We start from the raw sequence: 53,867 nt of genomic DNA on the forward strand, positions 1-53,867 counted from the left end.
TAAGGTAGCGAAATTCCTTGTCGGGTAAGTTCCGACCTGCACGAATGGCGTAACGATGGCGGCGCTGTCTCCACCCGAGACTCAGTGAAATTGAAATCGCTGTGAAGATGCAGTGTATCCGCGGCTAGACGGAAAGACCCCGTGAACCTTTACTATAGCTTTGCACTGGACTTTGAATTTGCTTGTGTAGGATAGGTGGGAGGCTTTGAAGCGTGGACGCCAGTTCGCGTGGAGCCATCCTTGAAATACCACCCTGGCAACTTTGAGGTTCTAACTCAGGTCCGTTATCCGGATCGAGGACAGTGTATGGTGGGTAGTTTGACTGGGGCGGTCTCCTCCTAAAGAGTAACGGAGGAGTACGAAGGTGCGCTCAGACCGGTCGGAAATCGGTCGTAGAGTATAAAGGCAAAAGCGCGCTTGACTGCGAGACAGACACGTCGAGCAGGTACGAAAGTAGGTCTTAGTGATCCGGTGGTTCTGTATGGAAGGGCCATCGCTCAACGGATAAAAGGTACTCCGGGGATAACAGGCTGATACCGCCCAAGAGTTCATATCGACGGCGGTGTTTGGCACCTCGATGTCGGCTCATCACATCCTGGGGCTGAAGCCGGTCCCAAGGGTATGGCTGTTCGCCATTTAAAGTGGTACGCGAGCTGGGTTTAGAACGTCGTGAGACAGTTCGGTCCCTATCTGCCGTGGACGTTTGAGATTTGAGAGGGGCTGCTCCTAGTACGAGAGGACCGGAGTGGACGAACCTCTGGTGTTCCGGTTGTCACGCCAGTGGCATTGCCGGGTAGCTATGTTCGGAAGAGATAACCGCTGAAAGCATCTAAGCGGGAAACTTGCCTCAAGATGAGATCTCACTGGAGCCTTGAGCTCCCTGAAGGGCCGTCGAAGACTACGACGTTGATAGGTTGGGTGTGTAAGCGCTGTGAGGCGTTGAGCTAACCAATACTAATTGCCCGTGAGGCTTGACCATATAACACCCAAGCAATTTGCTGCTCCTAAATAAAGAGCAGGCCAAATTGCGGTAGTGAAGACTGCAAAGCCGAGAATTTGTAACTCACAAACATCACATACCCGATTCGCTGGAGTGTCTAACAAGACCTTCTGGCAACAGAATTTCTTGACGACCATAGAGCATTGGAACCACCTGATCCCATCCCGAACTCAGTAGTGAAACGATGCATCGCCGATGGTAGTGTGGGGTTTCCCCATGTGAGAGTAGGTCATCGTCAAGATTAAATTCCGAAACCCCTATCTGCGTATGCAGGTAGGGGTTTTGTCTTTCTGACATTTTCCTCTGTGCGCACTGTCCCTGTGGGAGCGGCGGTGCGACGCCTCGACTTGCCCCGCGATGCGATGTGGCTGACAGAAGGGTATCGCGGGGCAAGCCCGCTCCTACATCGGTTAGAATAGCGCCCTCGCGTTGACTCAGAAGTTCACTATGTCAGAACCTGCCGACCCCCATCAGCTCGCCGACTTGCCCCTCAATGACCTGGTGGCCTGTCACGAATGCGACCTGCTGATGCGCAAGCCTGTGCTCAAGCAGGACGAAAAGGCCCACTGCCCGCGCTGTGGCTACGAGCTCTACGCCCATCGGCACAATGTGGTCCAGCGCAGCCTGGCCCTGGTGCTGGCAGCCTTGCTGCTCTATGTACCGGCCAACTTCTTGCCGATCATGCAATTGCACCTGCTCGGCCAAAGCTCCGACGACACCGTCTGGAGTGGCGTGGTCGGGTTGTACAACACCGGTATGCGCGGCGTGGCAGTGGTGGTGTTTCTTTGCAGCATGGCCATTCCCTTGCTCAAACTGCTGTGCCAGCTGGCTGTGCTGTTGAGCATTCGCCTGAACATCGGCCGCAGTTACGGTTTGTTGCTCTATCGGATTTATCACCATCTACGCGATTGGGGCATGCTCGAGGTCTATTTCATGGGCGTGCTGGTGGCGATGGTCAAGCTGGTCGACCTGGCGGAGCTGAGCCTGGGCCTGGGCCTGGCCTGCTTTATCAGTTTGTTGTTGGTGCAGGTGTGGCTGGAGGTGGTGATGTCGCCCCACCAGATATGGAGTGCTTTATCGGGGGAAGACCTGCATGCGTGCGATTGATGCTGGCATTCTGGTTTGTGGCGAGTGCCACGAGCTGAATCGCCAGGAGCCGGACAGTGACGCGCAAACCTGCACCCGCTGTGGCGCAGTGGTGCACGCACGGCGGCCAAACAGCCTGGTGCGAACCTGGGCGTTGCTGATGACCTCGGCAATCTTGTACATCCCGGCCAATGTGCTGCCGATCATGACCGTCAGCGCCTTGGGGCAGGGCAGCCCGGACACCATCATGTCCGGCGTCATCACCCTGATGAAGCACGGCATGCTGCCGATCGCTGCGGTGGTGTTCATCGCCAGTATCCTGGTGCCGACCTTCAAGCTGGTGGGCATTGCCCTGCTGCTTTATTCGGTGCAGCGCCACCAACCGTTGTCGGCGCGGCAACGGATCCTGATGTACCGCTTCATCGAGTTCATCGGACGCTGGTCGATGCTGGATATTTTCGTGATCGCCATTTTGGTGGCGGTGGTGAATTTCGGCAGGATCGCCAGTGTCGAAGCCAATCTGGGCGCCGTCGCCTTCGCCAGTGTGGTGATTCTGACGATGCTCGCTGCAGTAACCTTCGATCCCCGACTGATTTGGGATAACACGGAGTCGGATGACGACCATGAGTGATTTGCCTACGGCTAAAACCCGCCCAGCTTCGAACTGGTCGGCCATATGGATATTGCCCCTGATCGCCCTGGTGATCGGTGGCTGGCTTGGCTGGCAGGCCTATCGCGAGTCAGGGGTGAACATCCAGGTCCGCTTTGAAAGCGGTGAAGGTATCGTCGCCAACAAGACCGAAGTGGTCTTCAAGGGTATGTCGGTCGGTAAGGTGAAAGAGCTGGTACTGGATGCCAAGGGCAGCAATACCGGGGTCATCGCCACCATTGAGATGAACAAGGAAGCCGAGCCGCACCTGAACACCGGGACGCGCTTCTGGCTGGTCAAGCCGAGCGTCAGCCTGGCCGGGATCACCGGCCTGGAAACCCTGGTCTCAGGCAACTACATTGCCGTGAGCCCGGGGCAGGGCGAGCCGACCAAGCGCTTCAAGGCGCTGGATGAGGCGCCGCCGTTGTCCGACAGCGAGCCGGGCCTGCACCTGACCCTCAAGGCTGACCGCCTGGGCTCGCTCAACCGCGACAGCCCGGTGTTCTACAAGCAGATCCAGGTCGGCCGGGTGAAGAGCTATCGCCTGGCCGAAGACCAGGGTACGGTCGAGATCAAGGTGTTCATCGAGCCGGCCTATGCCGCCCTTGTGCGCAAACATACGCGGTTCTGGAACGCCAGCGGCGTCAGCATCGATGCCGACCTTTCCGGAGTGAAGGTCCGTAGTGAATCGCTGGCCAGTATTGTCGCCGGCGGCATCGCCTTCGCCACGCCCGAGCACCGCAAGGACAGCCCGCCAACCGATCCGAACCTGCCGTTCCGCCTGTACGAAGATTTCGATGCGGCCCAGGCCGGTATTCGCGTCAAGGTCAAGCTAAGCGACTTCGAGGGCCTGCAGGCCGGGCGTACTCCGGTAATGTACAAAGGTATCCAGGTCGGCTCGCTGAAGACCCTCAAGGTCGATGCCGACCTGGCTAGCGCCATGGCCGAGCTGACCCTCGATCCGCTGGCCGAAGACTACCTGGTCGACGGCACGCAGTTCTGGGTGGTCAAACCGTCGATCTCCCTGGCCGGTATTACCGGCCTGGAGGCGCTGGTCAAAGGTAACTACATCGCCATCCGCCCGGGCGACAAGGGCGCGACACCGCAGCGTGAGTTCGAGGCGCGGGCCAAGGCGCCGCCACTGGACCTCAAGGCACCGGGGCTGCATCTGGTGCTGTACAGCGACAACCTCGGTTCGCTGGAAGTCGGCAGCCCGATCCTCTACCGTCAGGTCAAGGTCGGTACGGTGCAGAGCTACCAGTTCTCGAAGAAGAGCAAACGCCTGCTGATCGGCGTGCATATCGAGAAAGAGTACGCCGGCCTGGTCAACGGATCGACGCGCTTCTGGAATGCCAGCGGCATTACCCTGAGCGGTGGCCTGTCGGGCATCCAGATCAAGAGTGAATCGCTGCAAAGCCTGATGGCCGGCGGTATTGCCTTCGACACACCGATCCCGAATGTGAAGCTCAAGCGTCGTATTCCGTTCTTCCTCCTGCATGAAGACCAGGAGGCAGCCAACCGCAGCGGAACCACGGTGACCATCCGTGTCGATCGCGCAGACGGCCTCAAGGTGGGCACGCCGGTTCGCTTCAAGGGCCTGGATGTCGGCAAGGTCGAGCAGGTCGACCTGACCAAGGATTTGCAGGCGGTGCTGCTCAAGGCGCGGATCACCGAGGTGCCGGAGCGCATTGCCCGCGAAGGTACACAGTTCTGGGTGGTCAAGCCAGCCCTGGGCATCGTCAAGACTGCCAACCTGGAAACCCTGGTCACCGGTCAGTACCTGGAAGTGCAGCCGGCCGTGAGAAGCGCAGGGCCACAGCTCAACTTCAATGCATTGCCACAGGCGCCGGACTTCTCCGAGCGCGAAGCCGGCTTGTCGCTGGTGCTCAGTGCTGCTCGGCGGGGTTCGATCAAGCCGGGCGTGCCAGTGACCTACCGCGAGATTCCGGTGGGCAAGGTTACCGGTTTCGAGTTGGGGCAGACGGCGGATCGGGTGTTGATCCACATCCTCATCGAGCCCAGGTACGCAGCGCTGGTACGTAGTGGAAGCCGTTTCTGGAACAGCAGCGGCTTTGGCTTCGACATCGGCCTGTTCAAGGGCGCTACGGTACGAACCGAGTCGCTGGAGACCCTGATCGAGGGCGGTATTGCCTTCGCAACGCCGGACGGCGAGAAGATCGGTAACCCGGCCCGTCCGCAGCAGACCTTTGCCCTGTTCGACAAGGCCGAGGATGAATGGCTGCAGTGGGCACCGAAGATTCAGATTGGTAAGTAACAAACACCCCGGGCTGCATTGCAGCCCATTGTGGGAGCTGGCTTGCCAGCGATGAGGCCGGTCCAGGCTACCCATCTGGTGTTGCCTGGGCTGCGACCGCTTTGCGGTCGATCGCTGGCAAGCCAGCTCCCACAGGGTTAAAGGTCAATCTCAGGAATCACAGGCAATAAAAAACCGACCCTAGGGTCGGTTTTTCAACAAGCATGTCGCTTAGGCAGCTGCAGCTTCTTTCAGCGCCTTGATGTGGCCATTCAGACGGCCTTTATGGCGAGCAGCCTTGTTCTTGTGGATGATACCTTTATCGGCCATACGGTCGATAACTGGAACAGCCAGAGTGTAAGCAGCTTGCGCTTTTTCGGCGTCTTTTGCGTCGATGGCTTTAACTACATTCTTGATGTAGGTACGAACCATGGAACGCAGGCTGGCGTTGTGGCTGCGACGCTTCTCAGCCTGTTTTGCACGTTTTTTGGCGGAAGGTGAGTTGGCCACCGTCGAGCTCCTCGAAAGACTTGGTAAATAGCAAACAAAATAGGCCGCGAATCATGCCGATGAGTTGATCGGTTGTCAAGGGCACTTGCATGGTTCCGCTGAGTGGTCGTTCTGTACAAGGGAGTGATTCCCTTCTGCGGCACGACCTGTAAACTCGGGAGCTTTTGCTCTGCTTGCGTTGCGGCGCGGAGTATCGCACAACTGGGCGCGTTGCGGCACAGCCCTTTATCCTCAGGCGTGAAAAACTTTCGATGAATCTTCTTAAATCCCTGGCCGCGGTCAGCTCCATCACCATGATCTCGCGGGTGCTGGGCTTTGTCCGTGACACCATCCTGGCACGGGTGTTCGGCGCAGGCGTGGCCACCGACGCCTTCTTCATTGCCTTCAAACTGCCCAACCTGCTGCGGCGCATCTTTGCCGAAGGCGCGTTTTCCCAGGCGTTCGTGCCGATCCTGGCCGAATACAAGACCCAGCAAGGCGAGGAGGCGACCCGTACCTTCATTGCCTACGTCAGCGGCCTGCTGACCCTGGTGCTGGCCCTGGTCACTGCCCTGGGGATCCTTGCCGCGCCCTGGGTGGTGTGGGTAACGGCGCCGGGCTTTGTCGACAGCGCCGAGAAATACCAGCTGACCACCGACCTGCTGCGGGTGACCTTTCCTTATATATTGCTGATCTCGCTGTCCTCGCTGGCCGGGGCCATCCTCAATACCTGGAACCGTTTTTCGGTGCCGGCCTTCGTGCCGACCCTGCTCAACGTGGCGATGATCGGCTTTACCCTGTTCCTCACGCCGTACTTCGATCCGCCGATCATGGCCCTGGCCTGGGGCGTGCTGGCCGGTGGCCTGGCGCAATTGCTGTACCAGCTGCCACACCTGAAGAAGATCGGCATGCTTGTGCTGCCGCGCCTTAACCTGCGCGATACCGGCGTGTGGCGGGTGCTCAAGCAGATGCTGCCGGCGATCCTCGGGGTGTCGGTCAGCCAGATCTCGCTGATCATCAACACCATTTTCGCCTCGTTCCTGGTGGCGGGCTCGGTGTCGTGGATGTACTACGCCGATCGCCTGATGGAACTGCCGTCCGGTGTGCTTGGCGTGGCCCTGGGCACCATCCTGCTGCCCACCCTGGCCAAGACTTACGCCAACCGTGACCGCCACGAGTATTCGCGAATCCTCGACTGGGGCCTGCGCCTGTGCTTCTTGCTGGTGCTGCCGTGCACCCTGGCCATGGCCATCCTCGCCGAGCCGCTGACCGTGGCGTTGTTCCAGTACGGTAAATTCAGCGCCTTTGATGCGGCGATGACCCAGCGTGCCCTGATCGCTTACTCGGTCGGCCTGCTGGCAATTATTCTGGTCAAGGTGCTGGCACCGGGCTTCTATGCCCAACAGAACATCCGTACCCCGGTGAAGATCGCCATCTTCACCCTGGTCTGTACCCAGTTGTTCAACCTGGTCTTCATTACCCACCTGCAGCACGCCGGCCTGGCCCTGGCCATCAGCCTGGGCGCCTGCCTGAATGCTGGTCTTTTGTACTGGAAGCTGCGTCAGCAGCAGTTGTTCCAGCCGCAGCCGGGCTGGGCCAAGTTCCTCGCCAAGCTGGTGGTGGCGGTATTGCTGATGTCGGCGGTATTGCTGGTGGGCATGCACTACATGCCGGCCTGGGCCGAAGGGCAGATGCTCGAGCGCTTCCTGCGCCTGGGTGCGCTGATCCTGGCCGGGGTCGTGACCTATTTCGGCTGTCTGGTGCTGTTTGGTTTTCGCCCGCGTGACTTCGCCCGCAAGGCGTTGCATTAAGGCCTGACGACGGTCAGACGTCGGTTTTACACATTCCACGCCACGGGGTGACGCTGCTGCCTGTCGTCAACGCCCGGGTGTGGTTATAATCGACCACTTTATGAGCAAGAAGCGCGTTATGCAGCTGGTTCGAGGCCTCCACAACCTGCGCCCCCAGCACCGGGGCTGTGTCGCCACTATTGGCAACTTCGACGGTGTTCACCGCGGCCACCAGGCAATCCTGGCGCGCTTGCGTGAGCGAGCGGACGAGTTGGGCGTGCCCAGCTGCGTGGTGATTTTCGAGCCACAGCCGCGTGAGTACTTTGCCCCCGACACCGCGCCCGCGCGCCTGGCCCGCCTGCGCGACAAGGTCGCCCTGCTGGCCGCCGCAGGCGTCGACCGGGTGCTGTGCCTGGCGTTCAACCAGCGCCTGAGCAAGCTCAGCGCCGCCGAATTCGTCGACACCATCCTGGTCGACGGCCTGGGCGTCAAGCACCTGGAAGTGGGCGACGATTTCCGCTTCGGCTGCGACCGGGTCGGTGATTTCGACTTCCTCGAGCAAGCCGGCATCCTCCAGGGCTTTACCGTCGAGGAAGCGCAAACCGTCGAGCTCGACGGCCTGCGGGTCAGCAGCACGCAAGTGCGCGATGCCCTGGCCAGTGCCGACTTCGCCCTGGCCGAGCGCCTGCTGGGCCGGCCGTTCCGCATCCGCGGGCGCGTGCTGCACGGGCAGAAGCTGGCGCGCCAGCTGGGTACCCCGACGGCCAACATCCAGCTCAAGCGCCATCGCGTACCGCTCACCGGTGTCTACCTGGTCAGCGTCGAAGTCGATGGCAAGAACTGGCCGGGTGTCGCCAACATCGGCGTACGGCCAACCGTTTCAGGTGATGGCAAAGCCCACCTGGAAGTACATCTTCTGGATTTTGCCGGCGATCTCTATGGCCGGCGTCTGACGGTGGAATTCCACCACAAGCTGCGTGAAGAGCAGCGATTCGCCTCCCTGGAGGCGCTGAAGTCGGCGATCGATGCGGATATCGCCGCCGCACGTGCCCATTGGCACGGTCAACCGCTAACGAAGAGCCTGAAATGACCGACTATAAAGCCACGCTAAACCTTCCGGACACCGCCTTCCCGATGAAGGCCGGCCTGCCACAGCGCGAACCGCAGATCCTGCAGCGTTGGGACAGCATTGGCCTGTACCAGAAGCTGCGCGAAATTGGCAAGGATCGTCCGAAGTTCGTGCTGCACGACGGCCCGCCCTACGCCAACGGCAAGATCCACATCGGTCATGCGCTGAACAAGATTCTCAAGGACATGATTGTCCGCTCCAAGACCCTGTCCGGTTTCGACGCCCCGTACGTCCCGGGCTGGGACTGCCACGGCCTGCCGATCGAGCACAAGGTTGAAGTGACCCATGGTAAGCACCTGAGCGCCGACCAGACCCGCGAGCTGTGCCGTGCCTATGCCGCCGAGCAGATCGAAGGGCAGAAGACCGAGTTCATCCGCCTGGGCGTGCTGGGCGACTGGGACAACCCGTACAAGACCATGAACTTTGCCAACGAAGCCGGTGAAATCCGCGCGCTGGCCGAAATGGTCAAGCACGGCTTCGTGTTCAAGGGCCTCAAGCCGGTCAACTGGTGTTTCGATTGCGGTTCGGCCCTGGCCGAAGCCGAGGTCGAGTACGCCGACAAGAAATCGCAGACCATCGACGTCGCCTTCCCGGTGGTCGAAGACGCCAAGCTGGCCGCCGCTTTCGGCCTGGCGTCGCTGGCAAAACCTGCCTCGATCGTGATCTGGACCACCACGCCGTGGACCATCCCGGCCAACCAGGCGCTGAACGTCCACCCGGAGTTCAACTACGCCCTGGTCGATACCGGCGACAAGCTGCTGGTGCTGGCTGAAGAACTGGTCGAATCGTGCCTGAAGCGTTATTCGCTGGAAGGTTCGGTAATCGCCACCGCGCCAGGCTCGGCCCTGGAGCTGATCAACTTCCGTCACCCGTTCTACGATCGTCTGTCGCCGGTGTACTTGGCCGACTACGTCGAGCTGGGCGCCGGTACCGGTGTGGTTCACTCCTCGCCAGCCTATGGTGAAGACGACTTCGTCACCTGCAAGCGCTACGGCATGGTCAACGACGACATCCTCACCCCGGTGCAGAGCAACGGTGTGTACGTGCCGTCGCTGGAATTCTTCGGCGGCCAGTTCATCTGGAAAGCCAACCCGGCCATCGTCGAAAAACTTTCGGAAGTCGGTGCGCTGATGCACACCGAAACCATCAGCCACAGCTACATGCACTGCTGGCGCCACAAGACCCCGTTGATCTATCGCGCCACTGCGCAATGGTTCGTCGGCATGGACAAGCAGCCCGACAACGGCGAGACCCTGCGCGAGCGTGCGGTCAAGGCCATCGAAGAGACCAAGTTCGTCCCGGCCTGGGGCCAGGCGCGCCTGCACTCGATGATCGCCAACCGCCCGGACTGGTGCATCTCGCGTCAGCGTAACTGGGGTGTACCGATCCCGTTCTTCCTCGACAAGCAAACCGGCGAGCTGCACCCGCGCACCGTCGAGCTGATGGAAGAAGTGGCCAAGCGCGTCGAGAAAGAAGGCATCGAAGCCTGGTTCAAGCTCGACGCCGCCGAGCTGCTCGGTGACGAGGCCGGCCAGTACGACAAGATCGCCGACACCCTCGACGTCTGGTTCGACTCCGGCACCACCCACTGGCACGTGCTGCGTGGCTCGCACAGCATCGGCCACGAAACCGGCCCGCGCGCCGACCTGTACCTGGAAGGTTCCGACCAGCACCGCGGCTGGTTCCATTCCTCGCTGCTGACCGGCTGCGCCATCGACAACCACGCGCCATACCGCGAGCTGCTGACTCACGGCTTCACCGTCGACGAAAACGGCCGCAAGATGTCCAAGTCGCTGGGTAACACCATCGAGCCGCAGAAGGTCAACGACACCCTGGGTGCCGACATCCTGCGCCTGTGGGTTTCGGCCACCGACTACTCCGGCGAAATGGCGGTTTCCGAGCAGATCCTGCAGCGCAGCGCCGACGCCTACCGGCGTATCCGCAACACCGCGCGCTTCCTGCTCTCCAACCTGTCCGGCTTCGACCCGGCCCGCGACCTGCTGCCGGCCGAAGACATGCTGGCGCTGGACCGCTGGGCGGTCGACCGTACCCTGCTGCTGCAGCGCGAGCTGGAAGAGCACTACGGCGAATACCGCTTCTGGAACGTCTACTCGAAGATCCACAACTTCTGCGTGCAGGAGCTGGGCGGCTTCTACCTGGACATCATCAAGGACCGTCAGTACACCACGGGTGCCAACAGTGTTGCCCGTCGTTCCTGCCAGACCGCGCTGTACCACATCAGCGAAGCGCTGGTGCGCTGGATCGCGCCGATCCTGGCGTTCACCGCCGACGAGCTGTGGCAGTACCTGCCGGGCGAGCGCAACGAATCGGTCATGCTCAACACCTGGTACGAAGGCCTGAGCGAGTTGCCGGAAGGCTTCGAACTGGGTCGCGCCTACTGGGACCGCGTGATGGCCGCCAAGACTGCGGTCAACAAGGAACTGGAAAACCAGCGTGCGGCCAAGGCCATCGGTGGCAACCTGCAAGCCGAAGTCACCCTGTTCGCCGACGACGCCCTGAGCGCCGACCTGAACAAGCTGGGCGACGAGCTGCGCTTCGTGCTGATCACCTCGGCGGCCAGCGTTGCGCCGTTCGCCCAGGCTCCAGCCGATGCGGTCGAGACCGAAGTGCCTGGCCTCAAGCTGAAAGTGGTCAAGTCCGGCCATGCCAAGTGCGGCCGTTGCTGGCACTTCCGCGCAGACGTGGGCTCGAACCCCGAGCACCCGGAAATCTGCGCCCGTTGCGCCGACAACATCGGCGGCAAAGGCGAGGTGCGCCACTATGCCTAACCCTGGTGTGGGGCGCTTCGGGCGCCTCAGCTGGCTGTGGCTGAGCGTGCTGGTCCTGGTCCTCGACCAGGCCAGCAAGTTCTACTTCGAGGGCGCGCTGAGCCTGTACCAGCAGATCGTGGTCATCCCTGACTACTTCAGCTGGACCCTGGCCTACAACACCGGTGCTGCCTTCAGCTTCCTGGCTGACAGCTCCGGCTGGCAGCGCTGGCTGTTCGCCCTGATCGCCGTGGTGGTCAGCGCCGTGCTGGTGGTCTGGCTCAAGCGCCTGGGGCGCAGCGAGACCTGGCTGGCCGTCGCGCTGGCGCTGGTGCTCGGCGGCGCGCTGGGCAACCTGTACGACCGCATCGTGCTTGGCCACGTGGTCGACTTCATCCTCGTGCACTGGCAGAACCGCTGGTACTTCCCGGCCTTCAACCTGGCCGACAGCGCCATTACCGTCGGTGCGGTGATGCTGGCGCTGGACATGTTCAAGAGCAAAAAGTCCGGAGAGCCCGTCCATGACTGAGACCCGTATCGGCCAGAACACCGAAGTGACCCTGCACTTCGCGCTGCACCTGGAAAACGGCGACACCGTCGACAGTACCTTTGAAAAGGCGCCGGCGGTGTTCAAGGTCGGCGACGGCAACCTGCTGCCAGGTTTCGAAGCAGCCATCTTCGGCTTCAAGGCCGGTGACAAGCGCACCGTGACCGTCACCCCGGAGAACGCCTTCGGCCAGCCGAACCCGCAGAACGTGCAGATCATTCCCCGCTCGCAGTTCAACGACATGGAACTGTCCGAAGGCCTGCTGGTGATTTTCAACGACGCAGCCAATGCGGAGTTGCCCGGCGTGGTGAAAGCATTCGATGACGCGCAAGTGACCATCGACTTCAATCACCCGCTGGCCGGCAAAACCTTGAACTTCGAGGTGGAAATCCTCGGGGTCAAGGCCCTTTGAGCCAGGAGTCATCCATGCAAATCAAACTCGCCAACCCCCGTGGCTTTTGTGCCGGTGTGGACCGGGCGATCGAAATCGTCAACCGCGCGCTGGAAGTCTTCGGTCCGCCGATCTACGTGCGCCATGAAGTGGTGCACAACAAGTTCGTGGTCGAGGACCTGCGTGCGCGCGGGGCCGTTTTTGTCGAAGAGCTGGACCAGGTGCCAGATGACGTCATCGTCATCTTCAGCGCCCACGGTGTTTCCCAGGCCGTGCGCCAGGAAGCGGCGGGGCGCGGCCTGAAGGTGTTCGACGCGACCTGCCCGCTGGTGACCAAGGTGCATATCGAGGTGGCGCGCTACAGCCGCGACGGCCGTGAGTGCATCCTGATCGGCCACGAAGGCCACCCGGAAGTCGAAGGCACCATGGGTCAGTACGACACCAGCAATGGTGGCGCCATCTACCTGGTCGAAGACGAGGACGATGTTGCCAGCCTGCAGGTCAACGACCCGAACAAACTGGCCTTCGTCACCCAGACCACGCTGTCGATGGACGATACCAGCCGGGTGATCGATGCCCTGCGCGCGCGCTTCCCCAATATCGGCGGGCCGCGCAAGGACGACATCTGCTACGCCACCCAGAACCGTCAGGACGCGGTCAAGCAACTGGCCAACGAATGCGACGTGGTATTGGTGGTCGGCAGCCCGAACAGCTCCAACTCCAACCGCCTGCGTGAGCTGGCCGAGCGCATGTCGACCCCGGCCTACCTGATCGACGGCGCCGAAGACCTGCAAAAAAGCTGGTTCGATGGCGTCGAGCGCATTGGTATCACTGCCGGTGCTTCGGCGCCCGAGGTGCTGGTGCGTGGCGTGATCGAGCAGTTGCGGGCCTGGGGTGCCACCGGCGCCGAAGAGCTCGATGGCCGCGAGGAGAACATCACTTTCTCGATGCCCAAAGAGCTGCGCGTGCGTTCATTGATCTGACCCGGCAGCCGCGCACAGCGGCTGCTCGCCGGGCTCCTCGCGCAGGCTGACCCGGCCTGTGTGTGCCAGTACCACCCGGTACTGGCTGAAGGGATCGGGGCGCTGGCAGACGAACAGCGTCCCGGCCTGAAACGCTCCCCCCTCGTGCAAGGGCACCCCCAGCCCGCTGAAGCGTACCTGCCGGGCCACCGGTTGATTGCCTACGATGCTCACCCGCTCAAGCCGCTGTTGGTACAGCAGCTGTGGGCCGTCCTGCTCCACGACCATGCGCCAGCCGTTGCCCCAGTTATCCTCCAGCGCCTGCAGGCGGACCACCTGGTTACGCAGCAAGGCCTCGCTGCGCGCGGTGCGCAAAGCCTGGGCCAGATCTTTGGCGGCAGCTTGCTGGTGTAGCCCGCTGCTCATGGTGCTGTAGGTCGGCACGCTGATGTGCGTCAGCACCCCCACCAGCGCTAGCGCGAACATCATTTGTATCAGTGTTACGCCCTGTTGCTTCACCGTGCATTCCTCCCTGGAAGTGCTTCTATAGAGTCAGGCCGGCGGACAGGAACGTCCAGTCGGCCGGGTTGGCAAAGGGCTGTGGAAAAGTCGCAGGGGGGAAGGCGCCATGGATGGCGGACGGCAACAAGGAATGAGCCTGATCGAGGTGCTGCTGGCCATGCTGGTGCTGGGGCTGGGTCTGTTTGCTGCTGCGGCTGCGCAAGTGCGGGCGTTGCAGGCTACCGACAGTGCCTTGCAGAGTACCCAGGCGGCGTATCTGCAGCATGGCGTGCTCGAACAGGCGCGGATCAACGGCGCGCTGCAAGGGCCAAGCCGATGAGCCGGCAAGGCGGCGTCGGCCTGGTCGAGGTGTTGCTGGCCCTCAGCCTCGGGTTATTGCTGATACTCGCTGCCAGCCGCTTGTTCCTGGCGGCCAGTCAGAACTGGCAGGCTCAAGGCGTCGCGGCCCAGTTGCAGGAAGACGCGCGCCTGACGTTGCAGCGCATGGCCCAGGACATTCGCATGAGCGGCATGTTCGGCTGCCTGCGCGCGGATGCAATCCACCATGTGCATCCGTCGTCGGCCCAGGCGTTTGCCCAACCGCTGGAAATAACCCGGGCAGCGGATGGGCAACTGCAGCAACTGAGTCTGATCAGCGCCGAAGTGGCTGGTGCAGGTGGACGGCCGAACTGGACGTTGGTCACCGACTGCATTGCCCAGGCCAGGGTCTATCCCGAGGGGCAGGCTGCGCCTGCCGGCCAGTACGCGATACCGATACGGCGCCAGACCTATCGCGTTGATGGCGCAAGCCTGATGCTCGGTAGCGGCGCCAGCTATGCGCCGCTGATCGACAACCTCGGCGAACTGCGCGTCGACATCGTCAGGCGAAACCCCAACGGCATCGCCGGGCTACGCCTGAGCCTGACCTTGATTGACCCGCAGTCACGGGTCAGGCCGCAGCAGTATCAACTGACGGTAGCGCTGCGCAATGGCTAGGCCCGGCAGCCAGCGCGGCGTGATCCTGCTGATCAGCCTGGTGTTGCTGGGGCTGTTGGGGTTGCTCGGCATCTCGGCCATGGTCAGTGCCACCCTGCAGGAGCGCATGGCTGGCAACCTGCTGGCGGTCCTGCAAAGCTTCGAGCATGCGGAGCAGACCTTGCTGCTGGGGGAATCGGACGTGTCTGGCGCGCAGCCATGCACGTACTGTTTGCCACCCCCTGAAGCCGGGCGGGTGAGGGCCGCAGGTGTATACCGCGGCGAGGGGCCAACGTCCGGCCTGAACTGGCAACGCGGCGCCAGCGGCTTCTACCTGGTGCAGAACCTTGGCCAGAGCACCCACGCCGCGCACTTGCCTGCCAATCTGGCCGCCACTCTGTACCGGATCACCGCAGTCAGCCATGGCGGGGCAGGCCGCAGCGTGCTGGAAAGCGTTTATGCACAGGCTGTAGAAGAGGGCGCCCATCAGCCCAGGCGCATCCTCTGGCGGCAGATTCACTAGGAGTTCGATTTATGTCCAACCTGCAGAAAGGTTTGAGCCTGATTGAACTGTTGCTTGTCGTCGCCGTGGTCGGCATTCTGGCGGGCATTGCCTACCCCAGCTACAGCGAACAGGTCCGCAAGGCCGCACGCACGGAAATCGCCGGGTTGCTGTTCGAGAGCGCACAGATACTGGAGCGTCACTATTCACGCACCGGCCAGTATGCCGACAGCGAAGCCCTGGTCACCCCATTGGCGCCCGGGACCGAGCACTACCGGCTACAAGCCGTTCGTCATTCGACGTCATTCATCCTTACCGCCCGGCGTATTCCGGGTGGCTTGATGACCAGTGACCGCTGCGCCGATTTCGAGCTCGACCAGGCCGGTGTGCGCAGCAATCCCGGCGCCGTCGAGGCCGGTCGTGGCTGTTGGGGTGGCTGAGGTTTACTTCAGAAGTTGGATCAATACATGACCAAGCAAGTAGTGATTGTCGGCGGCGGGGTGATCGGCCTGCTGACAGCGTTCAACCTGGCGGCCGACGTCGAGCAGGTGGTGCTGTGTGATCGTGGCGCGCTCGGCCAGGAGTCTTCCTGGGCCGGTGGCGGCATCGTCTCGCCGCTGTACCCGTGGCGCTATAGCGCGGCGGTAACGGCCCTGGCGCACTGGTCGCAGGATTTTTATCCACAGCTGGGCGAACGCCTGTTCGCCAGCACCGGGGTTGACCCGCAAGTGCACACCACCGGCCTGTACTGGCTGGACCTGGACGACGAAGCCGAAGCCCTGGCCTGGGCCGAGCGCGAAGGGCGGCCGTTGAGCGCTGTGGATATCTCTGCGGCCTATGACGCGGTGCCGGTGCTTGGCGGCGGTTTCCGTCGCGCCATCTATATGGCCGGGGTTGCCAACGTACGTAACCCGCGTCTGGTCAAATCACTCAAGGCCGCCTTGCTGGCGCTGCCGAACGTGAGCATTCGCGAGCACTGCGAAATCACCGGCTTTAGCCGTGAGGGCGAGCGCGTCACCGGTGTCGAAACTGCGAACGGAGCGATCCAGGCCGATCGCGTGGTGCTGACGGCTGGCGCCTGGAGCGGCGACTTGCTGCGGCCATTGGGCCTGGAGCTGCCGGTCGAGCCGGTGAAAGGGCAGATGATTCTGTACAAGTGCGCCGAAGACTTCCTGCCGAGCATGGTGCTGGCCAAGGGGCGCTATGCGATCCCGCGGCGTGACGGGCATATTCTGGTGGGCAGCACCCTGGAGCATGCCGGTTACGACAAGACCCCGACCGGGGAGGCGCTGGAAAGCCTGAAGGCGTCGGCGGTGGAGTTGCTGCCGGCGCTGGCCGATGCCACCCCGGTAGCCCATTGGGCAGGGTTGCGGCCGGGTTCGCCGGAGGGCATTCCGTACATCGGCGAGGTGCCGGGCTATGCCGGGCTGTGGCTGAACTGCGGGCATTACCGCAATGGCCTGGTGCTGGCGCCGGCGTCCTGCCAGTTGTTTGCGGATTTGTTGCTGGGTCGTGAGCCGATCATTGACCCGGCGCCGTATGCGCCGGCTGGGCGCTTGGCTGCTCTCTAGGGCCTCATCGCTGGCAAGCCAGCTCCCACAGGAAAGCAGATATCTTCAGACCCCTGCCGTATCTGTGGGAGCTGGCTTGCCAGCGATGGCCGCGCCGCGCAATCAGCGCTGCGCCCCGGGCCCCTGCTCCAGGTGCGCCTGGCTGCAATACCACTGCGCCCCGCGATGCAACGCCCGGTCACTGGGCAAATGCACGCCGCAATGGGCGCAGCGGACCATCTTCAGCGGGTCTTCGAGGCTGTTGCTTTGCCCAGCAGCATTGCTGGCCTTGAACTTGCGCCACAGCCAGAATGCGGCAGCAATCAGGGCAATCCAGAAAAGTAGGCGAACCATGGTGTCCAGCTTTATCAGTGAAGAGCCTTCAGTCTAGGGCTCAGGCATGAAAAAAGGGAGGCCTTGGCCTCCCTTTATCTTTTACACGATGGCTCAGTCGAACACACCGAAGGTCATGTAGCTGAACCAGGAGCGGTCTTCGTTGTTGCCTTCCGCTTCGTGGTTCTCTTCTTCGATGACGTCACCGTTGGCATCTTTAGGCTGCAGCTCTTGCGGGATCGCATCTTTGGCGTCCTGGTACTGCTTGATCACGTCCTGGTTGGCGCGGGTTTCGCCCGGCGGCAGCGGCGTGGCGGTATCGATCAGGCCCAGGGTGGCCTTGGACAGCCACGAGCGGTTGTCGGCCTCGTTCTGCTGCGGCACGAACTGGCCATCGACCAGGCTCGGGTGATCCGGGTAGTTGAGCTTGAGGGTTTCCAGGCTGGTAGCGGCCAGTTCGTCCAGGTGCAGGCGCATGTAGGCTTCGGTCATCACCGCCAGGCCGTCGCCGACCGATGGGGTTTCCTGGAAGTTCTCGACCACGTAGCGGCCACGGTTGGCGGCAGCGACATAGGCCTGACGGGTCAGGTAGTAGTCGGCCACGTGGATTTCGTAGGAGGCCAGCAGGTTGCGCAGGTAGATCATGCGCTGCTTGGCGTCTGGCGAATAGCGGCTGTTGGGGAAGCGGCTGGTCAGCTGGGCGAACTCGTTGTACGAGTCGCGGGCAGCACCCGGGTCACGCTTGGTCATGTCCAGCGGCAGGAAGCGCGCCAGCAGGCCGCGGTCCTGGTCGAAAGAGGTCAGACCCTTGAGGTAGTAGGCGTAGTCGACGTTCGGATGCTGCGGATGCAAGCGAATGAAACGCTCGGCAGCAGACTTGGCAGCCTCTGGCTCGGCGTTCTTGTAGTTCGCGTAGATCAGCTCGAGCTGGGCCTGGTCGGCGTAGCGGCCGAACGGATAGCGCGATTCCAGAGCCTTCAGCTTGCTTGTGGCGCTGGTATAGCTGTGGTTGTCCAGGTCGGCCTGCGCCTGCTGGTACAGCTCGGCTTCGCTCAGGTTTTCGTCGACGACTTCCTTCGAAGAACAAGCAGCGGTCAGTCCGAGGATGGCGATCAGCAGCAGGTGTTTCACTTGCATGGCGGCTTGCGTCCCTATGACGGCCGCTGTCTTGGGCGTGGCCGTCCTGTTATGATGAGCACCCCGATGCAACCCTCGGGGCAAAAGACGTCGTATTTAACCACAAGCGCGCAGTCGAAACCAAAGGCTGTGCCGCCCGCTGATTCGAGCATGTCCGAGATCATTCAACTTCGCGCAGAGGTGCCGTCCGAATTGGGCGGGCAACGCCTCGACCAAGTCGCCGCCCAATTGTTCGCTGAGCACTCGCGCTCGCGCCTGTCCACCTGGATCAAGGAGGGGCGCCTGACGGTCGATGGCGCTGTCCTGCGTCCACGCGATATCGTCCACGGCGGTGCGCTGCTGGCGCTCGATGCCGAGCAGGAAGCCCAGGGCGAGTGGGTGGCCCAGGACATCGAGCTGGATATCGTCTACGAAGACGACCACATCCTGGTGATCAACAAGCCTGCCGGGCTTGTGGTCCACCCGGCTGCGGGCCACGCCGATGGCACCCTGCTCAATGCCCTGCTGCACCATGTGCCGGACATCATCAATGTGCCGCGCGCCGGTATCGTCCACCGCCTGGACAAGGACACCACCGGTCTGATGGTGGTGGCCAAGACCATCCAGGCGCAGACCCAGCTGGTCGCCCAGTTGCAAAGCCGCAGCGTCAGCCGCATCTATGAATGCATCGTGATCGGCGTGGTAACGGCCGGCGGCAAGATCAACGCGCCGATTGGGCGCCATGGCGGGCAGCGCCAGCGCATGGCGGTGACCGAAGGCGGCAAGCCGGCGGTCAGCCACTACCGCGTACTGGAGCGCTTCCGCTCGCACACCCACGTGCGGGTCAAGCTCGAGACCGGGCGTACCCACCAGATCCGCGTGCACATGGCTCACGTCAACTTCCCGTTGGTCGGCGATCCGGTCTATGGCGGGCGTTTCCGTATTCCGCCAGCGGCCAGCCTGACCATGGTCGACGCGCTCAAGACCTTCCCGCGCCAGGCCTTGCATGCACGCTTCCTGGAGCTGGATCACCCGGTGACCGGCGAGCGCATGGGCTGGGAATCGGCGCTGCCGGACGACTTCGTCTGGCTGCTGTCGCTGCTCAAGCAGGACCGCGAGGCGTTCGTCGGATGAGCGAGCTGACGCAAGCGTTGTTGATCCCCGACTGGCCTGCGCCAGCCGCGGTTCGCGCCTGCGTCACCACGCGCAGCGGCGGGGTCAGCCTGCCGCCCTATGAAAGCTTCAACCTCGGTGACCATGTTGGCGATGCGCCAGCCGCGGTGGCCGAGAACCGCCGGCGCCTGACCGCCGAGTTCGGCATCCAGCCGGCCTGGCTCAAGCAGGTGCATGGCGTGGTGGTGGCCGATGCCGACCCCAGTGTTATCGCCGAAGCCGATGCCAGCTACAGCGCGACCCCGGGCATTGCCTGCACGGTGATGACCGCCGACTGTTTACCGGTGCTGTTCTGCGACCGCGCCGGCACCCGGGTAGCCGCCGCCCACGCCGGCTGGCGCGGGCTGGCCAACGGTGTGCTCGAAGCCACCCTCGATCGCCTGGGGCTGCCGCCGGAAGAGGTGCTGGTGTGGCTCGGCCCGGCCATTGGCCCGCAAGCCTTCGAAGTCGGCCTGGAAGTACGCGACGCGTTCACGACCGTTCATCCGGAAACGGCCCAGGCCTTCGTGCCCGGTGCCCAGCCCGGCAAGCTGATGGCCGATATCTACGAACTGGCCCGCCTGCGCCTGGCAGCACGCGGCGTCGATGCAGTCTATGGTGGTGGCTTGTGCACCGTCAGCGACCCGCGCTTCTATTCTTATCGGCGCACCCCGCAGGGTGGCCGCTTCGCTTCCCTGGTCTGGCTGGCACCGCGCTGACCTGGATCAAGCCCGTCAAGCTTGAAACCTCCAGAATCACCCTCATCTACAGTGGTATCTCAGGCAGGTTTTTCTTCATCAGGTGTGTCCATCGCTCCGACCTGCCCATAAAGGAAGGTAACCCATGCGAATAGACCGTTTGACCAGCAAGCTGCAATTAGCGTTATCCGATTCCCAATCCCTGGCCGTGGGCATGGACCATCCGGCCATCGAGCCTGCGCACCTGGTGCAGGCCCTGATCGATCAGCAGGGCGGTTCGATCAAGCCGCTGCTGATGCAGGTCGGCTTTGACGTCAACAGCCTGCGCAAGGCGTTGAGCAAAGAGCTCGACCAACTGCCGAAAATCCAGAACCCCACCGGCGACGTCAACATGTCCCAGGACCTGGCGCGCCTGCTCAACCAGGCTGACCGCCTGGCCCAGCAGAAGGGCGACCAGTTCATCTCCAGCGAGCTTGTGCTGCTGGCGGCCATGGACGAGAACAGCAAGCTCGGCAAGTTGCTGCTCGGCCAGGGCGTGACCAAAAAAGCCCTGGAAAACGCCATCAGCAACCTGCGTGGCGGCGAGGCGGTCAATGACCCCAACGCCGAAGAATCGCGCCAGGCCCTGGACAAATACACCGTCGACCTGACCAAGCGCGCCGAAGACGGCAAGCTTGACCCGGTGATCGGCCGTGACGACGAAATTCGCCGCACCATCCAGGTGTTGCAACGCCGTACCAAGAACAACCCGGTGCTGATCGGTGAGCCTGGCGTGGGTAAAACCGCCATCGCCGAAGGCCTGGCCCAGCGCATCATCAATGGCGAAGTGCCGGATGGCCTCAAAGGCAAGCGCCTGCTGTCGCTGGACATGGGCGCACTGATCGCCGGTGCCAAGTTCCGCGGCGAGTTCGAAGAGCGCCTCAAAGGCCTGCTCAACGAGTTGTCCAAGCAGGAAGGGCAGATCATCCTGTTCATCGATGAACTGCACACCATGGTCGGCGCCGGTAAAGGCGAAGGCTCGATGGATGCCGGCAACATGCTCAAGCCGGCCCTGGCCCGTGGCGAGCTGCACTGCGTTGGCGCCACCACGCTGAACGAGTACCGCCAGTACATTGAAAAGGATGCGGCGCTTGAGCGGCGTTTCCAGAAAGTACTGGTAGAAGAGCCGAGCGAAGAAGACACCATCGCCATCCTGCGTGGCCTCAAAGAACGTTACGAGGTGCACCACAAGGTAGCGATCACCGACGGCGCGATCATCGCCGCGGCCAAGCTCAGCCACCGCTACATCACCGATCGGCAACTGCCGGACAAGGCCATCGACCTGATCGACGAAGCGGCCAGCCGCATCCGCATGGAGATCGACTCCAAGCCGGAAGTGCTCGACCGCCTGGAGCGCCGCCTGATTCAGCTGAAGGTTGAATCCCAGGCGCTGAAGAAAGAAGACGACGAAGCCGCGCTCAAGCGTCTGGAGAAACTCACCGAAGAGATCGTCCGGCTGGAGCGCGAGTACGCTGACCTGGAAGAGATCTGGACCTCGGAAAAAGCCGAAGTGCAGGGCTCGGCGCAGATCCAGCAGAAGATCGAACAGTCGCGTCAGGAGCTTGAAGCTGCCCGCCGCAAGGGCGACCTCAGCCGCATGGCCGAGCTGCAGTACGGGGTGATCCCGGACCTGGAGCGCAGCCTGCAGATGGTCGACCAGCACGGCAAGGCAGAAAACCAGCTGCTGCGTAACAAGGTCACCGAAGAAGAGATTGCCGAAGTCGTCTCCAAGTGGACCGGCATCCCGGTGTCGAAGATGCTCGAAGGCGAGCGGGAAAAACTGCTGAAGATGGAAAGCCTGCTGCACGAGCGGGTGATCGGCCAGGAAGAAGCGGTCGTCGCGGTGTCCAACGCTGTGCGTCGTTCGCGTGCCGGCCTGTCGGACCCGAACCGCCCAAGCGGCTCGTTCCTGTTCCTCGGCCCGACCGGTGTCGGTAAAACCGAGCTGTGCAAGGCGTTGGCCGAATTCCTCTTCGATACTGAAGAGGCCATGGTGCGTATCGATATGTCCGAGTTCATGGAGAAACATTCCGTGGCTCGCCTGATCGGTGCACCACCAGGCTATGTGGGATACGAAGAGGGTGGCTACCTGACCGAAGCCGTGCGGCGCAAACCTTATGCCGTAGTGCTGCTCGACGAGGTCGAGAAGGCTCACCCGGATGTGTTCAACGTGTTGCTGCAGGTGCTTGAAGACGGTCGCCTGACCGACAGCCACGGGCGGACGGTGGATTTCCGCAATACCGTGATTGTCATGACCTCCAACCTGGGCTCCTCGCAGATCCAGGAACTGGTGGGCGATCGTGAAGCACAGCGTGCGGCGGTAATGGACGCCGTGGGTTCGCACTTCCGTCCGGAGTTCATCAACCGGATCGACGAAGTGGTGGTGTTCGAACCGCTGGGTCGCGAGCAGATTGCCGGCATCACCCAGATCCAGCTCGGCCGCTTGCGCAGCCGTCTGGCCGAACGCGACCTGAGCCTGGAGCTCAGCCCCGAGGCGCTGGATAAACTGATCGCCGTCGGTTACGACCCGGTCTATGGCGCACGGCCGCTGAAACGGGCGATCCAGCGCTGGATCGAGAACCCGTTGGCGCAGCTGATCCTGTCGGGCCAGTTCCTGCCAGGCAGCGCCATTACGGCGAAGGTAGAGGGCGAAGAGATCGTCTTCGCCTGAGTTTTCGGCGGGTTACGCTAAGGCCTCGAATTTCGAGGCCTTTTTTCTTTGCATTTTTTCTCGAGTGCTTGTAAAGTGCGCCCCGCTGTATGTCACCCCGCAGTTTCCCGGCAAAATTGGGAATCTGAAAAAAAGTTGCAAATCAGTAAGTTGAATGCAAATTAGGGGTTGACAAGGGTTTTGAAGGTTGTAGAATAGCGCGCCTCAGAGACATGAACGCAGCGATGCACAAGGTCGAAGAGTTCGAAGCGGTAGTGATACAGCACTCGAAATTGCAGCACTGTTGTAATTGAAATTGATAGTTCCGCGATAGCTCAGTCGGTAGAGCAAATGACTGTTAATCATTGGGTCCCAGGTTCGAGTCCTGGTCGCGGAGCCAAATTTCAAGCCGGGGTATAGCGCAGTCCGGTAGCGCGCCTGCTTTGGGAGCAGGATGTCAGGAGTTCGAATCCCCTTACCCCGACCATTTTTGGGTCGTTAGCTCAGTTGGTAGAGCAGTTGGCTTTTAACCAATTGGTCGTAGGTTCGAATCCTACACGACCCACCATTTTTGAAGCCGGTACGCTGGGTTCAAATCTTAAAAGGTTGGTTTGCCATTAGCAGCCAGCCATAAAAAAGGCGCCTTAATCGGTGCCTTTTTTTTACCGGGGTATAGCGCAGTCCGGTAGCGCGCCTGCTTTGGGAGCAGGATGTCAGGAGTTCGAATCCCCTTACCCCGACCATCTTCAGAAAGAAGGGCACCTTGCAAAAGGTGCCCTTTTTTCGTTTCTGCGGCCTGCCTGATACTATCCGGCTATTTCCTGCAAGGACGCCGCGCCATGCCCCTGAAAACTTCCGTCTACATCGCCACCAGCCTTGATGGCTTCATCGCCCGTGAAAGCGGCGAACTGGACTGGCTGATGGTCGCCACCAGCTCCAGTGACGACCACGGTTACGCGGCGTACATGGCCACTGTCGACACCCTGGTCATGGGCCGCAACACCTTCGAGAAGGTCCTGACCTTTGGCGAGTGGCCGTATCCGCACAAGCGTGTGGTGGTGTTGAGCACCACCCTGGGCGTGGCTGATGTACCGCCAGAACTCGGCAAAGGTGTTGAGGTGCATCCCGGGCCGCTCGCCGACCTGGTCGAGTACCTGCGCGACACCGGCGCCAAGAGCCTGTACCTCGATGGCGGGCAGGTGATTCAGAGCTTTTTGCGCGAAGGGCGACTGGATGAACTGACCATCACCCGCATACCGGTGTTGCTGGGCAGTGGCATCCCGCTGTTCGGGGCCCTGGCGAAGGACGTGACGCTGCAGCATATGCGCAGCACCACCTTTGAAAGCGGGTTTGTGCAGAGTACCTATCGGGTGCTCAAGTAGCGCTTGCAGCTTCCACAGGGATTAATGTCAGGCCTGCTTTTGGAGGTAAACACAGAATCCTGTGGGAGCCGGCCTTGCCGGCGATGAGGCCGGCACTGCCACTACAACTTGAAACTCAGTGCAGCTTCAGCCGCGGCTCAGTCCCGCGCCCGATCCGGCTACCCAGCATCAGCATCAGCGTGCGGAAGGTCCCGTACAGCGCCATCTGGTGCATGCGGTACAGCGACACATAGAACATCCGCGCCAACCAGCCCTCCAGCATCACGCTACCGGTCAGGTTACCCATCAGGTTACCCACCGCCGAAAAGCGCGACAGCGACACCAGCGAGCCATAATCCCGGTACGCATACGTCGGCAACGGCTTGCCTTCCAGGCGAGCCTTCAAGCCCTTGGCCAGCAACGACGCCTGCTGGTGCGCAGCCTGCGCCCGTGGCGGCACGTTGCGGTCGCTGCCCGGTTGCGGGCAGGCGGCGCAGTCGCCGAAGGCGAAAATGTTGTCGTCCAGGGTGGTCTGCAGGGTAGGACGCACCACCAGCTGGTTGATCCGGTTGGTTTCCAGGCCGTCGATATCCTTGAGGAAACCCGGGGCACGAATACCCGCCGCCCAGACCTTCAGACTGGCCTGAATCACGTCACCATTGCTGGTACGCAACTCATCGGCAGTCACTTCACTGACCGCCGCGTTGGTCATCACCGTCACCCCGAGTTTTTCCAGGGTCTTGTGCACCGGCACGCTGATGCGCTCCGGCAGTGCTGGCAGCACCCGCGGGCCGGCTTCGATCAGGGTGATGTGCATGTCTTTGGGCTGGATACGATCCAGGCCGTAAGCCGCCAGCTCATGGGCTGCGTGATGCAGCTCGGCCGCAAGCTCGACACCGGTGGCACCGGCACCGACGATAGCCACGCTGATTTGCTCATTGGCCTGATCGCCGGCGTGGGCGCGCAGGTAATGATTGAGCAACTGCTGGTGGAAACGCTCGGCCTGCTTGCGGGTGTCGAGGAACAGGCAATGCTGCGCCGCGCCCAGGGTGCCGAAATCGTTGGTGTTGCTACCCACCGCGATCACCAGGGTGTCGTAACCCAAGGTCCGCGCAGGCAGCAGTTCGCGGCCGTCCTCATCGAGGGTGGCGGCCAGCTGGATCTGCTTGGTTTCGCGGTCCAGGCCACTCATGCGCCCGAGCTGGAACTGGAAGTGATTCCACTTGGCCTGGGCCACGTAGTTCAGTTCGTCTTCGGAAGAGTTGAGCGAGCCTGCCGCCACTTCATGCAGCAGCGGCTTCCAGATGTGCGTCAGGTTGGCGTCGACCAGGGTGATGCTGGCGCTACCTTTTTTGCCCAGGGTCTTACCCAGGCGGGTCGCCAGTTCCAGGCCGCCGGCGCCGCCGCCGACAATCACAATACGGTGAGTCATGGAGATATCTCATAAGGTTTACGGAATTCGGGTCTTGAGTGGTAGGCCGCACGGGGCGGGCGTTGTGGGCGAGCGCAAGGCAGCTCATAGCACCAGATGACTCAAGAGGCGGCTCAACAAGCCGAGTGCAACGGTCACGACCACCACCAGCAGAAGGAGCAGCCAGGGCCGGAACGGCTTGCGCTCGACTTGGTGCTGGGGGGCTCGCAGGTATTCATCGACGCGACGCTGGTCTTCGGGATTCAGGCGGCTGGTCATGAGGGCCTCGTCAGATAGACGCATGTGACTGTGGGAAAGCTACAGTGTTCACTGTAGTAGCTCGAAGGTCGCCCATCTTTCAGTCACTTGGCTGTCTTTATAACGAATGATTGCGCTTTGTATCACCGGCGCAGAATTTATGCCATCGGGCGTTGGCAGGGGGCCAGCTCAGAGGCTTATGCCGACATCAAAAACGATGCTGCGCCCCAGGTTGCCGCGCAGGAAATCCGGCGCATCCGGGTGGGCAAACAGCACCCGGGCAAAGGTCGGGCCCACCAGTGACAACGAGCGCCAGCCCTGGCGCAGGTATTCGGTGGGCGGCGGAAAGTGGCTGTTGAGGTCGAGCACTTCGCGCTTGAGGCTGGCGAAGGCAATGATGTCCAGTTCGCTCAGGTCGAGGCCGCGCTCCTGATAGTTGTGCGATTTTTTACGCAGAGTCGGCGCCAGGCGCTGCAGCAATTCCTGGGCGCTGATCCGCCGTGGCCGGGCTTCGCGGCGCACCAGCTGGCTCAATGAAAAGGCACTGCGCCGGCGCTGCAGTTCTTCGCGCCATTCGTCGTTCAGGCGCCGGCCTTCATCCAGCACAAAGAACACCTCGAAGGCGGCATCGCGAAACAGCACGTCAGGCGGCTCTTGCCCGGCGGCGGCAAAGTCTTCGCTGCGGTAGGGAATATTCAGGCCTTGCAGCAGGCGCTGGCAGACCCAACGCTCACGTTCCCATTTACGGGCATTGGATAGAAACGCATTGGCTTGTTCGGCCTGAATGGTGAGCAGGCGCAAGTAGTCTGAGTCGTCCATGGGCACAAGCTTAGCGTTCAATTGAGCTTTGCAGGAAATGTCTGCAAGCCATTGCTGCGCCGGTAAGCTAGCGCCTAGACTGCGCACCCGTTGTGGGCTCGAATATCAGGGAAGAAACATGAGCGTAGTAAAGATGGGCGGTGTATTTGGCTCCGGTACGGTGCTGTGCGGCCTGTTGGTATATGGCGTGGGCTTTTTGTTCTGGACGCCTACCGTGCCTTACGACACCCCGGATGGCCGCTATGTAGTGCTCAAGGAGGGCGATTCAGCGCCCTACAGCGTCAAACTCATTGACCATCGCGGCGCCGAAGATGAAATCGTGCGCAGCTACGCCGAGTTCAACCCCAAGGTGCTCAGCGTCGTGCCCGGCGACTACCGCGTGCGCCTGACCCTGAACGAGTTCGGCTGCTACGGCGCCTGGGCCGATGTGCAGGTGTCGGCGACCACCATCAGCGTCATCGGGCAGCAGCGCAACCCCAGTTGCCAACCACCGGACTGGCTGGTGGAAGGCGCCGTGTTCCGCCTGTTCGAGGCACCGAAAGCACCCGCCGAGGCTGATCAGGCCAATCCCGAGGTGTAGTTCAGCTCATTACAGGGACGGACGTGCGTATGGCTGTGTCAGTCTGGCGGATATGGAGCGCGGTGACGGTGCTGTGCATCGCCTCCTTTGCGATGGTGACCTCCGAGTTTGCCCCGATCGGTTTGTTGTCACAGATCTCCGCCGACCTGGCGCAGGAGCCCGCCACGGTCGGGCTCAGCGTGACCTTGTATGCCTGGATCGGCGCGCTGAGCGGCTTGCTCGCCAACAGCCTGAGCCGCTGGATTGGCCGCAAGCCGCTGATGATCGCCCTGATGTTGATACTGGCGGCATCGAATGCGCTCTCGGCAATCGCCCCGGAGTTTTCTGCACTGCTGGGGGCCAGGGCAGTGGGGGCGTTGGCCCATGGCGTGTTCTGGGCCACCGTGGCCGCCACCGCCGCCCTGATCGCGCCCGCCCGGCAGATGGGCCTGGCCACCTCGATCGTGCTCGGCGGCATCACCCTCGCCACGGTCATGGGCGTGCCACTGGTCAACCTGGTAGGCCAGTACGACGGCTGGCGAACCGCCTTTGCTTGCCTGGCGTTGCTCTGTGTCGCCAGTGCCGGGGCAATCGCCCTGGTCGTCCCTGATCTTGGCCTGGTTGCCGCAGCACCAGGCACGGGTTATGCGGCGGTGCTAAGGCGCCGGGACCTACTGATCACCTTCGCCATAACCGCGCTGACGGCGGCCGCACATTTTGCCGCCTATACCTTTGTCGAGCCCTTTATCAGTCAGGTGCGTGACATCACGCCGGTGCTGATCGCAGCACTGCTTTTTGCCTTCGGTGCCGCAGGCTTTATCGGCAATCTGTTGAGCGCGATCTTCATCGACCGCTACCTCAAGCTCTTCATCCTCCTGGCCCTGATCGCCATGGCAGGGGCGCTGCTGACCCTGGGCCTGCTCGGGCCCGAGTTGAATCTGCTGGCCGTGGCGACCTTGCTGATGGTCTGGGGCGTTGCCATCTCGGCGCTGTTCACCGGTCTGCAGACCTGGGTGTTGCGCATCGCCGGCGCCCATACCGTTCCGGCCACGGCCCTGCATACGGCAGTGCTCAATGGCGCAATCGGCCTGGGGGTGATCATCGGCGGTGGGGCGCTTGAGGTGATCGGCCTGCGGGGCGCCATGCTCGGCGCCAGCATGGTGATAGTCCCAGCCATTGTGCTGCTGGTTGCGTCAGGTGCGCGGCGCCGCGCCACGCCTGCATTTTCCTCAACCACCGAGGCTGATCAAGCCCGCCCCGAGGTGTAGACTGCCCCCACGCCTATTGCCTCACTCGAACAAGGGTTATTTGCCGTGATCAGTGCCGCCGTGCTTTCCAGCCAGACCCTGACCATCGCCTGGGTCGCCTATGTGCCTGTGCTGATCTGGGCGGTGGCGCGTACCCGCTGGCTCGAACTGTTCGCCGACAGCCGTCGCCAGCATTTGCTGTTCGGCACGGTGTTCGCCTTGTTTGCCCTGTGGCTGGTGCGGCGTGACTTCGACACCGGGGTGTCGTATCACTTCATCGGCATGACCGCCGTGACCTTGCTGCTGGACTGGCCACTGGCGATTGTCGGGGGCTTGCTGGCGCAGCTCGGCCTGCTGGCGCTGGGGCGCCAGGACCTGGCGGCGATGGGGGTCAATGGCCTGCTGCTGATCGGCCTGCCGGTGCTGGTTACCGAAGTGTGCGCGATGCTGGTGGAGCGGGCGCAGCCGCGCAACCTGTTCGTTTATATCTTCTGTTCGGGGTTCTTTGCCGCGGCGCTGTCGGCACTGTTGTGCCTGCTCGGTGGGCTGGGTTTGCTGTGGATGGACGGGCGTTTCGTCATGCCGGAGTGGATCGAGGACTTTATCGGCTACCTGTGGCTGATCATCTTCCCCGAAGCCTTCATCAACGGCATGGTGGTCAGCGCCCTGGTGGTGTTCTGCCCGGAGTGGCTGGAGACCTTCAACCGGACCCGCTACCTGCAGGCCCCGTGGAAGGATGACGACCCTGAGCGCTGACGCCTCAGTGGCGCGGGTCGAGGTCGCCGGAGAACAGCTCGTCTTCGGCATCCGGTGCGACCGGAATCTTGTGTTCTTCCGAGGCCCAGGCACCCAGGTCGATCAGCTTGCAGCGGTCGGAACAGAACGGCCGGAACGGGCTAGCCGCGTTCCATTCCACAGGGGCGCCACAGGTCGGGCAATCTACGGTTGTTGGTTGGCTCATGCTTGGCCTCCTCGCAAAGTCAGGTAAAAGTGGTGCAGGCGGTCGACCTCCGAGCGCAGCCAGTCCAGATCGCGGTCATTGACCAGCACGTCATGGGCGTGGCGCAGGCGTTCTTCGCGGCTGGCCTGGGCCTTGAGGATGGCCTGCACCTGTTCGGCGCTGGTCTGGTCGCGCAGCAGGGTGCGCTGCACTTGCAGCGCCTGCGGTGCATCGATCACCAGCAGGCGGTCGGTACGCTTGTACTGGCCGGACTCCACCATCAACGGCGAAACGAACACCGCATAGGGCGACTCGGCCTTGGCCAGGTAGCTGAAGATCTCCTGGCCGATCAACGGATGCAGCAGCGCTTCGAGCCACAGGCGCTGCTGCGGGTCGGCAAAGATCAGCTCGCGCAGGGCGGCGCGGTTGAGCTGGCCGTCTTCGAGCAGCACCCCCGGGCCGAAACGCTCGACGATACGGGCCAGCGCCGGGCGGCCCGGCTCGACCACCCAGCGCGCGGCCTGATCGGCGTCGACCAGGTGCACACCCAGCTCGACAAAGCGCTGCGCAGCGGCGCTTTTGCCACTGCCGATGCCGCCGGTAAGGCCGAGAATCCAGGGGGTGAAAGCAGCGGTGGTCATCAGAATCCGGAATATTTCAGATAGGAAGTGGTTATTTGACCACCCCAGAGCAGCGCGATCCAGCCCGCGATGGCCAGATAGGGACCAAAGGGGATCGGCGTGCTGGCCTGCTTGCGCTGCAGGCGCAGCATAATCAGCCCGATCAACGCCCCCAATAAGGACGACAGCAGCAGCGTCAGTGGCAGGATCTGCCAGCCACCCCAGGCGCCCAGCATCGCCAGCAACTTGAAGTCGCCGTAGCCCATGCCTTCCTTGCCGGTAACCATCTTGAACACCCAGAACACCGACCACAGGCTCAGGTAACCGGCCACCGTGCCCCATAGGGCATCCTCCAGCGGCACGAACATTTCGAAGGCATTGACGATCAACCCCAGCCACAACAGCGGCAACACCAGGGCATCGGGCAGCAGTTGATGCTCGATGTCGATCATGCTCATGGCCAGCAGGCCCCAGCTCAGCAGCAGCAGGGCCAGGGCGGTGCCGGTGACGCCGAAGCGCCAGGCGACAAACAGGGTCAGCGCCCCGCAGGCGAGTTCCACCAGCGGGTAGCGCGGGCTGATACGCGCCTGGCAACCGGAACAGCGCCCGCGCAAGGCCAGGTAACTAATGACCGGTATGTTTTCCCAGGGGCGAATACGGTGGGCGCAATGCGGGCACTGCGACGGCGGCAACAACAGATCGAAGCGCGGCGCTTGTGCCTCGCTAGGCAGCTCCAGTACCTCGCGGGCCTCGGCCTGCCATTGGCGTTCGAGCATGATCGGCAGGCGATGCACCAGCACATTGAGAAAGCTGCCGACGATCAGCCCGAGCAACAGGGCGATGCTCAGGTACATCAGTGGCTGGCTGGCCAGGGAGTTCAACAGGTTCATGGTCAGATCACATTGCCCAGCTGGAAGATTGGCAGGTACATGGCGATCACCAGGCTGCCCACCAGCAACCCCAGGATCAGCACGATCAGCGGCTCAATCAGGGCCGTGAGGGTGTCGAGCAGGTGGTCGATGGCCTGTTCATAGTGGCTGGCGATCCTGGCGAGCATATCGTCCAGCGTGCCGGCTGTCTCGCCAATGGCGCACATCTGCACCACCAGCGCCGGGAACAAGCCGCTGGCGCGCAATGCCACGTTCAAGGCTAGACCACTGGCCAGGTCCTCGCGCACCTTGTGCAGCGCCTGTTCATACACCGGATTGCCACACGCCCCGGCAACCGTCCCCAGCGCCTCCACCAACGGTACCCCGGCGCCGAACGACGTCGACAAGGTGCGGGCAAAGCGGGCGAGGGCGGCATGCCGGAGCAGGCTGTCAAGCACCGGCAAACGCAGGGCCAGGCGCACCAGCCACAAACGCAACGCAGGCTTGTGTCGATAACCCCAAACCCCCGCGCCACAAGCGCTGCCAAAAGTTATCAACAGCCACCAGAAGTGCGCCCCCAACCACTGTGACAAGCCGATCACCTGTTGGGTAAAGGCCGGCAGCTCGGCACCAAAGCCGCCGAACAACGACTGAAAGCGCGGCACCACCTCCAGCAGCAACAGCGCCGACACCCCGAAGCCCACCAGCAGCACCAGCAGTGGATAAGTCATGGCCTTTTTAAGCCGCGCGCGCAGGGCCTGGCGTTGCTCCTGCAGCGCCGCGACCTGGGCCAACACCACTTCCAGGCTGCCGGACTGCTCACCGGCGTCCACCAGGTTGCAGTACAGCCGATCGAAATAGTGCGGGTGCCGGCGCAGCGCCGTGGCCAGGCTGCTGCCGGCGGCGATATCGGCCTTGATCGCCCCCAGCAGGCTGGCCATCGCCGGGTTGGCGCTGCTTTGGGCGACCACATCCAGCGCTTGCAGCAGCGCCACCCCCGCCTTGAGCAGGGTGGCCAGCTGGCGGCTGAACTGGCTCAGCGCCTTGCCATCCAGTGGCCGGCGCCATTGCCACAACGGCGGGCGCACACTGTCGATGCGCCCCGGGCGAATCCCGCGCTGGCGCAACTGCGCCCTGATCAACGCCGGGCTGCGCGCCGCGCTCTGGCCGCTGATGGCGGCGCCTTGGGCGTTAGTGCCTTGCCAACTGTACATCCGGTTGCTTGCGGTCATCGCCACATCCTTGCTGCGCTGCCTTGCACAAGCCTGGTAACAGCTCCAGGCCCCGAGCGGCGAGCAGTGATGCCCGCCGCCCACTAGAGTAGTCGAGCCAGAGCGACCGAATGACCGTCACGGGGTGACAAAAGGTGTCGGTTCGGGCCTACTGGCGCGCCTGCTGGCGCCGCACCACTGCGGCCTGGCATGAACTGATTTTGTGAGGGAGAGTGTCCATGAAAGGGCAACGCGGTATTACCTTGATCGAACTGATGATCGTGGTGGCGATCATCGGCATTCTGGCGACCATCGCCTTGCCGATTTACACCAACAGCCAGGTACGCACTAAAGCCACGGCGGCCCTGGTAGAAATTTCTGCGCTCAAAACCGCCTTCGACCTGCGCCTGAACGAAGGCAAAGACATCGCCAACGTCGCCGCCCTGGGCGGCCAGGAGCGCACCGCCCACTGCGCCATTGCCGCCAGCGGCACCGCGGCCACCGGCGTGGGCAGCATCGTCTGCACCCTGATCGACGCCCCGGCCATCGCCACCGACAAAACCATCACCCTGACCCGCGCCGCAAGCGGTTGGGCCTGCACCAGCACCCTCAGCGAAGACCTCGCCCCGGCAGGCTGCAAAGCGCTCTGAAACCGGCGCAATTGCTGTTAATAAACAGTGATTTGCGAAAGCGATCCGGCAGTGGTAGCGTTATCGCCACGCCGGTGTAGCTCAGTCGGTAGAGCAGCGCACTCGTAACGCGAAGGTCGCAGGTTCGATTCCTGTCTCCGGCACCAACCAGCTGTTCCGATACGTCTCTCCTTGTATACGGAATCCCCTGAAAAGCCCGCCTAGTGCGGGCTTTCTTGTTTCTACCTGTCTCGTTCTGTCTCTAGGCATATACCTGTTTTAGGTATACGTTAGGGTATACGCCGGTTCGACGAGAAAACGTATACCTATGGCACGCACCGTTACGCCCCTATCAGACCCCAAATGCGAGGCCGCCAAGCCTCGGGACAAGGATTACACCCTGTTCGACGGCCAGGGCCTGTTCCTGCTGGTCAAGAAGAACGGCAGCAAGATCTGGCGCATGAAGTTCAAGCGCCCGGATGGCAGGGAGGGGCTGGCCACCTTCGGCAACTATCCCGCGCTGACGCTCAAAGCCGCCCGTGAACGCCGGGCCGAAGCGCTGGAGTTGCTAGCGCATGGTAAAGACCCGATCGAGAGCGCCAGGCAGGGTAAGGTCGAAGCGGCGAATGCGAGGGCCAACACCTTCGGCGTGCTGGCCAAGGATTGGCACGAGGCCTGTTCGAAAAAGTGGTCTCCAGGCCATGCCGCGACGGTTTGGCGGCGGATTGAAACTTACCTGCTCCCGGCCTTGGGCCAGCGCCCAGTGGCCGGCCTGAAGACCCGCGATCTGCTGGCGCCGCTCAAGGCGGTGGAGAAGCGCGAAGTTCTGGATACTGCTGGCCGGTTACGGCAGTACATGACCGGAATCATGCGTATGGCTGTACAGCACGGGCACATCGACACCAACCCAGCGGTGGATCTACAGGGCGCAACCGCCACACGTAAGACCGTTCACCGGCCTGCGCTGGCGCTGGATCGGCTGCCTGAGCTGCTGCAAAGAATCGACAGCGACACTGGTCGGCCGCTGACCCGGCTGGCCACCCAGCTCACACTGCTGGTCTTTATCCGGTCCAGTGAGTTGCGGTTTGCTCGCTGGCCAGAGATCGACACCGGTCGCTCGATGTGGGAGATCCCTGGCGAGCGCCAGCAGATCGAGGGCGTGAAGAACTCACACCGCGGCTCCAAGATGAGCACGCCCCACCTGGTGCCGCTGAGTCGACAGTCCCTGGCTACGCTTGAGCAGGTGCGCCAGCTCACCGGGCGCTTCGACCTGGTGTTCGCCGGCGACAGCAACCACTGGAAACCCATGAGTGAGAACACGGTGAACAAGGCGCTTCGCCGCATGGGCTATGACACCAAAACTGAGGTGTGCGGCCACGGGTTCAGGGCTATGGCCTGTTCCGCCCTCGTCGAGTCGGGACTTTGGAGCAAGGACGCGGTAGAGCGTCAGATGAGCCACCAAGAACGCAACAGCGTGCGGGCGGCTTACATCCACAAGGCCGAATACATCGAGGAGCGCCGGCTGATGGTTCAGTGGTGGGCGGACTACCTCGATGCGAACCGCGAGAAGCACGTTACCCCATACGATTACGCGCATCGTGCTGAGCAGAATGCGAATGTGGTGCCGATCAAGAGGGCCTGATGCGGGACTTCCATTGCGCACATAGACAGATATAGACTGAATTCCATTACTGTTCGGATAGCCAGTATTCGAGCAGGCAACGGTTTTCGGCTGGCCTAGCTCGACGGAGCGAAAAGCGGACTTCCCATCCGTCTGGTCAGCCGATCTATTCAAGATAGGGAGCGCCTGGGAGGGCGTAATGTCGGAAAAGATCTATCCGCTGCTCAACTGGTTGGATATCAGTCAGGCCGTCGATTGGCTGCAAGGGCTGACAGAGTCTGCCGTCACTCAGTACGATCTGATTAGCCTATGTGCTGCGAAGCAATGCCCCGTATACGTTGACCTCAAACAGTCCGTCAACGGAACTGACGAGGAGACATGGTGGCAGGATGTATCAGGGCGCGGCATTCAAGAAGTGAAAAACCCGCTGGCGCTCGTCGATGCTGGGGTACTGACAGATAGCCGCCTGGTTCTTTTGGGCGAAGTCACATGGACCAATGACAAAGGTGCTTTCTGTAGGGAAAAGATTGAATGGGCCGCCTCGATTGTAATGATCGACGTGTTTCCGATATTCAGACCTTCCGATATCCAGGCATTGGCGCACAAGATGAACGGGGCTACCGATCAGCCGACCGCCGCGGAGATAGAGGGCTTGCGTGACCAACTAAAGAAGGCCTGCGAAGCCAAGGAAAATGCCTGGTATCTGACCGACAAGTACAGGGTGGAGCTGGAAACGCTGCGCGAAACAGCTGAACAAGACCGATCCTCTCGGGAGGCGGCATGGCTTCGAGCAGAGCAAGCCGAAAAGCTGGCAGAAGAACTTGCAGACCGGCTTGACCGAATGGAGGCGAAGGCCGACCACTGCCAAGACGCATTGGCATCAAGTAACACCGCAGTGGCTGAACTGAAAAGTACTGTGGAGCATGAGCAAATGGCGCGAAAGTATGCGGAGAGCCTGGCAAAGGAGCTGCGCGACGAACTGGAAGACGAATACCAAGCCAGAATGGCCGAGCGTACGGAGCACGCCAAAAGCTCTATCTGCGCGTGCGAACAAGGCGAGGCAGTTTCTCCAGCATCAGAGGGGATCACTTTTCCCTACGCAACCAAGCAGCTAGAGGCAATGCGTGACGCCGCGTTAGCTCATTGGGCGGACCATGACCGCTCAAAGCCTGCCCCTTACGGAATCCAAAAAACAGTGGCCAGCTTTCTGGCAGATCGCACCGGGCAGAACTCTCGAAAGCTCGCGGAGCTGGCCGTAGCAATCAAGCCAGACGACCTACCGAAAGCCTGACACAACAATCTGACATAGTGTCATGTCAGTATGTCAGGTCTGTCTGACACATAGCGTGGATCGTCAATCTGTCCCCCGTCATTACCAACAACGGGATACAGACATGAGCAACATCAGCCCGATTCCAGGTACTACCGCTCCCCAGTTCGACCCATCGAATACCATCATCCGCTTCCCCGAGGTCGAGGCCATCACCGGCCTCGCCCGCGCTACCGTCTACAAGCGCCTCAAGGATGACCCTACCTTTCCCCGACCTGTATCGCTGAGCAACAGCAAGTCGCGGGGCTCGCCCGTAGGATTCGTTCTTGCTGAGGTGACGGGCTGGGTTCGCCAGCGTATCGCATTGCGCGAGGTGGCCGCCTAATGAACAAAAGAAAGGCCGACCAACAGGCCAGCCTCAAAGATATGCACGTTCATGATACCAGCGGCAGCGCGCAACGCATCCGTCTTCTCGCGCACCTGCGCCAGTATGGTTCGATCAACACCTTTCAGGCCATCGCACTGCTGAATATCCTGCGCCCAGGTGCGCGCATCGCCGAGCTGCGGGCCAAGGGTCACAACATCGTCACCCACCTCAGCACGCTGAAGGACGACCACGGCCGCGAGCACCAGAACGTGGCCACCTACTTTCTAAGCGCCGGCCCTGTGCAGAAGGTGGCGGCATGATGCTGGAGCTCAAGATCTATGATGAACGGGCGATATTTCCGGTTGCAGGCAGTCGTGATGCTCGGTATGGTTTGCCCGTCGCTGCAAATTCAGCGGCCGGGCGTAGGAACCCGATGAGCAAAAGGCGCAACAGCGCCCAGATCACCACTGCCGGCGTTTTTTTTCGTCTGCAGTTCCGTGTTATGGCGGCTGTGTGCGGGCAGGCTTCGGCCTGGCCGGGTTCCTTTTGCCCCGGTATTCCTACCCCGTGCACAGCTGCCACCCAATCCCGTAGGAAGGATCGTGGCAGCTCCTCGACAGCAGAAGGAGCTCCACCCATGCACGCCCTCAATCCGTCCGCAATTCCCCCAGAACTTCAGAAAGCCTACTGCTCGCGTCTGTTGAAGACGTTACTGCGCTATTCCTCCGCAAACGAGCTGGGCCGTATCACTGCAACTCTTGAGAGCGAAGTCAGCAAGACGCTGGCCACGCGATTCGTCCCAGGTCTGAACGATGCAAGCTATGACGTTTATCGCAGCTTTTGGCTGAAGGGTGGTGCCAAATGAGTATTCCTGCCCGCCTCCGCGCCCTTGCTCACCGCCGTATGGCCCTGAGCGCCCTCCGTGCAAATTCGTCCCTTTCCGTCCGCCTCGCACGCTACAACCATCACGCAGAGATTGCCCGCGCCCTTGAAGTGCAAGGTGGTGCCAGATGACTCATGCTCTCCGCGCAGCCGGTGCCGTTCCAGGCTTTATCGAATGCCGAGTCGTGATCAACGTACCGGGCCAGGAGCCATTTCGTCTTCCAGCAGTTATTGGCCGCAGCTCAGCCTCCGCCATAGCCAGCTTGCTGCATTCAGATTTCCCCGACGCTTCAATCAGCATTCAAGAGCGCTGCCAGTGCTCTTTGGACGGTCTGGATGAAGCCTTGCGTGTATCGGATGACGTCAGAGCCATGCTGGTGGAGCGCCAACACCAATCGCGCCCAGGTGCCGCGCTGCTGAAGCACTTCAAGAACGCGGCTTGTGTCGGGGGTGTCCAATGAGCTGCTTCCCAAACGCTGCAACCCTTGAAGGTGAGGTGCTACCTAAAGCGGTCCTCGACGCCCACGCAATGAGCTCAATGAACTTTGCCCGCGAAGAGTTCGACAGGCTGGAGCGCATCCTCTTGCCGCTGCTCGACCCGCTGCTGTGTCGGGAGGAAAACACCATCGCCTCTGACGTTGCCCGCCACCTTGAGCAGATCCGCATCTTCAGCGCCAACTTCTGCTGGAAGCACCGCCACTTGGGCGCCTCGTATGGCGTCGTAGGCAAGTGCGCTGACATGGACGGGAGGGCTACCGTATGAATCCCCCTATTCAGATGCCCGACGACGCCCAAGACGACCTACGCGAGGTGCAAGGCATACTTGTGCTGCTGAGCTTAGCCCTTGCCGTCATTGCCTCGCCCGCCACCCCCGTCATCGTGGCCCGTGTCACCGCCGCGATAGCGCAGCACACCGCCTTGGCCTGGGCCGAAATGCTGGAAGGCGTGATCGCTGAGCAAGGGGGTGACCTGTGAATGCCGTGATTAAAGCTCCCATCGTTTGTCGCGACGATCTCACGTTCACAAGCCGGGACGATTGCGGGCGGATGGTCAACTGGCCGCGCAACAACCCTGGTGTCGCAGCTGACTGGGAAAAGGGCATCGCCTTTTTCGACAGTGAAATTGCCGAACTGGCGGCCAACGATGAGACCGCAGCATATGAGGCCATCAGGTTTGCTATTGCTGGCATGGGCGGGCGTACGACCAATCTAGAGCTGGGCTTTGCAGACGCATTGGCCAGGGCTGCCGCACTTGGCCTGCGAGTAGTACGCAACGGCGCCGAACGCTTCACGCCTAAAGACTTCGACGGGGAGTAACACCATGAAACTTCAAAACGGTGCTTCAGCGCCGACGGGATCGGCTTGCCTGAAGAAAGCCACCGAGCTGTTTTACGTGACTCATCCCAAGGCTACTAGGGCTTTGCTCGGGCCATTCCTCAGCCAGGCCGATGCCGAGTGCGGGCGTGTTGTTTTGCGTAGCGCTGACGCCATGGTGACGGCTTGCCTCGTCGATTCGCTGGACGAACTGACCTACTGGCACGCGGTGAACAATGGCCAGGTCTGCCGGGCCTTCGCTGGCGCTGATCGGGAAGGCGTGAGCCATGAGTAAGGTCACGCCTATTCGCCGCACGGGTGCCGGTGGCCCACCTACTGCTGGCGCTCACATCGACAGCGCCAGCTATGCGCTGCTGGTGGAAACCCTGGTGGGCTTCCTGGAGCTACGCCTTGCCGAGGGTGACGCGGGCCGTCACTGCCCTGAGCTGGAGCGCCTGACCAACCAACTGGAACGGCTGGCCCAGCGTTTCACACCGCCGCAGGGGGCCGCATGACCGACGCCACGATCCTTTTCCGTGAAGCGCTCCAGTCGGTCTATGGGCCGCTCGACTGGCTGCCCCTAGACGATGGCGATATTCACCGCTTCCACGTCCCCGGCGACAAGTCCGGCACCCTAAACGGCTGGTACTGCCTGTTTACCGATGGCATCGCCTCGGGTGCGTTCGGGAGCTGGAAGACGGGCGGCACCAGCACCTGGTGTAGCCGTGAGCCGGTGGACGCCCGCGAAGCCGAGCAGGTGCGCCAGCGCATCGAGCAGGCCCGGCGCCAGCGGGAGGCCGAACGGCAGCGGCGCCAGCTCAAAGCGGCGAATCTGGCTCAACGTTGGTGGCGTGACGCCCGCCGCGCTTATCCTGACCACCCGTACCTGGTCGCCAAGGGCATTCGTTCCCATGGCCTGCGCCAGCGTGATCACGACCTGCTGATCCCACTGTATGCCGGGGGCGTGCTAGTCAACCTGCAACGGATCGCCCCGGACGGCGAAAAGCGCTTTCTGTTCGGCGGTCGGATTAAGGGCTCCTATTCGCCCCTGGGCCGCATCACACCGGGCAAGCCGCTTTGTATCTGCGAAGGCTGGGCCACGGGCGCCACGCTTCACGAAAGCGGTTACACGGTCGCCTGCGCGATGAACGCCGGGAATCTGAAACCGGTGGCGCTGGCGCTACGGGCCGACTACCCCGGCACAGAAATCATCGTCGCCGGCGACGACGACCGCCAGACCGAAGCCGAAGGCAAGGGCAACCCTGGGCGCACCGCCGCCCATGAAGCCGCGGCCGTGTGTGGTGGCCTGGTGACCTTCCCCGAGTGGCCAGCCGATGCGCCGCTGACCCTTTCCGACTTCAACGACCTCGCCGCCTGGAGGTGCCGCCATGCGCCCGCCTGAGAACAACGTCATCAACCTGCGGCCCGAGGCGCCCAAGGTCGAGCCTGATCGCCCGTGCTGGGGCGTGTATGAGCACTGGGTGACCAATGAGAAAGGCCGCAGGCTCAAGCCCGGCGTGTACTGGCACGGCTTCAAGCGCAGCGCCAGCGACGATGACGGCGACGACAAGGCCGACCGCCCGATCACTGATGAGTGGATCGCCACACCCGTGACCGTCGCCGCTCGCACCACCAACAGCGACGACGGCAGCGAGGGCCGGTTTCTGCGCCTGCTCACCGACAGCGGCCCCAAGGAGTGGATCATTCCCATGGAAGTGTTCGGCGGTAGCGGTGAGGACGCCAGGCGGACGCTGTTTGGCATGGGCGTCATCATCGCCTTGAAGAAGCGCGGCCAGTTCATGGAGTACCTGCTGGACCAGCGCCCTGCAGAGGTGTTCGCCACTACATGCCGCCCCGGCTGGCATGAGTCGGGCGCCTTTGTGCTGCCTGGACGCACCATTGGCAGCGACAAGGTGCGCTATCAGGCCAGCGCCAAGGGCCAAAACCTATTCAGCGTCCGCGGGAGCCTGGACGGCTGGAAGGTCGAAGTGGCGGCCAAGTGCGAGGGAAACCCGGTGCTGACCCTGGCGATCGGCTGCGCCCTCGCTGGCCCGCTGCTGAGCCTGGTGGGCGTGTTGGGTGGTGGTGTTCACCTGGTGGGCGATAGCTCCAGCGGCAAGTCGCTGGCTCAGTTGATCGGTTCATCGGTATGGGGCGACCCGGGCATATTCGCCGCGTCATGGGACATGACCAAGGGTGGTCTGGAGATCGAGGCATCGAGCCGTAACGACACCATGCTGCCCCTGGACGAGATCAAGCGGGCCGACCCCAAGCGCGTACAGGAGATGGCCTACTCGCTCGCCAACGGCCAGGGCAAGGGCACCATGACCCGTGACCGGGAAGCCCGCGGCAAACTGAGCTGGCGTCTGCTCGCGCTATCCAGCGGCGAGCGCTCCCTATCTGAGCACGCGGCCATCAGCGGTAATGCCGCCCATGCTGGTGCTGAGTTGCGCATGGTGGACGTGAACGCCGGTACCCGCACGCACCGGGCCTTCGATGAATTGCACGGCCTGGAGGGCGCCGACTTCCACCGCCAGCTCACTGTGGCCGTAGGAGCGAACCACGGGCATATCGGGCCAGCATTCGTGGAGAGGCTGCTGGCCAGCGATGACCGCCCCGGCCTGCTCGAGGACTTCGCCGGAATCCGCGCCCAGTTCGCCGAGGACAACGCCCAGGCCGGGCGGGTGGCGGATCGCTTCGCGGTGATCGCGCTGGCGGGCGAAATGGCCATTGCCTATGGATTGCTGCCCTGGACGCCGGGCACCGCTCTGGCCGACTGCCAGTTGCTGTACGGCGAGTGGCTGAGCCGGGTGGGCGGCGGCAACGCCGAGGATCGCCAGATACTGGCGGGCATCCTCGACTTTATCGACAAGCACGGCAGTAGCCGGTTCTCGGACGTGGAAGACCAATCGCCAGACGCCAAGGTGTTCAACCGTGCCGGGTACTGGGAGGTGATCGGCACCAAGCGACTGTACCTGTTCAACAAGTCCGCGCTGACCGAGGCAGCCCATGGGCACGGATTGGCGCGTGTCGTGAAAGCGCTGGAGGGCGCTGGCGCAATCGCCAAGCACGACACCGACCGAGACAGCCGCAGGACCAAGAAATACCGCCTGCCTGCTGGTGGGTCTGCCCGCCTGTATGTGATCGACCCCGACGCCATGGACAGCGAAGGCGGTGGCTTATGACCGCCATCACCACCCAACGCCAATGCCCGAATCCACAGGAACCTAAAAACGTGGGGAACAGGGGGAACGGGGGAACAGCCAGTAAATCCGGGGGCTGTAGCCGTTCCCCCTTATTGAAGTGTTGGGGAACAGGGGGAACACAAACATGTTTTTGAATATAAGCGCCTGTGATGCTTCTTCTTTTTGGTTATCACTGTTCCCCAGTTTTTCGGGTGGGGAACGCGTACCCCCTCTGGAGGCCCCGGAAACACTGGGTGTTCCCCGCGTTCCCCCGTTCCCCCTATTTTTTTTCACAGACACATTTGGGAGTTATGGAAATCAGGGAGAGGTGACGCCATGAGCCTCCTTGCTGACCTGCTCAATCACATGCCGCCGAATGTTGCTGGCGCTGGCAAATCATCCGTGGCGAAACGCGCCCAGGACCGCCCGCTCCTGGTGCTGGTTGAGCCCGCGCAATTGCCGTCCAGCCCATACACCAACGCCGCCAATGCCACGCCCGAGTGGCGCCAGGCTCGTGACCGGTACATCAACCACGTTATGACCTGCCGGGGCTGCTATGCGCCTGGTGGTCGCCATTGCGTGACCGGTGCCGAGCTGCGCGCCACCTACGACAACACGCCCATGGAGGCCCACCCATGAAGCCCACACAGACCATGCGCCTGTGCGATATCGCCCTGAAGCCAGGGGCCAGCGCCAGCACACAGCTCATCACCAGCCGGCGCATCTGCCGCAACATCAACCGCAACCTCGATTCGGTCCGCGATGAGCGACGTGCCATGCGCCGCCAGGCGGGCAAGCTGAAAGTGTTCTTGCCGTTCACCCGCCAGGCCATTGCCGATCTGGAGCAGCAGGCTCAGGCGCACCGAGAGGATGAGCGCAGCAAAGCCCTGGCCGCGCTGGCCGGCTTCGGCCAATCACTGCTGTTCGACCATGACGGGTTGGCCGGTGCCCTGGGGTTCGACCGTATGTGCGACCTGCTGAGCGTTAACACCGTTGAGCGCGAGCAGGCCAGGCGGGAGGGCGTCACCAGCCTGGAAGACCTGGTGTTCGCCCATGCGCTGGAGGACAGCGCAGAACGCCGGGGGCAAGAGTGGAATGACGCGCCGCTGTTCAACGCCTGCCATGCGGCGATGGCGGACTTCATCAGGGAGTGCCCCAAGCATCTGCTGCCCGATCCCTTCGCACCCGGGGCACCGTTCGGGCCGAAGCTGCCACCCAAGCTGAGCGTGGTGTGAGCCATGACCACGCCAATGAAACAGGCAGATTCAGCCGCCAAGACGAAACAACGGGTTTCAGATGAGCAGCGGCACCTGGTGCTGGAGTTGCGCCGCCGTCACTCGCTGCGCGAAGTGGCCGAAGCGACCGGCCTGCCGCTGGGAACGGTGAAGACCCTGGTTTCACGCTCCGGGGCATTCCGCGACAACGAGCAGCACCGCGCCATGTTCACCCTGCCGCCGATCAGCGCCAGCACCGAGACCCTGCCGAGCGTGCCCGAGCTGCCGCCGCAGGAGGTCGTGACCGGGGACAAGGAGGTGGATGCGGTGCTCTGGCTGCGCTCAATCATCAGTACCGGCCAGACAGCTCTGATTGACCGGGCCATGGAGGGCGCCAAGAAGATCAGGACGCCGCTCGATGTGCTGGAGAAGCGGTACCGCGATTACCTGGTGGCCGCCAACCCTGGTCACCTGTTCGCTGCCATGTCGTCGTTCGGCTTCGCTGACCTCGAGGCGCTGGCCAGCCGGGCCATTGGGCAGCACCAGCTTCGGCTGGAAGGCGCCGCCCGCTTCGGTGATGACCTGCTGGCCGACACCGCGGCGGAAACGTTCTGCATCGAGGCGCTGCGCGGGCTGGAGGCTACCGGCCAATTCGGTGACTTCGATAAGGGCCAGATAGCCGCCAGGTTCAACGCCCACCCTGAACTGCTGCCGCACACCCTGGCGGATTGCCTGTACGAGCTGGGCTACTGGGATCAGCTCTACCGCCTGCGCCACGCCGCGGACCGGGACGCCAGCGACGGGCCGCCCGATGCAACAGCACGGGACTGGTTTGTGTTCGGCCTGCTGGCGCAGATCCGGCCCCGTGATAAGGCCGAAGCGCTGGCGGTGTTCCGCTACCTGATCGCCAGCCAGCGCGACGACATGGCGGAGTCTGAGGCAATTCTTTGCAACTTGATTGGATAGGCCGCGCCACGAAACGCAACTGCGCGAAAACGTGGCGCGACATAGAGCAACACCACCGGGCACTAGCCCATGACCAGCGCTAGCGGCGCCCATGCGAGAGAGAGATCCATGAACGATCAATACCAAGGAGAAACCGCTCTATGACCACGTTCCAAGAACGATTCACAGAGGCCTGCAAGGCCACCGACTTCGCCGACAATTCGAAGGCCATCAGCGGTTACGACGTGTGGGATGTGCGCTATGTCCGGGATGGTAAGCACGTCGAAATCGACGGTCCCTTCTTCACCGAGGACGAAGCCCGAATTTCTGCTGATTTGCTCCGCGGCACATTCCGCGGCGCTAGGGCCTATTCCGTCTGCCACTGCGCGACATGGAATCCAGATCCGAAGCGGGAGCAACTGATCCGCGACCAAGCTCGCATGTCGCGCTCTCTGCTGGCTTGCCGGCTCAATGTTCCGTCTCCCACTAACCCAGCTCAGGAGGCTTTCTAATGGCTGCATTGGCAATTGATTACACCCCACGAACCGAAATTACACTCTGTGGATCGCTTGGGAAAAAGTTTGGGAAGGTGCATACATTCTTACTCGGTGCCGGTGACGTAAGGGAGGCTATGCGTGCGATCGATGTCAATCACCCTGGGTTCGCCCGAGAACTAGCTAGTGCGAAATCCAAAGGACTGGAGTTCGCTGTCTATCGCAACGGTCGCAACGTAGGAGAAGAGGAACTCAATCTAGGCGGCTGCCGCAAAATCAAGATCATTCCGGTGATTTGTGGGAGCAAGCGAGCGGGTGTGTTGCAGACGGTTGTGGGGGCGGTGCTTATGGTTGGTGGCCTGATGTTGAAACAGCCTTGGATGATGCAGATGGGGGCTGCTGCACTCGTCGGCGGAGTGGTTCAGATGATCAGCCCGCAGAGCCAAGGGCTCAAGACTAGCGCCGCGCCTGAGAATACCCCTGGCTACGCGTTTGGCTCAGCCCGAAACACCACAGCTAGCGGTCTTCCTGTGCCGCTTTGTATTGGGTATCGCCGGTGGGGGGGCGCAATTATCAGTTGCGGAATTTACGCTGAGGATCAGGTGTAACAGGGGTTCATTTGCGAAAGGGGCGTGGTAATTTCACGCTCCTTCCTGTGCCTAGAATGGATTACGAACGATGCGTTTTATAGGAATAGCCATGGTCACCGCTGCCTTGCTGGCTGGTTGCGCGACATCCCCGATTCCCTCTAATCAGGCTGACCCAGTACCTGCCGCCCGGCTGACTGGATATCAGATGAAGCCAAAGGTTGGATTTGGAACGCTTGTAGTTACGAGGGACACAGGTTTTACGGGGGCTGCATGCAACACCCTGGTCTACATTGATGGCAAACAGTCAGCTGAAATAGGTTCAGGAGAAACTGCGAAATTCTACCTTCCAGCTGGTGAACGCATAATTGGTGTCAACTCAACCACCTTGTGCGGAGGCGGACTGAAGGAGAGGTCGTTTGTAATGGACGCTGGTGCAACTAAAAAATATCGGATTTCAATTGATACCAGCATGAGCATGGATTTGTCGCCTACTGCTTTTTGATAAGTTTCAAGGGCTCTTTCTGACCACCAAAGGGAGCGATATGGCAGACATAGAAGTGATGTAGGGTCTGTGTATTCGAACAGCGGCACCCGCGTGAACGTTTGAAGGGCACGGTTTTTACTTGTATCTCAATAACAATATAATAATTAATTACAAACGTGGAGAGGGAAAATGTCTGATCTGGTTGACCAAAACCCTGCAGCATGTGAATGGCTAGAGAGCACTATCCGACGCCACTCTCAAGGTATATATGGACATTTGGTCTCTGCGGTGGTGTGGACAGATGCGAAGAATATACATGGCGAGCTGCTGGTACCTGCAGATCCGCACGTTTTAGTTGATAAACTCAAAAGTAACTCGTTCATTCTTCTCCAGAGTCACGACCCGGGAAAACCCATAGGACAGGTTTTGGAAGGCGCCTATTTCGAGTCTACGGATGGCCATCAGTTTGTTGTTGCCGTTTTAGGGTATTACGCTGGCGGAGACGTTCTTAGTTTCAAAGGTCTTGGGATTGATACTCGTGCTGTTCCTCCGTCGCCAAGCAAACTGCCGCCATTGTCAGATGACTGCTGGATGGAGTTAGCGACAGACCCCAGGGAGGTGGATGAAGGCTGGCTCGACCTAATTACCCGTGAAGCCCCGCTGCGAATCGAGCGCACGGAACTATCACATAATGCTGAGAGCTCAGCACAAGAGCTGATTAGGCTGGGGCTCGTTTATCTTACTCTTGTGTGGAATCCGTTTGTAACCTCAATTGCTTCTGAAGCGGGGAAAGGAGCTTATACCGCAATTCATGCTTGGCTGAGGAAGCTATTCGAAGAGCTTGCAGATAGACGCAATCCGGTGTTGGATATTCATACACACCAAGACGGATGCCAGGTATCGTTTCTTATAAGAGGGAAGGATATTAAAAAGCACTATGTAGCACATGAAGGTCTGTCCGGAGCAGCGGCGCAAGCCGCGAAGCTGATAGCACAGCTCAAGGTGCGGGGAACACCTGCGAAACAGTTAGTCTACGAATTCGATAGGGAGGCGCTTCGCTGGTACCCATCATTTGCAGTGTTAGGCGATAAGAGAATTATCACTGATAACCTCGCGCTGATCGCCATAGAGCAACTTCCTTCTGGCTTGAGCCTTGGTTTCAGTCGGGAGAAATTACTTACTAAATAATCACCGAAAGATGTGCTTCATCGGTTTCGGTTCGTAACTGAGCGCGAGCCAATCCGTCGTATCTGCTGGGGCGAGCGGTCGAATGGAGGCGGAATTTGCGGTGGTTCGCACTTTGGTTCGCAACTCCCAACGCGCGAAACCTGGTCTACCACAATGGGCGGTTAGGTTTGTGGGGGTAAAGGTGGCGCGAGACAGACCAAAACGTCTCACTCGGATCATATCGTCGGTCTCGCTGAGCTGGCGGCCATGGCAGCCTGAGCAAAGCGGTAACCAGCCTGGGTATGGTCACTGGCCATCACCAGTGCACCCCGTGCCAACGCCGGACCTTGACTATTGTTAACTCGATCCCGACTGCTACGCTTTTCTCCAATAAGGTAAGGATTGCTCATTGGCGACCATCTTTTCGCCCTTGCACACCCATTCGTATGGAGGCTGTATGCGCAACGCTGCTCTGATCTCCTCAATAGCAGCACTCATGGTGGGGTGCATCCAATTACCTCCACAGGAGGTCGGTCAGCAAGCACCTCAGTCACAGGAGAAGACGAATCCACAACCAGCCCCATCACAGCAAATAATTGATAGCGGCCAATGGATTGATTTCGGAGGCAGCAACGAGATGTCCTTTCAACTGAAAAAGGGATCTTTTCGCTTTGACCAAGACAAGGGAGGGGTCTTTGTAGCTGTAGCCTTAGGGCGAATTCTTGATCAAAGTAACGGCCAAGTCAGTGCTATTCAATTTTATGTTACGGCGCAAGAATGCGTGAATGAGAGAGGATCACTGGTTATGACGGATGTTCAAGGCGCAGCGTTAAATCAGTTTGATTTTTTATTTGACGCAGGAAACATCGCTTCAAGCATAGCTCAAACCATTTGTGCTGTTGCCTTTAAAAAAGCCGCAGAAGTTCAACAGCAAAATCCCCAAAGGGTTGTTCCGGTCAAGCCGAAAGCGCCAGCAATCTGACCATAGATCACAAGGCAAGCTGTAACAACGCGTGTGACAGGGAGCGGGAATTTTCACGCAGCACTTCACGCACGATCTTCACGCAGGCACAGTGCGCGAAGCCTGTAGCGGTCCGCGGCCAGGTACGCGCTGCTGGTACGCATTCTGGCGAGCGTACTGGGCAGGTTCGCACCCTGGGCTCGCACGTCCGGTTCGCAACCACCATGGCGCGAACCTGTGCAGCTACTGCCAGGGATGTGAGCTGATTACCGCCTGGGATAGATTGGACCGTACATCCCCGAATTAATGAGCATCTCCCACATTTTCTTCAACGCCTGCCCCGTCTCCTGATTCACAAACAAGGAGGATCTGCTCCCGTGCGGCGAGCCTAGAATGTAATGGCGCATCGTTTCCCAGGTTTCGGCGACGTCTGCCCATCGCCAACCGGGAACCTCCTTTTCAAGCAGCAGAGGCATTGCAATCGAGAGGGGAATAGTTCCGCCTTCACCCAGCGGTCGCTCCCACTCGCACTTGACCAATATCGGGGTAGCAGAAGTGTTGTAGAACGTGACGTCCAGGATTTCTGCCGTGATCGTTGCGGCGGGATGCCAAGGAAACGCATTCACGGAATCGACGACTTCTTTACCATCGCCATAAGGGCAGGTCACAAACCCGTGAGCGAAGTACCGGGTATGGTCCAGCCCCTGATAGCCGCAGTCAGCCCCAGGAATGGTTACAGGCTGATGATCGTTATGGTGCAGAACCAGCGGATGCCATGAAGGGTAGCTATCAACTACCGGGCCAAGTTCGCCGACAATGTCCGCGAGCATTTCTTTGCTACGGGTTCTTTCTGCTTGATCTAGGTCTCGCGGGTGGGGGATCAAGTACTTCTCGACTTCTTCTAGGTTCATACGGGCAGCTTCATCTGCTCGGAAAGCCATGGGGGACACCTCTTAAATGGGATGGCACATCATGATATTGTCATCTCACGCATAAAAACAATGTTTTATGCATGACATTATTATTTTGTGTTTTTTGACTTGTCCGGCCTTTACCAAATGTGAGACAGGCATGAGACGGAAACCGTATGGCCTGGGCGCCCGAGCCCTCACGCCAGGCCGTGCCGGTAAAGCTGGTGCTCGGCTCTGTCTCACATTGCTGGTGGTGCCGGACACTTGTTTGACCACGCTTTGACGGAGTGAGGGCCAGGCAGATGGCGACCGCGCCTGTGGGCGGGCGTCTAAGGTCCGGCCGGTGCTGGAGGCCGTCAAAGTAGAGGGTCTGGCCGTCTCATACCCCTGACAGACCCCTGACGGATTTTGGACAGCTTTGGACGGATCGGCGCCAGCAACAGGTGGGAGGGGTAGGCCTGAGGGCAGATGCCATTGAGCATTCAGCCTGGGTTGGCGACTTCGTCAGCGTGCGGGCCGTCAAAAATCAACAGCGAATGTTTGACTGGCACTAGACAGAATTAGACGAGTTGCCACGAGCATGCGGTGCTCAGGCCCACGACTGGCCTGGGCGGCGACTCAAACAGTGGTCCCGACGCGCCTCACCTCGTCAAACATTTTCGAGTGCTTATTCTGGACAGGCTCTGGACGGATTCACGGCGCCAGCAGATGGCCGGTTGCGCTGGGGAGTATGTCGGGCGCGGCCTGCAGATTGGTAGCGCCAAGCAGCTGGCGGGTGACTGTCCAGAATTACACCCAGCCTTGACCTGCCCTTGACTGGATAATTGCACATAGTCGCTCACCTATCTGTATCCAACCTCGCCAGTCATTTGCGTCGGATTGGACCGGCACGATTCTTGGGCTTGACTGGCAGAGATCGACCCAAAGCTGCCCATATTCCTCCATAACGAAAGAGCCCAGCCGAAGCTGGGCTCTGTTCGCATACTATTGCAGCGGCCAGCAGGTCTGGCCATGAGCGATCACGCCAGGAGTGCGACCGTAGCGCTGGGCAAGAGAGGGAGCCAATTCTGGAAGCAGGCCTTCGATGTACGGGACCATCATGGCCACGTATGCCTCGAACGATGGGTGCTTGCGCCATTGACCTTCATCAATAGCGTTGCGATACGATCGATCAAACCACCCGCGCAAAACCATAAGCGCCCCTTCGATACGATCCTCCAGGGGGCCGACACTGTGCGCCTTGGTATGGCCATCCTGTTTCAAGATTTCGCGCTCCACATAGGTGCCCGGGCGATAGCCAGTGATTTCGTGGACCTCCATGACCCGCTCGTGAATCTCACGGTGTTCTCGCTGATCCTCTTTGAGATCGGCAGCGAACCGGAAATCACAGTAAAGGCAATGCGCGACAGCATTCGAGCCACTTGGTGAATCCAGGTACTGGTCGATCACTGCCTGAAACCGGCGGTTCAGCTCGTGATAGTTGCGAAGACCAAGAAGTTCAGCCGTAGCGAGGTCGAGCCGTTTGCCGTGAGGCAGCTCAGGGTGGGATTGTTTGTGTTGCTTCGCGAGGCGCTTGACGCTCTGTACGTCAACGAAAGTAGGGGTGTAATGCATGATTAGCCTCCAAAGGCTGGGCCTGTTGTCCACTAAGAGAACCCAATACAGGGTTGGTTTGAAACGGGTGAAATCACGATAGAGCTATTGCTTCGCCAGGGTGGACGGCGGGCACCTACCGAACGTGCCTGTTACAACACTACTTGAATCCTAAAGATCTCTGCAAGTCTCCAAAAAATAGACATGAGTCGCACAATTTCGCAATTGGACATGTGGGAACAAATTCTTGACCACCCTTGACGGATTTGGCCGCTGGCGCCGGATCAGAATCGGCTGCAGGCCTTGCTGAACAAGGGCTGGCGCTGAGCCTGGCCGACCTGTGGGAGCGGAGGCCGTCAAGAATTTCCGGGCGTGCTCGTCAAGGGAAAACCGAGCGGTCCAGAACCTGAGATGCTGGCCAGTCGACCAGATGATCACGGACGCCAGCAGGGCGCTTCGCGATGGAATGGAGCAGCGCAGGGGCACCAGGCAGATGCTGCTGTCAGCCGGGCTTCCCCGAATGTAGGCGAGTCGACGCATGCAGACTCGTCTGGAGAGATCAGGCGGGTTGACGCCACTGTCAACTGGGCCTATTCTCCGCGCATCCCGCCCAAGGCTGTAAGCCGTCCATCCCATCCAGGACGTGCCGACCCCTTGGGCGTTCTGCTATCTGGAGGAAGCGAATGCCGACGGCGGTGCTGGTTGATGGTGCGTACTTCATCAAAAGGTTTCGACGGATTGAGCCCCAGAATGCGTATAACGCCGAGCGAGCAGCTGACCTTGTGCATCGCTGGGCAATCGCGCATCTGAGTAATCCAGCCCCAAAAAATGGTGGGGGTGTACAGGAGCGCCCAACGAGGAATCATCGAAAAGAGCTGTACCGGATTTTCTTTTACGACTGCCCTCCGCTCGACATAAAACATCACAACCCGGTATCTAAGCGCGCAATAGATTTTTCCAAGTCCAAAGAGGCAGTGTTCCGCAAGGAACTTCACAATCGACTTCGCAGTAAGCGAAAAGTGGCGTTGCGGTTAGGGCATCTGTCCAAGGATGTGAAGTGGACAATTAAGCCTGAGAAAATTGCACTGTTGCTCAAAGGCAAACTTCAAATTGGCGACCTCACTGAAGATGATGTCAGCATGGAGACCCGACAAAAGGGGGTGGATATGCGCATCGGGGTGGATGTGGCCTCACTCTCGTTCAAGAAGCAGGTCGATCAAATCGTGTTGATTGCCGGCGACGCTGACTTCGTGCCAGCCGCCAAAATGGCAAGGCGGGAAGGGATCGATTTCATTCTTGATCCAATGTGGCAGACCATTCCCGATGGTCTAATGGAGCACATCGACGGGCTTAGATCGACATGCCCTAAGCCCATATTGAAGCCTCGGGCGGAATTGGCGCCCTCTCAAGAGGACTGACAATGGAGTTTCCTTTCAGGGTTTAGCTTGACTCGCTCAACACTGGCAGGAAGTGGGCGCATAGAACCGCGCTTGACATGGGTACTTCTCGTTTTAGGTATACGTTTAGGTATACGGATGACGAATCCATATGTCATACCCCTTGATTTTATTGGTCTACAGATGCCTGATTCGATTCCTGTCTCCGCACCAGACATCAGGCTTGCAGCGATGCAGGCCTTTTTTGTGTCCGGAAAAAAGCGATGTCTCAATTGCTTGGTGTAAAAAACTGCCCAAAGCCGGTGGTTTGACCATTCACGGCAAATCTTCGAACATGAGCACCGAGGGCTGCAAGCGCGCATTTTTGGGCATGGCTTGCCAGTAATTGGCCCCCCGAATCTAGCAGCAGTGAAACTGGCACTCACTGGCGTATGGACAGTCGATAGGCCCCACCATACGGCCGATTATTCGACTGCGTTCTGAACTTATGGATCGTAGATCCGGAAACTAAAGAATCGCTGCGACTTCAGCCGTAGTAACATCCGAAGGCGACCCCATCAGGTCGCCTTTTCTTTTGCCCAATTGTCCATGATTTTGCCGACTCTCGGACTGAATACCTAGTAACTCTATTGGAGGATCATTCTTATGTATCTGTTGACTTCGCTAAGTGACATGTTGCGTCTATTGAATTCGCAATCTAGAAAATCGCCCTCATCACCCCTTTCGTTATTTTCAAAAGACGAGCGAATGAAATAATTACAATGATTTTCATAAAGGTAATAATGAAGCTCGCCAAATAAGTCCAGAAAGTTAACATCATAAAAGCATTCTGAAATTCGCTCCGACTCATGGTGTGATGCTCGCTTAGTCGAACCGTCGGAGTAGGTGAACAATTTTTCAAGATGGTTTAAAGCACTTTGTTCTATGCGCTCAAGCTCGGATCTAGATATGTTATCCCTGCACTTAAATGCGCAAAATAGATGGTAGCCAGGACTCTCTGAACTAGATGATCTGCTAGTGAGATCTCCCATGGTTATCCCAACTTTGGCAAATTGACTATCTCTAGTGTTAGTGCCGAGATACAGCCATTTTGTTGTTGATTCAAAATTTAATTTTGATTGATTGTGAATGTATTCCATTTTATAGCAGGCGAATGGATCAAGCTCTAAGTCATACTCTCTTTTTGTTCTTTTCAACTCTATTCTCTCAAGTTAAATTAATTGGATGGGGTTTGATATTTATGGCCGGAATTTACCATTGCTATGCTACCGATTCAATTGTCACAGTCCTGGGCCTTGAAGACCTGCGTGGCCTGCCGTTCACGTGTGCCATAGTCGCTTTCTTTTAATATTTTGGTCAAGGCAGGAGGGGCCGCGCGTGAGTGGATTCGGTATCTGGATGCCACCCATTCGGGTGATTTGTCCGGGAGATGCACAGCATATGGATAGTTGCCTTCTACTCATACCAGACTCTCGGCAGGGCCTGCATCCGACCTGAAGCAATCATTCGGAAGCTACTAGAATTCGCGGTGGAATCAACGTTAAACCCAATGACATGGCGAACGCCAATTTGATAGCATCCCCACGGTGTCAGTGCTTTTGAGTCTGGTGCAGATATACGCCTATTGAGAATAGTAAATACGCTCAAAAATTAAAACTTTTAAAAGTGCAATTTTTTTGGTGTGCAGATGTTTCGGGGTGGGAAATGAAATTTGATTTCGGTGATCTGTATAAGTTTGTGGTTTCTGCCGGCCTGGCGTTAGTTGGCATGAGCATATTGTCAGTATGGCTTATATTCAAAGAGCCTTTCGATCTTAATGTGAAAGAATCAGATCTGCTGCTGCTAACTCCTGTCGCTCAGGAGGTTATTAAATACCGCCAGCACGTTGTCGGGCTATTGGTTGCTTTCTCGATGTGGGCAATTCCTATTACTGCGTTTGCCGGCTTTTGTTTGTCAGTTTGGGGGCTGCAAAAATGGAAACAACAGCAGTCTATAGTTGATGAGCTTGCAGAACTAGGGCTTGAGGAGAAGAAAGTTGCCATTAGGCCAAAGACAGACGATGAGATAGCCCTGTCAGACCAGTCCGAGGGCGTGATTTGCGATGTACAAGTTGCTAGATCGGCTAATGCACGCTTGCAGCGACCTAGTTATATTGATAAGGCGTTAGTTAAGAAGCTCCATTATTATCTTCCGGTCGAATACAAGGTTGATCCAAATATGTTGATCTCTGGTGCAGAGGTTGACTTTGTGTTAACAAGCTCGCACTGGCTGCATAAGGATTATCTGATTGAAGTAAAATACATACGGAAGGGGTTTAATTTGGGTTGGCTTTCCCAGGTGGCGCTCAAGCTAAGAACAGCGTCTGTTTTATATTCGAATGTAACAAATAGAATCCCCAATACCTGCTTATTGATTGTTGTAGCTGATTCTGCATGGAATGCAGAGAAGTATGCAGACCTGAAGGACCGCTTTTTTAGTGCATACCCTAAGCGGGCTGCAAAACATAGAATTTCAATCATGAGTGAGAGCCGATTTGAGGGCATAACGTCGGAGGCTATGTCTTTGGAAATGGGGCTTCCTATAAAAAATGCTAACACATGAGGTGGCAGTTGATTGTTTTTCCATATGTCTTTTGAAGAATCAGAGAAAACATCTTCTGTTTATTGACAGCCTTTAGCCAGGTGTTGCCTAGAGCTAAGCGGCTCTCTTGGCCGATGTCTGCCGGTGCCGAGTGGCCGCAAAGGGGCGATAGCGACTGGTCGCGATCAATATCAGCCAGGCGACGCGGGAGTAGTTTTCATTTGAGCCCAAAAAATTCCCGATTCGGTTCCACGGAAAGCCATAACTAGCTGAATTGTTTATAGATACCCTATGGGGTACATCAAAAAAACCACCTAACTCCAGGCCGCGAGAAACGTGACGTTACGACCAACAACCGTCCGTCTGTCTCCACACCAAATATCTAATT

General features: G+C 60.2%; 58 protein-coding genes, 5 tRNA genes and 2 rRNA genes. 52 read left to right on the forward strand and 13 right to left on the reverse strand.

All coding sequences use genetic code 11. The features are described from left to right. The 5 genes from CCOS864_RS04735 to CCOS864_RS04755 form a co-directional block, all read left to right on the forward strand. Positions 1-979, forward strand: a 23S ribosomal RNA gene (locus tag CCOS864_RS04735); the annotation flags it as partial. Positions 980-1,125: 146 nt separating this feature from the next. Further along, positions 1,126-1,241: ribosomal RNA gene (gene rrf, locus CCOS864_RS04740) — 5S ribosomal RNA — on the forward strand. Between the two features lie 206 nt (positions 1,242-1,447). Further along, positions 1,448-2,107 carry a paraquat-inducible protein A gene (locus tag CCOS864_RS04745; protein WP_115085274.1) on the forward strand — a complete coding sequence of 220 codons (660 nt, stop codon included), beginning with the start codon at positions 1,448-1,450 and terminating at the stop codon, positions 2,105-2,107. Then, positions 2,094-2,717, forward strand: a complete 624-nt coding sequence (locus tag CCOS864_RS04750; protein ID WP_115085275.1) for a paraquat-inducible protein A — start codon at positions 2,094-2,096, stop codon at positions 2,715-2,717. The genes CCOS864_RS04745 and CCOS864_RS04750 overlap by 14 nt, the downstream gene beginning before the upstream one ends. Then, the gene (locus tag CCOS864_RS04755; protein ID WP_115085276.1) at positions 2,710-5,010 is read left to right on the forward strand and encodes a PqiB family protein; all 2,301 of its coding nucleotides are present in this window, start codon (positions 2,710-2,712) and stop codon (positions 5,008-5,010) included. The genes CCOS864_RS04750 and CCOS864_RS04755 overlap by 8 nt, the downstream gene beginning before the upstream one ends. A gap of 210 nt (positions 5,011-5,220) precedes the next feature. Here CCOS864_RS04755 and rpsT read toward each other — a convergent pair whose 3' ends face one another. Continuing rightward, positions 5,221-5,499 (reverse strand): 30S ribosomal protein S20, encoded by a 279-nt coding sequence (gene rpsT, locus CCOS864_RS04760; RefSeq protein ID WP_010220592.1) that lies wholly within the window; start codon positions 5,497-5,499, stop codon positions 5,221-5,223. Positions 5,500-5,750: 251 nt separating this feature from the next. On the opposite strand from rpsT, the gene murJ reads away from it, so the two are divergent. The 6 genes from murJ (at position 5,751) to ispH (ending at position 13,086) form a co-directional block, all read left to right on the forward strand. Further along, the gene (gene murJ / locus CCOS864_RS04770; protein WP_115085277.1) at positions 5,751-7,289 is read left to right on the forward strand and encodes a murein biosynthesis integral membrane protein MurJ; all 1,539 of its coding nucleotides are present in this window, start codon (positions 5,751-5,753) and stop codon (positions 7,287-7,289) included. A gap of 118 nt (positions 7,290-7,407) precedes the next feature. Further along, positions 7,408-8,358, forward strand: a complete 951-nt coding sequence (ribF, locus tag CCOS864_RS04775; protein ID WP_115085278.1) for a bifunctional riboflavin kinase/FAD synthetase — start codon at positions 7,408-7,410, stop codon at positions 8,356-8,358. Beyond that, positions 8,355-11,186 (forward strand): isoleucine--tRNA ligase, encoded by a 2,832-nt coding sequence (gene ileS / locus CCOS864_RS04780; RefSeq protein ID WP_115085279.1) that lies wholly within the window; start codon positions 8,355-8,357, stop codon positions 11,184-11,186. Before ribF ends, ileS begins: the two co-directional genes overlap by 4 nt. Continuing rightward, positions 11,179-11,694, forward strand: a complete 516-nt coding sequence (lspA, locus tag CCOS864_RS04785) for a signal peptidase II (protein WP_115085280.1) — start codon at positions 11,179-11,181, stop codon at positions 11,692-11,694. Before ileS ends, lspA begins: the two co-directional genes overlap by 8 nt. Then, entirely contained in the window at positions 11,687-12,124 is a 438-nt protein-coding gene (fkpB, locus tag CCOS864_RS04790; RefSeq protein WP_115085281.1) for an FKBP-type peptidyl-prolyl cis-trans isomerase, read from the forward strand. The genes lspA and fkpB overlap by 8 nt, the downstream gene beginning before the upstream one ends. Before the next feature lie 14 nt (positions 12,125-12,138). Further along, positions 12,139-13,086: a 4-hydroxy-3-methylbut-2-enyl diphosphate reductase gene (gene ispH, locus CCOS864_RS04795; RefSeq protein WP_115085282.1), complete on the forward strand. Its 948-nt coding sequence runs from the start codon at positions 12,139-12,141 to the stop codon at positions 13,084-13,086. Here the strand turns inward: ispH and CCOS864_RS04800 are convergent. Further along, a complete protein-coding gene (locus CCOS864_RS04800; RefSeq protein ID WP_244211876.1) occupies positions 13,075-13,551 on the reverse strand; it encodes a GspH/FimT family pseudopilin in 477 nt (158 codons plus the stop codon). The genes ispH and CCOS864_RS04800 overlap by 12 nt on opposite strands. Before the next feature lie 142 nt (positions 13,552-13,693). Between CCOS864_RS04800 and CCOS864_RS04805 the strand changes: the two genes are divergently transcribed. The 5 genes from CCOS864_RS04805 to thiO are packed head-to-tail and all read left to right on the forward strand — an operon-like array spanning position 13,694 to position 16,614. Beyond that, the gene (locus tag CCOS864_RS04805) at positions 13,694-13,906 is read left to right on the forward strand and encodes a type IV pilus modification PilV family protein (protein ID WP_244211877.1); all 213 of its coding nucleotides are present in this window, start codon (positions 13,694-13,696) and stop codon (positions 13,904-13,906) included. Beyond that, positions 13,903-14,562, forward strand: a complete 660-nt coding sequence (locus CCOS864_RS04810) for a PilW family protein (protein WP_115085285.1) — start codon at positions 13,903-13,905, stop codon at positions 14,560-14,562. Before CCOS864_RS04805 ends, CCOS864_RS04810 begins: the two co-directional genes overlap by 4 nt. After that, positions 14,555-15,064, forward strand: a complete 510-nt coding sequence (locus tag CCOS864_RS04815) for a pilus assembly PilX family protein (RefSeq protein ID WP_115085286.1) — start codon at positions 14,555-14,557, stop codon at positions 15,062-15,064. The genes CCOS864_RS04810 and CCOS864_RS04815 overlap by 8 nt, the downstream gene beginning before the upstream one ends. A 20-nt stretch (positions 15,065-15,084) precedes the next feature. Next, a complete protein-coding gene (locus CCOS864_RS04820) occupies positions 15,085-15,483 on the forward strand; it encodes a type IV pilin protein (RefSeq protein WP_115085689.1) in 399 nt (132 codons plus the stop codon). 27 nt (positions 15,484-15,510) lie between these two features. Further along, a complete protein-coding gene (thiO, locus tag CCOS864_RS04825) occupies positions 15,511-16,614 on the forward strand; it encodes a glycine oxidase ThiO (RefSeq protein ID WP_115085287.1) in 1,104 nt (367 codons plus the stop codon). Between the two features lie 102 nt (positions 16,615-16,716). Here the strand turns inward: thiO and CCOS864_RS04830 are convergent, their stop codons facing one another. Further along, on the reverse strand, positions 16,717-16,947 hold the full coding sequence (locus tag CCOS864_RS04830) for a PP0621 family protein (RefSeq protein ID WP_115085288.1): 231 nt from the start codon (positions 16,945-16,947) through the stop codon (positions 16,717-16,719). A 93-nt stretch (positions 16,948-17,040) separates the two neighbouring features. Further along, positions 17,041-18,063 carry an outer membrane protein assembly factor BamD gene (locus tag CCOS864_RS04835; protein WP_115085289.1) on the reverse strand — a complete coding sequence of 341 codons (1,023 nt, stop codon included), beginning with the start codon at positions 18,061-18,063 and terminating at the stop codon, positions 17,041-17,043. 150 nt (positions 18,064-18,213) lie between these two features. Here CCOS864_RS04835 and rluD point away from each other — a divergent pair, with 150 nt between their 5' ends. The 8 genes from rluD (at position 18,214) to CCOS864_RS04875 (ending at position 23,963) form a co-directional block, all read left to right on the forward strand. Beyond that, entirely contained in the window at positions 18,214-19,176 is a 963-nt protein-coding gene (gene rluD, locus CCOS864_RS04840; RefSeq protein ID WP_038998723.1) for a 23S rRNA pseudouridine(1911/1915/1917) synthase RluD, read from the forward strand. Further along, the gene (pgeF, locus tag CCOS864_RS04845; RefSeq protein WP_115085290.1) at positions 19,173-19,913 is read left to right on the forward strand and encodes a peptidoglycan editing factor PgeF; all 741 of its coding nucleotides are present in this window, start codon (positions 19,173-19,175) and stop codon (positions 19,911-19,913) included. Before rluD ends, pgeF begins: the two co-directional genes overlap by 4 nt. A gap of 124 nt (positions 19,914-20,037) precedes the next feature. Further along, a complete protein-coding gene (gene clpB / locus CCOS864_RS04850) occupies positions 20,038-22,602 on the forward strand; it encodes an ATP-dependent chaperone ClpB (protein ID WP_115085291.1) in 2,565 nt (854 codons plus the stop codon). A gap of 303 nt (positions 22,603-22,905) precedes the next feature. Beyond that, positions 22,906-22,981: transfer RNA gene (locus tag CCOS864_RS04855), tRNA-Asn, on the forward strand. Positions 22,982-22,991: 10 nt separating this feature from the next. Next, positions 22,992-23,068 (forward strand) — tRNA-Pro (locus CCOS864_RS04860). Between the two features lie 5 nt (positions 23,069-23,073). Next, positions 23,074-23,149, forward strand: a tRNA-Lys gene (locus CCOS864_RS04865). Positions 23,150-23,247: 98 nt separating this feature from the next. Continuing rightward, positions 23,248-23,324: transfer RNA gene (locus CCOS864_RS04870), tRNA-Pro, on the forward strand. Positions 23,325-23,420: 96 nt separating this feature from the next. Then, a complete protein-coding gene (locus tag CCOS864_RS04875; RefSeq protein ID WP_115085292.1) occupies positions 23,421-23,963 on the forward strand; it encodes a dihydrofolate reductase family protein in 543 nt (180 codons plus the stop codon). A 115-nt stretch (positions 23,964-24,078) separates the two neighbouring features. Here the strand turns inward: CCOS864_RS04875 and CCOS864_RS04880 are convergent, their stop codons facing one another. The 3 genes from CCOS864_RS04880 to CCOS864_RS04890 form a co-directional block, all read right to left on the reverse strand. Beyond that, positions 24,079-25,374, reverse strand: a complete 1,296-nt coding sequence (locus CCOS864_RS04880; RefSeq protein ID WP_010220616.1) for an NAD(P)/FAD-dependent oxidoreductase — start codon at positions 25,372-25,374, stop codon at positions 24,079-24,081. 84 nt (positions 25,375-25,458) lie between these two features. Continuing rightward, complete coding sequence (locus CCOS864_RS04885) at positions 25,459-25,632, reverse strand: DUF3094 family protein (protein ID WP_081492759.1); 174 nt, start codon at positions 25,630-25,632, stop codon at positions 25,459-25,461. A 168-nt stretch (positions 25,633-25,800) separates the two neighbouring features. Further along, complete coding sequence (locus CCOS864_RS04890) at positions 25,801-26,430, reverse strand: DUF1780 domain-containing protein (protein WP_010220617.1); 630 nt, start codon at positions 26,428-26,430, stop codon at positions 25,801-25,803. Between the two features lie 118 nt (positions 26,431-26,548). On the opposite strand from CCOS864_RS04890, the gene CCOS864_RS04895 reads away from it, so the two are divergent. The 3 genes from CCOS864_RS04895 to CCOS864_RS04905 are packed head-to-tail and all read left to right on the forward strand — an operon-like array spanning position 26,549 to position 28,992. Then, positions 26,549-27,010 (forward strand): hypothetical protein, encoded by a 462-nt coding sequence (locus CCOS864_RS04895; protein ID WP_148708516.1) that lies wholly within the window; start codon positions 26,549-26,551, stop codon positions 27,008-27,010. A gap of 29 nt (positions 27,011-27,039) precedes the next feature. Continuing rightward, entirely contained in the window at positions 27,040-28,257 is a 1,218-nt protein-coding gene (locus tag CCOS864_RS04900) for an MFS transporter (RefSeq protein WP_115085294.1), read from the forward strand. A 45-nt stretch (positions 28,258-28,302) separates the two neighbouring features. Beyond that, positions 28,303-28,992, forward strand: a complete 690-nt coding sequence (locus CCOS864_RS04905; protein WP_115085295.1) for an energy-coupling factor ABC transporter permease — start codon at positions 28,303-28,305, stop codon at positions 28,990-28,992. A 4-nt stretch (positions 28,993-28,996) separates the two neighbouring features. Here CCOS864_RS04905 and yacG read toward each other — a convergent pair whose 3' ends face one another. Genes yacG through CCOS864_RS04925 form a run of 4 tightly spaced genes read right to left on the reverse strand, consistent with a single transcriptional unit; the run spans position 28,997 to position 31,897 of the window. Then, positions 28,997-29,197 carry a DNA gyrase inhibitor YacG gene (gene yacG / locus CCOS864_RS04910; protein ID WP_115085296.1) on the reverse strand — a complete coding sequence of 67 codons (201 nt, stop codon included), beginning with the start codon at positions 29,195-29,197 and terminating at the stop codon, positions 28,997-28,999. Then, positions 29,194-29,817 (reverse strand): dephospho-CoA kinase, encoded by a 624-nt coding sequence (coaE, locus tag CCOS864_RS04915; RefSeq protein ID WP_115085297.1) that lies wholly within the window; start codon positions 29,815-29,817, stop codon positions 29,194-29,196. The genes yacG and coaE overlap by 4 nt, the downstream gene beginning before the upstream one ends. Next, positions 29,817-30,686, reverse strand: coding sequence for a prepilin peptidase (locus CCOS864_RS04920; protein WP_115085298.1), 870 nt, complete (start codon positions 30,684-30,686; stop codon positions 29,817-29,819). The genes coaE and CCOS864_RS04920 overlap by 1 nt, the downstream gene beginning before the upstream one ends. Before the next feature lie 2 nt (positions 30,687-30,688). Beyond that, positions 30,689-31,897, reverse strand: coding sequence for a type II secretion system F family protein (locus CCOS864_RS04925; RefSeq protein WP_115085299.1), 1,209 nt, complete (start codon positions 31,895-31,897; stop codon positions 30,689-30,691). 218 nt (positions 31,898-32,115) lie between these two features. Here CCOS864_RS04925 and CCOS864_RS04930 point away from each other — a divergent pair, with 218 nt between their 5' ends. From CCOS864_RS04930 to CCOS864_RS05040, 23 genes are all read left to right on the forward strand, one after another. Then, a complete protein-coding gene (locus CCOS864_RS04930; RefSeq protein ID WP_115085300.1) occupies positions 32,116-32,526 on the forward strand; it encodes a pilin in 411 nt (136 codons plus the stop codon). Positions 32,527-32,596: 70 nt separating this feature from the next. Next, positions 32,597-32,672: transfer RNA gene (locus CCOS864_RS04935), tRNA-Thr, on the forward strand. Positions 32,673-32,833: 161 nt separating this feature from the next. Further along, positions 32,834-34,147, forward strand: coding sequence for a tyrosine-type recombinase/integrase (locus CCOS864_RS04940; protein WP_115085301.1), 1,314 nt, complete (start codon positions 32,834-32,836; stop codon positions 34,145-34,147). 178 nt (positions 34,148-34,325) lie between these two features. After that, the gene (locus CCOS864_RS04945; RefSeq protein WP_115085302.1) at positions 34,326-35,417 is read left to right on the forward strand and encodes a hypothetical protein; all 1,092 of its coding nucleotides are present in this window, start codon (positions 34,326-34,328) and stop codon (positions 35,415-35,417) included. Positions 35,418-35,520: 103 nt separating this feature from the next. Next, a complete protein-coding gene (locus CCOS864_RS04950) occupies positions 35,521-35,781 on the forward strand; it encodes a helix-turn-helix transcriptional regulator (RefSeq protein ID WP_115085303.1) in 261 nt (86 codons plus the stop codon). Next, positions 35,781-36,083, forward strand: a complete 303-nt coding sequence (locus CCOS864_RS04955; protein ID WP_115085304.1) for a helix-turn-helix domain-containing protein — start codon at positions 35,781-35,783, stop codon at positions 36,081-36,083. The genes CCOS864_RS04950 and CCOS864_RS04955 overlap by 1 nt, the downstream gene beginning before the upstream one ends. Before the next feature lie 317 nt (positions 36,084-36,400). Continuing rightward, positions 36,401-36,628, forward strand: a complete 228-nt coding sequence (locus CCOS864_RS28365) for a hypothetical protein (RefSeq protein WP_115085305.1) — start codon at positions 36,401-36,403, stop codon at positions 36,626-36,628. Positions 36,629-36,773: 145 nt separating this feature from the next. Further along, on the forward strand, positions 36,774-37,106 hold the full coding sequence (locus CCOS864_RS04965) for a hypothetical protein (protein ID WP_115085306.1): 333 nt from the start codon (positions 36,774-36,776) through the stop codon (positions 37,104-37,106). A 77-nt stretch (positions 37,107-37,183) separates the two neighbouring features. Beyond that, a complete protein-coding gene (locus tag CCOS864_RS04970) occupies positions 37,184-37,408 on the forward strand; it encodes a hypothetical protein (protein WP_244211878.1) in 225 nt (74 codons plus the stop codon). Beyond that, entirely contained in the window at positions 37,405-37,620 is a 216-nt protein-coding gene (locus CCOS864_RS04975; protein ID WP_115085308.1) for a hypothetical protein, read from the forward strand. Before CCOS864_RS04970 ends, CCOS864_RS04975 begins: the two co-directional genes overlap by 4 nt. Then, positions 37,617-37,961 carry a hypothetical protein gene (locus tag CCOS864_RS04980; RefSeq protein ID WP_115085309.1) on the forward strand — a complete coding sequence of 115 codons (345 nt, stop codon included), beginning with the start codon at positions 37,617-37,619 and terminating at the stop codon, positions 37,959-37,961. The genes CCOS864_RS04975 and CCOS864_RS04980 overlap by 4 nt, the downstream gene beginning before the upstream one ends. A 4-nt stretch (positions 37,962-37,965) precedes the next feature. Then, positions 37,966-38,253, forward strand: coding sequence for a hypothetical protein (locus tag CCOS864_RS04985; protein ID WP_115085310.1), 288 nt, complete (start codon positions 37,966-37,968; stop codon positions 38,251-38,253). After that, entirely contained in the window at positions 38,246-38,473 is a 228-nt protein-coding gene (locus CCOS864_RS04990) for a hypothetical protein (protein WP_115085311.1), read from the forward strand. The genes CCOS864_RS04985 and CCOS864_RS04990 overlap by 8 nt, the downstream gene beginning before the upstream one ends. After that, positions 38,470-39,360: a toprim domain-containing protein gene (locus tag CCOS864_RS04995; RefSeq protein ID WP_115085312.1), complete on the forward strand. Its 891-nt coding sequence runs from the start codon at positions 38,470-38,472 to the stop codon at positions 39,358-39,360. Before CCOS864_RS04990 ends, CCOS864_RS04995 begins: the two co-directional genes overlap by 4 nt. Further along, positions 39,347-41,143 carry a DUF927 domain-containing protein gene (locus CCOS864_RS05000; RefSeq protein WP_115085313.1) on the forward strand — a complete coding sequence of 599 codons (1,797 nt, stop codon included), beginning with the start codon at positions 39,347-39,349 and terminating at the stop codon, positions 41,141-41,143. The genes CCOS864_RS04995 and CCOS864_RS05000 overlap by 14 nt, the downstream gene beginning before the upstream one ends. 336 nt (positions 41,144-41,479) lie before the next feature. Next, complete coding sequence (locus tag CCOS864_RS05005) at positions 41,480-41,782, forward strand: hypothetical protein (RefSeq protein WP_115085314.1); 303 nt, start codon at positions 41,480-41,482, stop codon at positions 41,780-41,782. Further along, positions 41,779-42,378, forward strand: coding sequence for a hypothetical protein (locus tag CCOS864_RS05010; RefSeq protein WP_115085315.1), 600 nt, complete (start codon positions 41,779-41,781; stop codon positions 42,376-42,378). The genes CCOS864_RS05005 and CCOS864_RS05010 overlap by 4 nt, the downstream gene beginning before the upstream one ends. 3 nt (positions 42,379-42,381) lie before the next feature. After that, positions 42,382-43,323: a hypothetical protein gene (locus CCOS864_RS05015; RefSeq protein ID WP_244211879.1), complete on the forward strand. Its 942-nt coding sequence runs from the start codon at positions 42,382-42,384 to the stop codon at positions 43,321-43,323. Between the two features lie 140 nt (positions 43,324-43,463). Further along, positions 43,464-43,814: a hypothetical protein gene (locus CCOS864_RS05020; protein ID WP_115085317.1), complete on the forward strand. Its 351-nt coding sequence runs from the start codon at positions 43,464-43,466 to the stop codon at positions 43,812-43,814. Continuing rightward, positions 43,814-44,404, forward strand: coding sequence for a tail assembly protein (locus CCOS864_RS05025; RefSeq protein WP_115085318.1), 591 nt, complete (start codon positions 43,814-43,816; stop codon positions 44,402-44,404). Before CCOS864_RS05020 ends, CCOS864_RS05025 begins: the two co-directional genes overlap by 1 nt. Positions 44,405-44,591: 187 nt before the next feature. Then, complete coding sequence (locus CCOS864_RS05030) at positions 44,592-44,888, forward strand: DUF2846 domain-containing protein (protein WP_244211880.1); 297 nt, start codon at positions 44,592-44,594, stop codon at positions 44,886-44,888. 171 nt (positions 44,889-45,059) lie between these two features. After that, positions 45,060-46,058 carry a hypothetical protein gene (locus CCOS864_RS05035; protein ID WP_115085320.1) on the forward strand — a complete coding sequence of 333 codons (999 nt, stop codon included), beginning with the start codon at positions 45,060-45,062 and terminating at the stop codon, positions 46,056-46,058. A gap of 436 nt (positions 46,059-46,494) precedes the next feature. Next, complete coding sequence (locus tag CCOS864_RS05040; protein ID WP_115085321.1) at positions 46,495-47,019, forward strand: hypothetical protein; 525 nt, start codon at positions 46,495-46,497, stop codon at positions 47,017-47,019. 245 nt (positions 47,020-47,264) lie between these two features. On the opposite strand, the gene CCOS864_RS05045 is transcribed toward CCOS864_RS05040, so the two are convergent. Then, positions 47,265-47,909: a hypothetical protein gene (locus tag CCOS864_RS05045; protein ID WP_244211881.1), complete on the reverse strand. Its 645-nt coding sequence runs from the start codon at positions 47,907-47,909 to the stop codon at positions 47,265-47,267. Positions 47,910-48,893: 984 nt separating this feature from the next. Further along, entirely contained in the window at positions 48,894-49,523 is a 630-nt protein-coding gene (locus tag CCOS864_RS05050) for a hypothetical protein (protein ID WP_115085323.1), read from the reverse strand. Positions 49,524-50,185: 662 nt separating this feature from the next. On the opposite strand from CCOS864_RS05050, the gene CCOS864_RS05060 reads away from it, so the two are divergent. Then, on the forward strand, positions 50,186-50,920 hold the full coding sequence (locus tag CCOS864_RS05060) for an NYN domain-containing protein (RefSeq protein WP_115085325.1): 735 nt from the start codon (positions 50,186-50,188) through the stop codon (positions 50,918-50,920). A gap of 1,683 nt (positions 50,921-52,603) precedes the next feature. Further along, positions 52,604-53,500: a hypothetical protein gene (locus CCOS864_RS05065; protein WP_115085326.1), complete on the forward strand. Its 897-nt coding sequence runs from the start codon at positions 52,604-52,606 to the stop codon at positions 53,498-53,500. Positions 53,501-53,867: the final 367 nt, after the last annotated feature.

This window comes from Pseudomonas wadenswilerensis, assembly GCF_900497695.1.
GTDB lineage: Bacteria > Pseudomonadota > Gammaproteobacteria > Pseudomonadales > Pseudomonadaceae > Aquipseudomonas > Aquipseudomonas wadenswilerensis.

What these genes read in the sequence shown, in the direction of transcription:
- CCOS864_RS04800 (WP_244211876.1), bottom strand. Translation starts at nt 13,551, where the DNA reads ATGTTCGCGCTAGCGCTGGTGGGGGTGCTGACGCACATCAGCGTGCCG.
- CCOS864_RS28365 (WP_115085305.1), top strand. Translation starts at nt 36,401, where the DNA reads ATGCACGCCCTCAATCCGTCCGCAATTCCCCCAGAACTTCAGAAAGCC.
- CCOS864_RS04755 (WP_115085276.1), top strand. Translation starts at nt 2,710, where the DNA reads ATGAGTGATTTGCCTACGGCTAAAACCCGCCCAGCTTCGAACTGGTCG.
- CCOS864_RS05005 (WP_115085314.1), top strand. Translation starts at nt 41,480, where the DNA reads ATGAGCCTCCTTGCTGACCTGCTCAATCACATGCCGCCGAATGTTGCT.
- CCOS864_RS04805 (WP_244211877.1), top strand. Translation starts at nt 13,694, where the DNA reads ATGGATGGCGGACGGCAACAAGGAATGAGCCTGATCGAGGTGCTGCTG.
- CCOS864_RS04970 (WP_244211878.1), top strand. Translation starts at nt 37,184, where the DNA reads ATGAACTTTGCCCGCGAAGAGTTCGACAGGCTGGAGCGCATCCTCTTG.
- CCOS864_RS04920 (WP_115085298.1), bottom strand. Translation starts at nt 30,686, where the DNA reads ATGAACCTGTTGAACTCCCTGGCCAGCCAGCCACTGATGTACCTGAGC.
- rluD (WP_038998723.1), top strand. Translation starts at nt 18,214, where the DNA reads ATGTCCGAGATCATTCAACTTCGCGCAGAGGTGCCGTCCGAATTGGGC.
- CCOS864_RS05020 (WP_115085317.1), top strand. Translation starts at nt 43,464, where the DNA reads ATGACCACGTTCCAAGAACGATTCACAGAGGCCTGCAAGGCCACCGAC.
- CCOS864_RS04990 (WP_115085311.1), top strand. Translation starts at nt 38,246, where the DNA reads ATGAGTAAGGTCACGCCTATTCGCCGCACGGGTGCCGGTGGCCCACCT.
- CCOS864_RS04925 (WP_115085299.1), bottom strand. Translation starts at nt 31,897, where the DNA reads ATGACCGCAAGCAACCGGATGTACAGTTGGCAAGGCACTAACGCCCAA.
- clpB (WP_115085291.1), top strand. Translation starts at nt 20,038, where the DNA reads ATGCGAATAGACCGTTTGACCAGCAAGCTGCAATTAGCGTTATCCGAT.
- CCOS864_RS05065 (WP_115085326.1), top strand. Translation starts at nt 52,604, where the DNA reads ATGAAATTTGATTTCGGTGATCTGTATAAGTTTGTGGTTTCTGCCGGC.
- CCOS864_RS04745 (WP_115085274.1), top strand. Translation starts at nt 1,448, where the DNA reads ATGTCAGAACCTGCCGACCCCCATCAGCTCGCCGACTTGCCCCTCAAT.
- CCOS864_RS04835 (WP_115085289.1), bottom strand. Translation starts at nt 18,063, where the DNA reads ATGCAAGTGAAACACCTGCTGCTGATCGCCATCCTCGGACTGACCGCT.
- CCOS864_RS04900 (WP_115085294.1), top strand. Translation starts at nt 27,040, where the DNA reads ATGGCTGTGTCAGTCTGGCGGATATGGAGCGCGGTGACGGTGCTGTGC.
- CCOS864_RS04830 (WP_115085288.1), bottom strand. Translation starts at nt 16,947, where the DNA reads ATGGTTCGCCTACTTTTCTGGATTGCCCTGATTGCTGCCGCATTCTGG.
- CCOS864_RS04750 (WP_115085275.1), top strand. Translation starts at nt 2,094, where the DNA reads ATGCGTGCGATTGATGCTGGCATTCTGGTTTGTGGCGAGTGCCACGAG.
- CCOS864_RS04995 (WP_115085312.1), top strand. Translation starts at nt 38,470, where the DNA reads ATGACCGACGCCACGATCCTTTTCCGTGAAGCGCTCCAGTCGGTCTAT.
- CCOS864_RS05050 (WP_115085323.1), bottom strand. Translation starts at nt 49,523, where the DNA reads ATGCATTACACCCCTACTTTCGTTGACGTACAGAGCGTCAAGCGCCTC.
- CCOS864_RS04885 (WP_081492759.1), bottom strand. Translation starts at nt 25,632, where the DNA reads ATGACCAGCCGCCTGAATCCCGAAGACCAGCGTCGCGTCGATGAATAC.
- thiO (WP_115085287.1), top strand. Translation starts at nt 15,511, where the DNA reads ATGACCAAGCAAGTAGTGATTGTCGGCGGCGGGGTGATCGGCCTGCTG.
- CCOS864_RS04940 (WP_115085301.1), top strand. Translation starts at nt 32,834, where the DNA reads ATGGCACGCACCGTTACGCCCCTATCAGACCCCAAATGCGAGGCCGCC.
- CCOS864_RS04985 (WP_115085310.1), top strand. Translation starts at nt 37,966, where the DNA reads ATGAAACTTCAAAACGGTGCTTCAGCGCCGACGGGATCGGCTTGCCTG.
- CCOS864_RS05015 (WP_244211879.1), top strand. Translation starts at nt 42,382, where the DNA reads ATGACCACGCCAATGAAACAGGCAGATTCAGCCGCCAAGACGAAACAA.
- ileS (WP_115085279.1), top strand. Translation starts at nt 8,355, where the DNA reads ATGACCGACTATAAAGCCACGCTAAACCTTCCGGACACCGCCTTCCCG.
- CCOS864_RS04950 (WP_115085303.1), top strand. Translation starts at nt 35,521, where the DNA reads ATGAGCAACATCAGCCCGATTCCAGGTACTACCGCTCCCCAGTTCGAC.
- lspA (WP_115085280.1), top strand. Translation starts at nt 11,179, where the DNA reads ATGCCTAACCCTGGTGTGGGGCGCTTCGGGCGCCTCAGCTGGCTGTGG.
- CCOS864_RS04975 (WP_115085308.1), top strand. Translation starts at nt 37,405, where the DNA reads ATGAATCCCCCTATTCAGATGCCCGACGACGCCCAAGACGACCTACGC.
- CCOS864_RS04955 (WP_115085304.1), top strand. Translation starts at nt 35,781, where the DNA reads ATGAACAAAAGAAAGGCCGACCAACAGGCCAGCCTCAAAGATATGCAC.
- CCOS864_RS04875 (WP_115085292.1), top strand. Translation starts at nt 23,421, where the DNA reads ATGCCCCTGAAAACTTCCGTCTACATCGCCACCAGCCTTGATGGCTTC.
- ispH (WP_115085282.1), top strand. Translation starts at nt 12,139, where the DNA reads ATGCAAATCAAACTCGCCAACCCCCGTGGCTTTTGTGCCGGTGTGGAC.
- CCOS864_RS05025 (WP_115085318.1), top strand. Translation starts at nt 43,814, where the DNA reads ATGGCTGCATTGGCAATTGATTACACCCCACGAACCGAAATTACACTC.
- CCOS864_RS05040 (WP_115085321.1), top strand. Translation starts at nt 46,495, where the DNA reads ATGCGCAACGCTGCTCTGATCTCCTCAATAGCAGCACTCATGGTGGGG.
- pgeF (WP_115085290.1), top strand. Translation starts at nt 19,173, where the DNA reads ATGAGCGAGCTGACGCAAGCGTTGTTGATCCCCGACTGGCCTGCGCCA.
- CCOS864_RS05035 (WP_115085320.1), top strand. Translation starts at nt 45,060, where the DNA reads ATGTCTGATCTGGTTGACCAAAACCCTGCAGCATGTGAATGGCTAGAG.
- CCOS864_RS05030 (WP_244211880.1), top strand. Translation starts at nt 44,592, where the DNA reads ATGAAGCCAAAGGTTGGATTTGGAACGCTTGTAGTTACGAGGGACACA.
- CCOS864_RS04965 (WP_115085306.1), top strand. Translation starts at nt 36,774, where the DNA reads ATGACTCATGCTCTCCGCGCAGCCGGTGCCGTTCCAGGCTTTATCGAA.
- CCOS864_RS04895 (WP_148708516.1), top strand. Translation starts at nt 26,549, where the DNA reads ATGAGCGTAGTAAAGATGGGCGGTGTATTTGGCTCCGGTACGGTGCTG.
- CCOS864_RS04930 (WP_115085300.1), top strand. Translation starts at nt 32,116, where the DNA reads ATGAAAGGGCAACGCGGTATTACCTTGATCGAACTGATGATCGTGGTG.
- murJ (WP_115085277.1), top strand. Translation starts at nt 5,751, where the DNA reads ATGAATCTTCTTAAATCCCTGGCCGCGGTCAGCTCCATCACCATGATC.
- CCOS864_RS04890 (WP_010220617.1), bottom strand. Translation starts at nt 26,430, where the DNA reads ATGGACGACTCAGACTACTTGCGCCTGCTCACCATTCAGGCCGAACAA.
- CCOS864_RS04810 (WP_115085285.1), top strand. Translation starts at nt 13,903, where the DNA reads ATGAGCCGGCAAGGCGGCGTCGGCCTGGTCGAGGTGTTGCTGGCCCTC.
- coaE (WP_115085297.1), bottom strand. Translation starts at nt 29,817, where the DNA reads ATGACCACCGCTGCTTTCACCCCCTGGATTCTCGGCCTTACCGGCGGC.
- CCOS864_RS04945 (WP_115085302.1), top strand. Translation starts at nt 34,326, where the DNA reads ATGTCGGAAAAGATCTATCCGCTGCTCAACTGGTTGGATATCAGTCAG.
- fkpB (WP_115085281.1), top strand. Translation starts at nt 11,687, where the DNA reads ATGACTGAGACCCGTATCGGCCAGAACACCGAAGTGACCCTGCACTTC.
- CCOS864_RS04815 (WP_115085286.1), top strand. Translation starts at nt 14,555, where the DNA reads ATGGCTAGGCCCGGCAGCCAGCGCGGCGTGATCCTGCTGATCAGCCTG.
- yacG (WP_115085296.1), bottom strand. Translation starts at nt 29,197, where the DNA reads ATGAGCCAACCAACAACCGTAGATTGCCCGACCTGTGGCGCCCCTGTG.
- CCOS864_RS05045 (WP_244211881.1), bottom strand. Translation starts at nt 47,909, where the DNA reads ATGAACCTAGAAGAAGTCGAGAAGTACTTGATCCCCCACCCGCGAGAC.
- CCOS864_RS05000 (WP_115085313.1), top strand. Translation starts at nt 39,347, where the DNA reads ATGCGCCCGCCTGAGAACAACGTCATCAACCTGCGGCCCGAGGCGCCC.
- ribF (WP_115085278.1), top strand. Translation starts at nt 7,408, where the DNA reads ATGCAGCTGGTTCGAGGCCTCCACAACCTGCGCCCCCAGCACCGGGGC.
- CCOS864_RS04880 (WP_010220616.1), bottom strand. Translation starts at nt 25,374, where the DNA reads ATGACTCACCGTATTGTGATTGTCGGCGGCGGCGCCGGCGGCCTGGAA.
- CCOS864_RS05010 (WP_115085315.1), top strand. Translation starts at nt 41,779, where the DNA reads ATGAAGCCCACACAGACCATGCGCCTGTGCGATATCGCCCTGAAGCCA.
- CCOS864_RS05060 (WP_115085325.1), top strand. Translation starts at nt 50,186, where the DNA reads ATGCCGACGGCGGTGCTGGTTGATGGTGCGTACTTCATCAAAAGGTTT.